The organism is Kitasatospora sp. NPDC058046 (assembly GCF_042885595.1).
GTDB lineage: Bacteria > Actinomycetota > Actinomycetes > Streptomycetales > Streptomycetaceae > Kitasatospora.
Window position 1 is genome coordinate 5,936 of record NZ_JBHVRS010000030.1, and the last position, 55,954, is coordinate 61,889.

53 protein-coding genes (1 of these 53 only partly in view) are annotated in these 55,954 nt (G+C 72.9%); 22 read left to right on the plus strand and 31 right to left on the minus strand.

Annotated features, from left to right (window positions below; genetic code table 11):
- Nucleotides 1-108: 108 nt before the first annotated feature.
- Nucleotides 109-3,681, minus strand: a complete 3,573-nt coding sequence (locus tag ACFVU7_RS39270) for a CDP-glycerol glycerophosphotransferase family protein (protein WP_388050893.1) — start codon at nt 3,679-3,681, stop codon at nt 109-111.
- Nucleotides 3,682-3,815: 134 nt separating this feature from the next.
- Between ACFVU7_RS39270 and ACFVU7_RS39275 the strand changes: the two genes are divergently transcribed.
- Nucleotides 3,816-4,814 (plus strand): glycosyltransferase family 2 protein, encoded by a 999-nt coding sequence (locus ACFVU7_RS39275; protein WP_117488177.1) that lies wholly within the window; start codon nt 3,816-3,818, stop codon nt 4,812-4,814.
- A gap of 47 nt (nt 4,815-4,861) precedes the next feature.
- Nucleotides 4,862-5,881: a YihY/virulence factor BrkB family protein gene (locus ACFVU7_RS39280; protein WP_074003921.1), complete on the plus strand. Its 1,020-nt coding sequence runs from the start codon at nt 4,862-4,864 to the stop codon at nt 5,879-5,881.
- A 27-nt stretch (nt 5,882-5,908) separates the two neighbouring features.
- Here ACFVU7_RS39280 and ACFVU7_RS39285 read toward each other — a convergent pair whose 3' ends face one another.
- The gene (locus tag ACFVU7_RS39285) at nt 5,909-7,096 is read right to left on the minus strand and encodes a D-alanyl-D-alanine carboxypeptidase family protein (protein ID WP_241853002.1); all 1,188 of its coding nucleotides are present in this window, start codon (nt 7,094-7,096) and stop codon (nt 5,909-5,911) included.
- A 136-nt stretch (nt 7,097-7,232) separates the two neighbouring features.
- Here ACFVU7_RS39285 and ACFVU7_RS39290 point away from each other — a divergent pair, with 136 nt between their 5' ends.
- A complete protein-coding gene (locus ACFVU7_RS39290) occupies nt 7,233-7,490 on the plus strand; it encodes an SCO4848 family membrane protein (protein ID WP_049649180.1) in 258 nt (85 codons plus the stop codon).
- A gap of 90 nt (nt 7,491-7,580) precedes the next feature.
- The gene (locus ACFVU7_RS39295) at nt 7,581-9,191 is read left to right on the plus strand and encodes a hypothetical protein (RefSeq protein ID WP_143204608.1); all 1,611 of its coding nucleotides are present in this window, start codon (nt 7,581-7,583) and stop codon (nt 9,189-9,191) included.
- A 75-nt stretch (nt 9,192-9,266) separates the two neighbouring features.
- Here ACFVU7_RS39295 and ACFVU7_RS39300 read toward each other — a convergent pair whose 3' ends face one another.
- The 6 genes from ACFVU7_RS39300 to ACFVU7_RS39325 form a co-directional block, all read right to left on the minus strand.
- The gene (locus ACFVU7_RS39300; RefSeq protein WP_049649181.1) at nt 9,267-10,040 is read right to left on the minus strand and encodes a succinate dehydrogenase iron-sulfur subunit; all 774 of its coding nucleotides are present in this window, start codon (nt 10,038-10,040) and stop codon (nt 9,267-9,269) included.
- A complete protein-coding gene (gene sdhA / locus ACFVU7_RS39305) occupies nt 10,040-11,782 on the minus strand; it encodes a succinate dehydrogenase flavoprotein subunit (RefSeq protein ID WP_049649182.1) in 1,743 nt (580 codons plus the stop codon). Before sdhA ends, ACFVU7_RS39300 begins: the two co-directional genes overlap by 1 nt.
- Nucleotides 11,783-11,833: 51 nt before the next feature.
- On the minus strand, nt 11,834-12,325 hold the full coding sequence (gene sdhD / locus ACFVU7_RS39310) for a succinate dehydrogenase, hydrophobic membrane anchor protein (RefSeq protein WP_049649183.1): 492 nt from the start codon (nt 12,323-12,325) through the stop codon (nt 11,834-11,836).
- Between the two features lie 8 nt (nt 12,326-12,333).
- Nucleotides 12,334-12,714: a succinate dehydrogenase, cytochrome b556 subunit gene (sdhC, locus tag ACFVU7_RS39315; RefSeq protein ID WP_074003919.1), complete on the minus strand. Its 381-nt coding sequence runs from the start codon at nt 12,712-12,714 to the stop codon at nt 12,334-12,336.
- A 327-nt stretch (nt 12,715-13,041) separates the two neighbouring features.
- Nucleotides 13,042-13,479, minus strand: a complete 438-nt coding sequence (locus tag ACFVU7_RS39320; RefSeq protein ID WP_369808249.1) for a 2-oxo-4-hydroxy-4-carboxy-5-ureidoimidazoline decarboxylase — start codon at nt 13,477-13,479, stop codon at nt 13,042-13,044.
- 328 nt (nt 13,480-13,807) lie between these two features.
- Nucleotides 13,808-14,563: an SDR family oxidoreductase gene (locus ACFVU7_RS39325; protein WP_387830571.1), complete on the minus strand. Its 756-nt coding sequence runs from the start codon at nt 14,561-14,563 to the stop codon at nt 13,808-13,810.
- Nucleotides 14,564-14,698: 135 nt separating this feature from the next.
- Between ACFVU7_RS39325 and ACFVU7_RS39330 the strand changes: the two genes are divergently transcribed.
- The 8 genes from ACFVU7_RS39330 (at nt 14,699) to ACFVU7_RS39365 (ending at nt 25,180) form a co-directional block, all read left to right on the plus strand.
- A complete protein-coding gene (locus ACFVU7_RS39330; RefSeq protein WP_388050898.1) occupies nt 14,699-16,288 on the plus strand; it encodes a methylmalonyl-CoA mutase in 1,590 nt (529 codons plus the stop codon).
- 213 nt (nt 16,289-16,501) lie between these two features.
- The gene (locus tag ACFVU7_RS39335) at nt 16,502-17,755 is read left to right on the plus strand and encodes an amidohydrolase (RefSeq protein WP_079272373.1); all 1,254 of its coding nucleotides are present in this window, start codon (nt 16,502-16,504) and stop codon (nt 17,753-17,755) included.
- A 276-nt stretch (nt 17,756-18,031) separates the two neighbouring features.
- The gene (locus ACFVU7_RS39340) at nt 18,032-19,096 is read left to right on the plus strand and encodes a BMP family protein (protein WP_074003916.1); all 1,065 of its coding nucleotides are present in this window, start codon (nt 18,032-18,034) and stop codon (nt 19,094-19,096) included.
- A gap of 350 nt (nt 19,097-19,446) precedes the next feature.
- Nucleotides 19,447-20,973 (plus strand): ABC transporter ATP-binding protein, encoded by a 1,527-nt coding sequence (locus ACFVU7_RS39345; RefSeq protein WP_388050945.1) that lies wholly within the window; start codon nt 19,447-19,449, stop codon nt 20,971-20,973.
- A 3-nt stretch (nt 20,974-20,976) separates the two neighbouring features.
- Nucleotides 20,977-22,137, plus strand: coding sequence for an ABC transporter permease (locus ACFVU7_RS39350; RefSeq protein WP_388050901.1), 1,161 nt, complete (start codon nt 20,977-20,979; stop codon nt 22,135-22,137).
- A complete protein-coding gene (locus ACFVU7_RS39355) occupies nt 22,134-23,399 on the plus strand; it encodes an ABC transporter permease (RefSeq protein ID WP_074003914.1) in 1,266 nt (421 codons plus the stop codon). The genes ACFVU7_RS39350 and ACFVU7_RS39355 overlap by 4 nt, the downstream gene beginning before the upstream one ends.
- Nucleotides 23,396-23,806: a cytidine deaminase gene (locus ACFVU7_RS39360; protein WP_049649192.1), complete on the plus strand. Its 411-nt coding sequence runs from the start codon at nt 23,396-23,398 to the stop codon at nt 23,804-23,806. The genes ACFVU7_RS39355 and ACFVU7_RS39360 overlap by 4 nt, the downstream gene beginning before the upstream one ends.
- Nucleotides 23,807-23,902: 96 nt before the next feature.
- Nucleotides 23,903-25,180 carry a thymidine phosphorylase gene (locus ACFVU7_RS39365; protein ID WP_049649193.1) on the plus strand — a complete coding sequence of 426 codons (1,278 nt, stop codon included), beginning with the start codon at nt 23,903-23,905 and terminating at the stop codon, nt 25,178-25,180.
- 61 nt (nt 25,181-25,241) lie between these two features.
- Here ACFVU7_RS39365 and ACFVU7_RS39370 read toward each other — a convergent pair whose 3' ends face one another.
- The 3 genes from ACFVU7_RS39370 to ACFVU7_RS39380 are packed head-to-tail and all read right to left on the minus strand — an operon-like array spanning nt 25,242 to nt 27,186.
- Entirely contained in the window at nt 25,242-25,535 is a 294-nt protein-coding gene (locus tag ACFVU7_RS39370; protein WP_388050905.1) for a hypothetical protein, read from the minus strand.
- Nucleotides 25,522-25,875, minus strand: coding sequence for an AbrB/MazE/SpoVT family DNA-binding domain-containing protein (locus ACFVU7_RS39375; protein ID WP_079272371.1), 354 nt, complete (start codon nt 25,873-25,875; stop codon nt 25,522-25,524). The genes ACFVU7_RS39370 and ACFVU7_RS39375 overlap by 14 nt, the downstream gene beginning before the upstream one ends.
- 9 nt (nt 25,876-25,884) lie before the next feature.
- Nucleotides 25,885-27,186 (minus strand): MFS transporter, encoded by a 1,302-nt coding sequence (locus ACFVU7_RS39380; RefSeq protein WP_074003912.1) that lies wholly within the window; start codon nt 27,184-27,186, stop codon nt 25,885-25,887.
- A gap of 92 nt (nt 27,187-27,278) precedes the next feature.
- On the opposite strand from ACFVU7_RS39380, the gene ACFVU7_RS39385 reads away from it, so the two are divergent.
- From ACFVU7_RS39385 to ACFVU7_RS39395, 3 genes are all read left to right on the plus strand, one after another.
- Entirely contained in the window at nt 27,279-28,247 is a 969-nt protein-coding gene (locus ACFVU7_RS39385; protein ID WP_082345153.1) for a LysR family transcriptional regulator, read from the plus strand.
- 202 nt (nt 28,248-28,449) lie between these two features.
- Nucleotides 28,450-29,607, plus strand: coding sequence for an adenosine deaminase (locus tag ACFVU7_RS39390; protein WP_049649196.1), 1,158 nt, complete (start codon nt 28,450-28,452; stop codon nt 29,605-29,607).
- A gap of 230 nt (nt 29,608-29,837) precedes the next feature.
- Nucleotides 29,838-30,224, plus strand: a complete 387-nt coding sequence (locus tag ACFVU7_RS39395) for a hypothetical protein (protein ID WP_049649197.1) — start codon at nt 29,838-29,840, stop codon at nt 30,222-30,224.
- A gap of 127 nt (nt 30,225-30,351) precedes the next feature.
- Here ACFVU7_RS39395 and ACFVU7_RS39400 read toward each other — a convergent pair whose 3' ends face one another.
- Entirely contained in the window at nt 30,352-30,537 is a 186-nt protein-coding gene (locus tag ACFVU7_RS39400; RefSeq protein ID WP_049649198.1) for a PspC domain-containing protein, read from the minus strand.
- A gap of 335 nt (nt 30,538-30,872) precedes the next feature.
- Between ACFVU7_RS39400 and ACFVU7_RS39405 the strand changes: the two genes are divergently transcribed.
- Nucleotides 30,873-32,273 carry a hypothetical protein gene (locus tag ACFVU7_RS39405; RefSeq protein ID WP_388050908.1) on the plus strand — a complete coding sequence of 467 codons (1,401 nt, stop codon included), beginning with the start codon at nt 30,873-30,875 and terminating at the stop codon, nt 32,271-32,273.
- A 97-nt stretch (nt 32,274-32,370) separates the two neighbouring features.
- Here the strand turns inward: ACFVU7_RS39405 and ACFVU7_RS39410 are convergent, their stop codons facing one another.
- The gene (locus tag ACFVU7_RS39410; RefSeq protein ID WP_074003910.1) at nt 32,371-33,000 is read right to left on the minus strand and encodes a hypothetical protein; all 630 of its coding nucleotides are present in this window, start codon (nt 32,998-33,000) and stop codon (nt 32,371-32,373) included.
- Between the two features lie 149 nt (nt 33,001-33,149).
- Here ACFVU7_RS39410 and ACFVU7_RS39415 point away from each other — a divergent pair, with 149 nt between their 5' ends.
- Nucleotides 33,150-33,830 carry a PhzF family phenazine biosynthesis protein gene (locus ACFVU7_RS39415; RefSeq protein WP_380779931.1) on the plus strand — a complete coding sequence of 227 codons (681 nt, stop codon included), beginning with the start codon at nt 33,150-33,152 and terminating at the stop codon, nt 33,828-33,830.
- Here ACFVU7_RS39415 and ACFVU7_RS39420 read toward each other — a convergent pair.
- From ACFVU7_RS39420 to ACFVU7_RS39435, 4 genes are all read right to left on the minus strand, one after another.
- Entirely contained in the window at nt 33,800-34,438 is a 639-nt protein-coding gene (locus tag ACFVU7_RS39420; RefSeq protein ID WP_158077740.1) for a VanZ family protein, read from the minus strand. The two genes, ACFVU7_RS39415 and ACFVU7_RS39420, sit on opposite strands and share 31 nt — an antisense overlap.
- A 172-nt stretch (nt 34,439-34,610) precedes the next feature.
- Entirely contained in the window at nt 34,611-34,943 is a 333-nt protein-coding gene (locus ACFVU7_RS39425; protein ID WP_074003907.1) for a hypothetical protein, read from the minus strand.
- The gene (locus ACFVU7_RS39430; protein ID WP_049654103.1) at nt 34,940-36,484 is read right to left on the minus strand and encodes a HAMP domain-containing sensor histidine kinase; all 1,545 of its coding nucleotides are present in this window, start codon (nt 36,482-36,484) and stop codon (nt 34,940-34,942) included. The genes ACFVU7_RS39425 and ACFVU7_RS39430 overlap by 4 nt, the downstream gene beginning before the upstream one ends.
- A gap of 63 nt (nt 36,485-36,547) precedes the next feature.
- Nucleotides 36,548-37,225 (minus strand): response regulator transcription factor, encoded by a 678-nt coding sequence (locus ACFVU7_RS39435; RefSeq protein WP_049654100.1) that lies wholly within the window; start codon nt 37,223-37,225, stop codon nt 36,548-36,550.
- Between the two features lie 269 nt (nt 37,226-37,494).
- Between ACFVU7_RS39435 and ACFVU7_RS39440 the strand changes: the two genes are divergently transcribed.
- A complete protein-coding gene (locus ACFVU7_RS39440) occupies nt 37,495-38,478 on the plus strand; it encodes a SigE family RNA polymerase sigma factor (RefSeq protein WP_369808315.1) in 984 nt (327 codons plus the stop codon).
- A 185-nt stretch (nt 38,479-38,663) separates the two neighbouring features.
- On the opposite strand, the gene ACFVU7_RS39445 is transcribed toward ACFVU7_RS39440, so the two are convergent.
- The 5 genes from ACFVU7_RS39445 to deoC form a co-directional block, all read right to left on the minus strand.
- Nucleotides 38,664-39,302 (minus strand): ATP-binding protein, encoded by a 639-nt coding sequence (locus tag ACFVU7_RS39445; RefSeq protein WP_375876652.1) that lies wholly within the window; start codon nt 39,300-39,302, stop codon nt 38,664-38,666.
- Between the two features lie 56 nt (nt 39,303-39,358).
- On the minus strand, nt 39,359-39,769 hold the full coding sequence (locus ACFVU7_RS39450; RefSeq protein ID WP_117488159.1) for a hypothetical protein: 411 nt from the start codon (nt 39,767-39,769) through the stop codon (nt 39,359-39,361).
- Nucleotides 39,770-40,027: 258 nt separating this feature from the next.
- Nucleotides 40,028-40,930, minus strand: coding sequence for an aldehyde dehydrogenase family protein (locus ACFVU7_RS39455; protein ID WP_049654094.1), 903 nt, complete (start codon nt 40,928-40,930; stop codon nt 40,028-40,030).
- The gene (locus tag ACFVU7_RS39460) at nt 40,923-42,419 is read right to left on the minus strand and encodes an aldehyde dehydrogenase family protein (protein ID WP_074003903.1); all 1,497 of its coding nucleotides are present in this window, start codon (nt 42,417-42,419) and stop codon (nt 40,923-40,925) included. The genes ACFVU7_RS39455 and ACFVU7_RS39460 overlap by 8 nt, the downstream gene beginning before the upstream one ends.
- Before the next feature lie 5 nt (nt 42,420-42,424).
- Nucleotides 42,425-43,411: a deoxyribose-phosphate aldolase gene (gene deoC, locus ACFVU7_RS39465; protein WP_079272367.1), complete on the minus strand. Its 987-nt coding sequence runs from the start codon at nt 43,409-43,411 to the stop codon at nt 42,425-42,427.
- A 106-nt stretch (nt 43,412-43,517) separates the two neighbouring features.
- Here deoC and ACFVU7_RS39470 point away from each other — a divergent pair, with 106 nt between their 5' ends.
- On the plus strand, nt 43,518-44,198 hold the full coding sequence (locus tag ACFVU7_RS39470) for a PH domain-containing protein (protein WP_375876650.1): 681 nt from the start codon (nt 43,518-43,520) through the stop codon (nt 44,196-44,198).
- 68 nt (nt 44,199-44,266) lie between these two features.
- On the opposite strand, the gene ACFVU7_RS39475 is transcribed toward ACFVU7_RS39470, so the two are convergent.
- Both ACFVU7_RS39475 and ACFVU7_RS39480 read right to left on the minus strand, forming a co-directional pair.
- A complete protein-coding gene (locus ACFVU7_RS39475) occupies nt 44,267-45,991 on the minus strand; it encodes a phospho-sugar mutase (protein WP_049654088.1) in 1,725 nt (574 codons plus the stop codon).
- Between the two features lie 190 nt (nt 45,992-46,181).
- Nucleotides 46,182-47,003, minus strand: a complete 822-nt coding sequence (locus ACFVU7_RS39480) for a purine-nucleoside phosphorylase (RefSeq protein ID WP_049654087.1) — start codon at nt 47,001-47,003, stop codon at nt 46,182-46,184.
- A 328-nt stretch (nt 47,004-47,331) separates the two neighbouring features.
- Between ACFVU7_RS39480 and ACFVU7_RS39485 the strand changes: the two genes are divergently transcribed.
- Nucleotides 47,332-48,252 carry a hypothetical protein gene (locus ACFVU7_RS39485; protein ID WP_388050912.1) on the plus strand — a complete coding sequence of 307 codons (921 nt, stop codon included), beginning with the start codon at nt 47,332-47,334 and terminating at the stop codon, nt 48,250-48,252.
- Here ACFVU7_RS39485 and ACFVU7_RS39490 read toward each other — a convergent pair.
- Nucleotides 48,219-48,656: a gamma-glutamylcyclotransferase gene (locus ACFVU7_RS39490; protein ID WP_049660023.1), complete on the minus strand. Its 438-nt coding sequence runs from the start codon at nt 48,654-48,656 to the stop codon at nt 48,219-48,221. The two genes, ACFVU7_RS39485 and ACFVU7_RS39490, sit on opposite strands and share 34 nt — an antisense overlap.
- A gap of 99 nt (nt 48,657-48,755) precedes the next feature.
- Here ACFVU7_RS39490 and ACFVU7_RS39495 point away from each other — a divergent pair, with 99 nt between their 5' ends.
- A complete protein-coding gene (locus ACFVU7_RS39495) occupies nt 48,756-50,210 on the plus strand; it encodes an NAD(P)H-quinone dehydrogenase (RefSeq protein ID WP_049660024.1) in 1,455 nt (484 codons plus the stop codon).
- 236 nt (nt 50,211-50,446) lie between these two features.
- Entirely contained in the window at nt 50,447-51,403 is a 957-nt protein-coding gene (locus ACFVU7_RS39500) for a DeoR/GlpR family DNA-binding transcription regulator (RefSeq protein WP_241853005.1), read from the plus strand.
- An 81-nt stretch (nt 51,404-51,484) separates the two neighbouring features.
- Here ACFVU7_RS39500 and ACFVU7_RS39505 read toward each other — a convergent pair whose 3' ends face one another.
- From ACFVU7_RS39505 to ACFVU7_RS39530, 6 genes are all read right to left on the minus strand, one after another.
- Nucleotides 51,485-53,260, minus strand: coding sequence for a biotin carboxylase N-terminal domain-containing protein (locus ACFVU7_RS39505; protein ID WP_049655764.1), 1,776 nt, complete (start codon nt 53,258-53,260; stop codon nt 51,485-51,487).
- Between the two features lie 236 nt (nt 53,261-53,496).
- Complete coding sequence (locus ACFVU7_RS39510) at nt 53,497-54,231, minus strand: hypothetical protein (protein WP_049655766.1); 735 nt, start codon at nt 54,229-54,231, stop codon at nt 53,497-53,499.
- Nucleotides 54,232-54,298: 67 nt separating this feature from the next.
- Nucleotides 54,299-54,901: a nucleoside triphosphate pyrophosphatase gene (locus ACFVU7_RS39515; protein WP_074003898.1), complete on the minus strand. Its 603-nt coding sequence runs from the start codon at nt 54,899-54,901 to the stop codon at nt 54,299-54,301.
- Between the two features lie 47 nt (nt 54,902-54,948).
- Nucleotides 54,949-55,089 (minus strand): morphogenic membrane protein MmpB, encoded by a 141-nt coding sequence (mmpB, locus tag ACFVU7_RS39520; protein ID WP_181970605.1) that lies wholly within the window; start codon nt 55,087-55,089, stop codon nt 54,949-54,951.
- Between the two features lie 138 nt (nt 55,090-55,227).
- Nucleotides 55,228-55,446, minus strand: coding sequence for an acyl-CoA carboxylase epsilon subunit (locus ACFVU7_RS39525; protein WP_049655770.1), 219 nt, complete (start codon nt 55,444-55,446; stop codon nt 55,228-55,230).
- Nucleotides 55,447-55,475: 29 nt separating this feature from the next.
- Nucleotides 55,476-55,954: the 3' portion of an acyl-CoA carboxylase subunit beta gene (locus ACFVU7_RS39530; RefSeq protein ID WP_049655771.1), read on the minus strand. Its footprint extends 1,111 nt past the window's final position; the window shows 479 of its 1,590 coding nt (coding positions 1,112-1,590); the start codon falls outside the window, past its right edge; its stop codon occupies nt 55,476-55,478.

The window sequence follows — 55,954 nt, forward strand, 5'->3', positions numbered from 1 at the left end:
ACTCAATCTGTTTTGGTTTTGGGGGGGGGCCCGCGCGCGCGCGCCGCGCCGGGGCGGGCCCCCCCCCCCCCCCCGGCCCCCCCCCCCCCGCCGGATCGTGCGCGGGGGCTACTCCTTGCGGAGCATCGCGTCGACCACCCGGATGGAGGCCTTGCCGTCGTCCAGGTCGCAGTACGCCTCGCGGAACGCGGCGGCCCGGTCCGCGTACTCGGCCGCGACCTCGTCCACCCGGCCGAGCACGGAGAGGAGCTCCTCGGAGGTGGCCGGCATCGGGCCGGGCGCCTCGGCCTCGAAGTTCAGGCTGAAGCCGCGCAGGTTGTCGCGGTAGTGCTCCAGGTCGTAGGTGAAGAACACGATCGGCTTGCCGGTCGACGCGAAGTCGAACGCGCTCGCCGAGTAGTCGGTCACCAGGACGTCGGCGATCAGCAGCAGCTCCGCCATGTCGGGGTAGGTGCCGACGTCCCAGATGTAGCCGTTGCCGGCGCCCGGGATCTGGCCGCACATCAGGTGGTGCCGGCGCACCAGCAGCACCTGGTCGTCGCCGAGCGCGGCCTTGGCCGCCGCCAGGTCGATCCGCAGGTCGATCTGGTAGCCGTCCTGCGGCCGGCGCCGGTCCTCGCGCCAGGTCGGCGCGTAGAGCACGACCTTCTTGCCCTCGGGCAGGCCGAGCCGCTCCCGGACCTGCTCGGCGGTCTTCTCCCGGTCGGTCGCGAACAGCAGGTCGTTGCGGGGCGAACCGCTCTCCAGGATCTCGCCCTTGAAGTCGAAGGCGCGCCGCAGCACCGGGGCCGACCAGCGGTTGCCGGCCACCAGCAGGCTCCAGTTCGGGACTTCCCGGGCCAGGCTCTTGAGGTACTTGGAGTCGGTGAACCAGACCTTCTCGAAGTCGAAGCCGATCTGCTTCAGCGGAGTGCCGTGCCAGGTCTGGACGACCACCTGGTCGGGGCGGCGGACGAAGAAGTCGGGCAGGTGGGTGCTGGCCACGACGTACTTGGCGGTGGCCAGCGCCTCGTACCACTCCGGGCTGCGGTACCGGAGCGCGGTCGCGCTCTGCGGCAGCTCGGCCTGCATGTCGTCGTTGCCCCACAGGTGCTCCAGCGGCAGGCCGCGGCGGACCAGCTCCTCGTGCACGGCCCGGGGCGAACCGGAGTACGTGCCGTACTTGCCGGTGTGGTACAGCACCGTGTCGCGCACCGGCAGCCGGCGGGCGGCCGGGTAGTCCACGCTCTGCAGCTGGCGCTGGCGGTAGCGGGCCCCCTCCTCGGGCAGCAGCACCGAGTGCGACTCCAACGACAGGGCGTCGTGGTCGCGGCGCTCCAGCAGTATCCGCTTGCCGCGGGACTCCACCTCGACCGGCAGGACGTCGAAGCAGTCCGGGGTCACCAGCGCGGCGGCGTCCGGAAGTTCGGGCACCGGCACGCCGACCGGGCGGAAGACGACGTTCCAGGTGCCCCGGGAGAGCGGCACCCGGCCGGCGAAGGAGGCCGTCGGCACGGCGGGCAGCGCGGTGCGGAAGCGGCCGTCGGAGATCTCCACCGGGTAGGCGTGCTCCTCCTCGCGCCACTCGTGACGGACCACCAGCTCCCAGCGGTGCGCGCCGGGCAGCGGGAACGAGCCGCTCAGCAGGAAGCCGTCGGCGCCGCGCGAGGACACCTCGTCCACCAGCGGCTGGAGCACCTGGTCGGTGAACTGGAGGTGCCCGTGGGGGGAGGGCTTGGAGTAGAGCGCCCGGCGCTCGGCGACCGGGGCCTGCGGGTTCAGCGCCAGGTGCAGCCGCTCGGGCGCGTTGCGGTCGTCCCAGGCCAGCTGGACGGTGCTGCCGTCGGCCAGCAGCAGCGCGCCGTCCCAGTGGTCGCGGCTGCGTTCGGCGGCCACCGGGTCCAGCTCGGCCCAGGTTTCGCGGACGGCGGTCAGCTCGGCGATCGGGAAGGCCGCGGTGAACGGCTGGAGCGAGCCGACCGGAGCGCCCAGCTCCAGCGGGAAGGTCAGGTGGCGGTCCGACTCGGTGTGGGTGAGCCGCAGCCGCGCCCCGGCGAAGCTCGGGCCGGAGCGGGCCGCGCCCGAGACCTCCAGCCGGTCGCCGTGGGCGGCCAGGCCGGTCACCCGGGCCTTGACCGTCTCCACCCGGAGGTAGACGAAGTTGTCCCGGATCCACGGCACGATCCGCACGTCCGGCTCGACCCAGTGCGACGGGAGGTACAGCGCGCTGTCGCTCCACCCGGCCGAGATCCGGCCCTTGTAGACCCCGCCCTTGCCCGCGCCGGCCACCAGGAGGCGCCAGTTGCCGTCCTTCCACTGGCCGCGGTGCTTCAGCTTCTTCGGGTCTATGGCCACGGTGAAGCCGGACCAGTCGCAGCTGTACAGGTCGTGGTGGCAGCTCGCGGTGGCCTCGGGGCTGTACGTCGTCCGCATCGGCACCGCGATGACCCGGCGGCCCTTGGCCTCGCGCAGCACCAGGGTGCGGACCATGTCGTGCTTGCCGGCCGCGCCCAGCTGCTCCGGGTACGCGTGCCCGGTCAGCCGGAGCTTCCCGTCCTCCCAGGTGCTGCGGTACAGCCGGCTGCGGATCACCAGCGAGTTGTCCAGCTTGAGCACCCCGGCCGGCACGCTCTTGCGCCCGCCGCGCAGGAACGGGTAGTCGGCGTACGGGCGCAGCAGGCCGCGGGCCTGGACACCGCCGCCGCTCTCGCGCTCGTAGGTGATCTGCTCGACCAGCTCGTCCATCCGGCCGGACAGGGTCAGGTGGTACTTCAGCCGCAGCGGTGCGCGCAGCCGGGCGACGTGCTCGGCGCCGATCGACCGGAGCAGCCGGCCGACGTGCTGGAGGTAGGCGTCCCGGTACTCCTTGTCCCCTTCGACGAGGGACGAGAAGAACATCGGGATCTCCTCGACGAGGGTGTTCTCGTCGTAGGAGCGCAGGTACTCGGCGAAGCGCGGCTCGGTCTGCTTCGTCAGCCAGGCGCGGACCAGCTCGACCGAGGCGACCCGGTCGATCAGGCCCCTGGGGTTGGTGCGCATCTGCGTGATCGACATCTCGCCGACCTCGCGCTCGCGCCAGTGGTAGATCGGCTCGGAGAGCACGTCCACGCTCTTGGCCAGGTAGTGGTGCGGCACGCTGACCGGCGCGTCCTCGTAGAGGATGCCCTCGGGGTAGAGCAGGCCGGCCGCGTCGAAGAACGAGCGGCGGTACACCTTGTTCCACGCGGTGCGGTCGGTGACCAGCGCCGGGATCTCGGTGATGTGGGTCTTGAGCCTGGTCTCCTTGAACGGCTTCAGGTGGCCGCCGGACTGGTAGTAGCCCACGGCGCGGAAGCGCAGCACGTTGCCGGTGCAGAAGTCCGAGCCGGTCTCGTCCAGCGTGTTGATCATCAGCTCGTACGCGCTCGGCGGCATCGAGTCGTCGCTGTCCACGAAGCAGAGGAACTCGGAGTCCGGGTCGATGTGCCGGATGCCGGTGTTGCGGGCCGCGCCGAGGCCCTTGTTCACCTGCCGGACCAGCCGGAACCGGGAGTCCTGGGCCGCGTACGCCTCGGCGAGCGCCGCGCTGCCGTCCTTCGAACCGTCGTCGACCATGACGCACTCGAAGTCCGTGAAGGTCTGGGCGGCGATCGAGTCGAGGCATTCGACGAGGTAGCGCTCGACGTTGTAGATCGGGACGACGATGGAGAGGCGGGGAGCCATCGGCTACGCAGGCCTTTCTCTGGAGGAGCGTGGCAGCCCGTACGGGGTCTGACCGCACTTGGATCGGTGCGTACGTGCGCCCCCGATCCTACCTCCGGGGACCTCGCCCACCCGGGGACCACTACGCTGGGTCCGTGTCCCGTTTCAGCGTGATCGTCCCCGTGTACCAGGTCCAGGACTACCTCGCCGAGTGCCTCGATTCGGTGCTCGGCCAGGACGGCCCGGACGTCGAACTGATCGCGGTGGACGACCGCTCCCCGGACGGCTGCGGCGCGATCCTGGACGGGGCCGCCGCCGCCGACGCCCGGGTCCGGGTGCTGCACCTGCCGGAGAACGTCGGCCTCGGCCGGGCCCGCAACGCCGGCCTGGAGGTCGCCACCGGGGACTACGTGGTCTTCCTCGACAGCGACGACACGCTGACCCCCGGATTGCTGAAGAGCATCGACGAGCGGCTCACCGCCACGGGTGACCCGGACATCCTGGTTTACGACTACGCCCGCACCTACGCCGACGGCCGGATCACCCGGGCCGCCTCCGCGCACGTCTTCGGCGCCGCCTCTCCGGACGTCTTCGACCTCGACGCCCGCCCCGACCTGCTCGACCTGCTCCAGGTCGTCTGGAACAAGGCCTACCGCCGTGATTTCATCACCGAGCAGCGGCTGGTCTTCCCGGCCGGCTACTACGAGGACACCCCCTGGACGTACCCGGCGCTGCTCGCCGCCGCCCGGATCACCCTGCTCGACCAGGTCGGCGTGCACTACCGCCAGCGCCAGGAGGGCGGCAACATCCTGGCCACCGCCAGCCGCAAGCACTTCGACGTGTTCGCCCAGTACGACCTGGTCTTCGCCTTCCTCGACGGCCGCCCCGACCTGGACCGCTGGCGCCCGGTCGTCTACGGGCGGATGCTGCACCACCTCAACACCGTGGTCTCCAAGCCCGGCCGGGTCCCGCCCGGCGACCGCCGCGAGTACTTCCGCCGGGCCGCCGAGCACTGCGCCCGGCTGCGGCCGGCCGGCTACCGGCCGCCGGCCGGCGTGGACGGCGTGCGCACCGAGCTGCTCAGCCACGGCCGCTACGGCGCCTACCAGGCCGTCCGGGCCCTCGCCAAGGCCCGGCGACTCGTCAAGCGCTGAGCGCGAACTGACGCCCGTTCGGGGGACGGACCGGCTATAACCGGTAGGTGGACTTCCTGACCCGCCTGCCGGTCGTCGGCCCGCTCGTGGCCCGGGTGCTGCGCAGCCGCCCGTACCGGGTATACGAGTACTTCTCCGCCGCCCGGGGCAACCGGCTGGCCGGCGCCGTCACCTTCTTCGGCTTCCTCGCGCTCTTCCCGCTGCTCACGGTGGGCCTGGCGGTCGCCGCCGCGACGCTGAGCGACAGCCGGGTCCACGAGCTGCAGGAGCACATCTCCGACCAGCTGCCGGGGCTCTCGGACGCGCTCAACCTGCCCGCCCTGGTGGCCAACGCGGGCACCGTCGGACTGGTCGGCGGGGCGCTGCTGCTGGTCTCCGGCCTCGGCTGGGTGGACACCATGCGCACCTCGATCCGCGACCTGTGGCAGCTGCCCCAGGAGGAGGGCAACCCGGTCCTGCGCAAGGGGTGGGACGTGGCGGTGCTGGCCGGCCTCGGCCTGGTGTCGCTGTTCTCGCTGGCCACCTCCGCCGCCGGCACCACGCTCGCCGGCCGGATCGCCGACGCGATCGGCCTCAACAGCGGGTACCTGCTGACCGCGGTCGGCGTGCTGATCGCCATAGCGTGCGACATGCTGCTCTTCGCCTACCTGCTGGCGCCCTTCCCCGGGATCACCGACCAGCGCCGGCGGGACCTGGTGCAGGCCGCGCTGATCGGCTCGGTCGGCTTCGAACTGCTGAAGCTGCTGCTCGCCTCCTACCTGGGCTCGGTCGCCGGACGGAGCCTGTACGGGGCGTTCGCCACCCCGGTGGCGCTGCTGCTGTGGATCAACTTCGTCTCCCGGCTGCTGATGTACTGCGTGGCCTGGACGGCGACGGCCGACCCGGTGGCCGCCCGGGACCGGACCAGGGCGCACGGGCGGGCGCTGCTGGAGGCGGCCGACGAGGCGGAGGCGGCGGCGGAGGCGGACGCGGCGGAGCGGGCCGCCCGGGCCGAGCAGCGGAAGAAGGAGAAGGAGCAGGAGAACGGGGAGGGCGAGGGCGAGGGGAGGGCCCGGCCCCGGGACTGAGGCCGAGCCCTCCCACCCGTCGGCGGGTCAGCCGGCGGAGCGGCGCCGCAGCAGCACCAGCGAGCCGTACCCGGCCGCGGCCCCGGCCAGCACCACGGCCGACCAGCCGCCGAGGCCGAGCCCGCCGCGCGTGCCCATCGCCGCCGTCGGGGCGGTGGTGGCCGCGGGGTGCGGCGGCGGTGCGGGCGTGCCCTCGGCGCCGCCGGCCTGGCCGGTCGGCTCGGCGCCGGCGGGCGGGAGCTCGTCGACCAGCCTGCCGACCGGCTGGACCTTGCCGGCCGCGGCGAAGCCCCAGTCCAGCAGGGCGGCCGTCTCGTCGTACACCCGCTGGTAGCCGGCCGGGTGCATCACCGTCACCAGCAGGGTGCGGCCGTCGCGCTCGGCGGCGCCGACGAAGGTCGAGCCGGCGTTGGTGGTGGTGCCGTTCTTCACCCCGATCAGGCCGGGGTACTTGCCCAGCAGCCGGTCGGTGTTGGCGATCCCGAAACTGCCGCGCTGGCCGGTGTTCCGGTCGACGGCGCCCGGGAACATCGCGTCCCGGGTGGCGCAGTACGTCCGGAAGTCCGCGTTGCGCAGGCCGGCCCGGGCGAACAGCGACAGGTCGTAGGCCGAGGAGACCTGGCCGTCCATGTCGTAGCCGTCCGGGGAGATCACCCTGGTGTCCCGGGCCTGGAGCGCGTCGGCGCGCGCCTGCATCTCGGTGACGGTCTGCTGGACGCCGCCGTTCATGTGCGACAGGACGTGCACCGCGTCGTTGCCGGAGCTCAGGAACACCCCGCGCCACAGGTCCTCGACCCGGTAGTCCAGGTTCTCCTTGATGCCGACCAGGCTGCTGCCGGGGCCGATCCCCTGGATCTCCTCGTCGGCCACCCGGTGCACCGCGTTGCGGTCGAACTTGGGCAGCACGGTGTCCGCGAAGAGGATCTTCAGGGTGCTCGCCGGGGGCAGCCGCAGGTGCGGGTTGCTGGCCGCCAGCACGTCGCCCGACGCCGCGTCGGAGACTATCCAGGACTGGCCGGTGAGGTCGGAGGGCAGCGGCGGGGCACCCGCCATCGGGGCGACCTGGACCCCGGGGAGCCCGAGCCGCTCGCCGCCGACCGCGGCCGACGGGGGTGGCTGCTGCGGGGTCGCGCCCGCCGGGGCGGCGAGCAGGACCGGGAGGGCCGCGGTGACCGCGGCGCACAGGCGCGCGAACGTGAGTCGGGGTGTGGGCACCAGCTGACCGTACCCACTCGGGGCTCCCGCTGCCCTCCCCCCGGAGCCCGTCCTCCGCAGGAGGGGCCCGCCGTACGCCGATCGGCGGCCCGCGCATACTGGGGACGCACACCGCCTTCACAAGCCGAGGACCCCCATGAAGCTCAGCCGTCGCACCTCCTGGTTCCTGACCGCCTTCGGGGTCTGGTCGATCATCATCTGGACGACCTTCGTGAAGAACCTCTGGAAGGACTCCGGCGGCCAGGCCTTCACCAACGGCGACCACTCCCAGCCCACCGCCTTCTTCTGGGTCCACCTCCTCCTCGCCGTCACCTCCTTCGCCCTCGGCATCGCGGTCGGCGCCATCGGCCTGCGCGGCCTGCGCGCCACCCGCCGCACCCCGGCCACCGACTGAAAATCCCCGTTGCCTCGGTCGGACCCCACTGGCAAGATCCTCACGGCTCGCACAGAAGAGCTACAGGACGACACCAGGGGTGGGGATTCGATGAGGAACACGTACGTGCGCAGACTCGGCGGGGTGGCCGCGGCCGCCGTGGCCGCGGGTCTGCTGACCACGCCCACGGCGGCCGTGGCCGACACGGCGCCGGCCGTCCTCGGCACCAGCCAGGGTGGCGACTACCGCAGCGAGGCCTGCGACTCGACCACCGCTCCGGGCTGGGTCGGCTGGACCAACTACGGCCCGACGCTCACCGCGAACGTCGCCGGCACCGGCGCCCGGTTCGCCGTCAGGGACGAGACCACGGGCACCGACCCGGTGTTCACCGACGAGGCCCAGGCCTACGCCCAGCAGGCCAAGACCGTGGTCCGCGGTCTGGTGGACGGGCACAGCTACGCCTGGCACGCCTGGGCCCTCCAGGGTCAGCAGGCCTCCGCCCCGTCGGCGGACTGCCGCTTCACGCTGGACACCACCCCGCCGACCGCCACGGTCTCCTCGCCGGACTTCCCGGACGGCGGTCCAGCCACCAAGTACGCGGGCCAGAAGGCGACCTTCGTCATCAAGACCGCCGACCAGGCCCCGACCGGTGGCGCGGGCTCCGGCGTCGCCTGTGTCCGGTACGGCTTCGACTACCTCGGCGTGGGCGGCTGCGACTCGCGGAACGCGGTCAAGCCGGCCGCCGACGGGACGGTGACGCTCGACCTCAAGGTCCTGAGGTGGGGCACCAACACGCTCAACGTCCAGGTGCTGGACAACGTGAGCAACGTCGCCAACGCGTCCTTCACCTTCTACGCCCCCTCGAACCCCAACCCGCCGAAGACCTTCGGCGACGTCGACGGGGACGGTGTTGCGGACATCCTGCTGCCCGACGCGCAGGGCAATCTGCAGTACATCGGCGTGAACGCGTCCGACACCACTCCCAACGCGACGATCCGGGCGCTCGCCTCGCCCGATCACAACGGCTGGGCGTCGTACCAGGTCATCCACCGCGGCTGGTCGAACGACCACGCGCCGTCCTCGGACGACCTCTTCCTCTACCAGCCCGGGTCGGACTACCTCTACCTGTACCGGAACTCCGACTACGGATCGTTCTCCGGGAGCATGATCGGCGCCAGGCGTCCGAGCACCTGCGTAGACGGGGCGGGCGCGCAGACGGCGTGCCCGGCGGACTTCGCCGACGACTGGTCGAAGGCGGAGCAGATCGTCGCGTTCGGCCCGGCGGCCGGCGGCTTCGGTCCGTCGCTGGTGACGCTGGAGGACGGCAACCTCTGGCTGCACGCCGGAGGCGACTTCGCGTACGGCTGGGCGAAGGCCCGCAAGCTCACCACCACCGGCGACTGGGCCGGCTACGACCTGATCGCCCCCGGTCCGGACGCGGCCGGGAACCTCGCCCTCTGGGCGCGCGACCGGGCCACCGGCGAGCTGCACGCGTACCCGGTCCCGAAGCAGGCCGACGGCAGCTTCGACTACTCCGCCCTCGCCGACCCGAAGGCGGACGTCGTGGCCACCGGCTTCACCACCGCCGCCTACCCGACGCTCGGCAGCTCGGGCGACGGTGACGGGGACGGCAAGCCCGACCTGTGGGCCGTCACCCCCGACCGGCACCTGGTGACCTTCAGCGGCTGGTCCGCGCCGAAGGACCTCGGCGCCCTGCGCTGACCCGGCACGACGGAACGGCGAAGGCCCCCGCCCGATCCGAGGATCGGGCGGGGGCCTCCGGTGTGGCGGGTGGGATCAGAAGCGGCGGGTCACCAGGGCCCGCTTCACTTCCTGGATCGCCTTGGTGACCTCGATGCCGCGCGGGCAGGCCTCCGAGCAGTTGAAGGTGGTGCGGCAGCGCCACACGCCCTCACGGTCGTTGAGGATCTCCAGGCGCTGCTCGGCACCCTCGTCGCGCGAGTCGAAGATGAAGCGGTGCGCGTTGACGATGGCGGCCGGGCCGAAGTACTGGCCGTCGTTCCAGAACACCGGGCAGGACGACGTGCACGCGGCGCACAGGATGCACTTGGTGGTGTCGTCGAAGCGCTCGCGGTCCTCGGCGGACTGCAGGCGCTCGCGGGTCGGCTCGTTCCCCTTGGTGATGAGGAACGGCATGACGTCCTTGTACGCCTGGAAGAACGGGTCCATGTCCACGACCAGGTCCTTGAGGACCGTGAGGCCCTTGATGGCCTCGATCGTGATCGGCTTCTCCGGGTTGACGTCCTTGATCAGGGTCTTGCACGCCAGCCGGTTGCGGCCGTTGATCCGCATGGCGTCGGAGCCGCAGATGCCGTGGGCGCAGGAACGGCGGTAGGTGAGGGTGCCGTCCTGCTCCCACTTGATCTTGTTGAGCGCGTCGAGGATGCGCTCCTTCGGGTCCATCGTCAGCTGGTAGTCGACCCACACCGGGTCCGGGTGCTCCTCCGGGTTGAACCGGCGGATCCGGACGGTGACGGTGATCGGCTGGACGGCACCGGCTTCGACCGCGTCCAGAGCGGCCGAGTGCTTCTCCACGGTCGGAGTGCTCATCAGTACTTACGCTCCATCGGCTGGTAGCGGGTCGTGACGACCGGCTTGTAGTCGAGGCGGATGGAGGTGCTGCCGTCGGCGGCGACCTCCTGGTACGCCATGGTGTGCTGCATGAACTTCACGTCGTCACGGGTCGGGAAGTCCTCGCGGTAGTGGCCGCCGCGGGACTCCTCGCGGGCCAGCGCGGAGACGGCCAGCACCTCGGCCAGGTCGAGCAGGTTGCCCAGCTCGACGGCCTCCAGGAGGTCCGTGTTGTAGCGGAAGCCCTTGTCCTGGATGGAGACGTTCTTGTAGCGCTCCTTCAGCGCGGCGATGTCCTCGACCGCCTGCTTCAGGGTGGCGCCGGTGCGGTACACCATGGCGTTGGTGTCCATGGTCTCCTGCAGCTCCTTGCGGATCTGCCCCACGGACTCGGTGCCGGTGCCCTCGCGCAGGCCGTCGACCAGGGCCTGGACCTTCTCGGCCGGGTTCTCGGGCAGCTCGACGAAGCCGTTCGCGTTGGCGTAGTCGGCGGCGGCGATGCCCGCGCGGCGGCCGAACACGTTGATGTCCAGCAGCGAGTTGGTGCCCAGGCGGTTGGCGCCGTGCACGGACACGCAGGCGACCTCGCCGGCCGCGTACAGGCCCGGGACGATGTCGGTGTTGTTGCGCAGGACCTCACCCTCGACGTTGGTCGGGATGCCGCCCATGGCGTAGTGCGCGGTGGGCTGGATCGGGATCGGGTCCGTGTAGGGCTCGATGCCGAGGTAGGTGCGCGCGAACTCGGTGATGTCCGGCAGCTTGGCGTCCAGCTGCTCCGGCGGCAGGTGGGTCAGGTCCAGGTAGACGTGGTCGCCGTCCGGACCGCAGCCGCGGCCTTCGCGGATCTCGGTGTAGATCGCGCGGGAGCAGACGTCACGGGACGCGAGGTCCTTCATGACGGGGGCGTAGCGCTCCATGAAGCGCTCGCCGTCCTTGTTGCGCAGGATGCCGCCCTCGCCGCGGGCGCCCTCGGTGAGCAGGATGCCCATGCGCCAGATGCCCGTCGGGTGGAACTGGAAGAACTCCATGTCCTCCAGCGGCAGGCCGCGGCGGTAGACCAGGGCCTGGCCGTCACCGGTGAGGGTGTGGGCGTTGGAGGAGACCTTGAAGAACTTGCCGGTGCCGCCGGAGGCGAACACGACCGACTTGGCCTGGAAGACGTGGATCTCGCCGGTGGCCAGCTCGTACGCGACGACGCCGGCCGTCTTGCCCTCGTTGATCAGCAGGTCGAGGACGTAGTACTCGTTGAAGAACTCGACGCCGTGCTTGACGCAGTTCTGGAACAGCGTCTGGAGGATCATGTGGCCGGTGCGGTCGGCCGCGTAGCACGAGCGGCGGACCGGGGCCTCGCCGTGGTTGCGGGAGTGGCCGCCGAAGCGGCGCTGGTCGATCCGGCCCTGCTCGGTGCGGGAGAAGGGAAGACCCATCTTCTCCAGGTCGAGGACGGCGTCGATGGCCTCCTTGCACATGATCTCGGCGGCGTCCTGGTCGACCAGGTAGTCACCACCCTTGACCGTGTCGAAGGTGTGCCACTCCCAGTTGTCCTCCTCGACGTTGGCCAGGGCGGCGCACATGCCGCCCTGGGCCGCGCCGGTGTGGGACCGGGTCGGGTAGAGCTTGGTCAGGACGGCGGTGCGGCTGCGCTGCGTCGACTCGATGGCCGCGCGCATGCCGGCGCCGCCGGCGCCGACGATGACGGTGTCGTACTGGTGAATCTGCATGGGGGGTTAACTCGCCTCTGGCCTCTGCCGATGGTCGATGGTGCTCGCGGCTCAGATGTTGGGGTCGAAGGTGAAGATCACCAGGGTGCCGAGCAGCACGGTGAAGACCGTGGCGGTACCCATGAGCCCCTTGAGCCAGAGCCGGGTCGAGTCCTTCTCGGCATAGTCGTTGATGACCTGACGCATGCCGTTGGCGCCGTGCAGCATGGCGAGCCAGAGCATCAGGAGGTCCCAGCCCTGCCAGAACGGCGAGGCCCAGCGGCCGGCCACGAAGGCGAAGCCGATCTTGGAGACGCCGCCGTCGAGCACCAGCATGATCAGCAGGTGGCCGAGGATCAGCACGACCAGAACGACACCGGACAGGCGCATGAAGAGCCAGGCCAGCATCTCGAAGTTGGTGCGGGTGCGACGCGGGGTCTTCGTGGTCCGCTTGCGCGGAGGCTCGATGACGAACGCGTCGGCCGGGTTGCCGGTGCCCAGTCCCTTGCCGGTGTGCGCCTGCTTCGAGGGGACGACGATGGCGTCGGAGTATTCCGTGGACATGTCTCGGCTCACTTCCCGAACCAGGAGATCAGCGTGTGCTGGAGGATCCCGTAGAAGGAACCGGCCATCAGGACGACCCAGACGCCGACGACGCTCCAGAGCATCTGCTTCTGGTACTTCGGGCCCTTCGACCAGAAGTCCACTGCGACGACGCGCAGGCCGTTCAGGGCGTGGAACAGGATGGCGGCCACCAGGCCGTACTCCATCAGGTTCACGAGCGGAGTCTTGTACGTCTGGATGACGGTGTCGTAGGACTCCGGCGACACTCGCACGAGGGCGGTGTCGAGGACGTGGGCGAACAGGAAGAAGAAGATGAGGACGCCGGTGACTCGATGAGCCACCCAGCTCCACATGCCTTCCCGGCCGCGGTACAGCGTTCCAGCCGGCACGGAAAAACCCTCCGGAAGCGATTGGGGGCTCGGCCGGCTTCGGTGTCGGTCAGCCCGGCCGGGTACGGTCCACCGGCCGCCAGCATCCTATCGACGCCTTGTCGTGAACCGCCTCCGGGGGCCCCAGGTGTGATCAATCAGGCACTTCTGGCCTAGTGGGGCGGGAACCAAACCCGGAGTCGTCACGATGGGTGACGGCATGCTCGCGCCCCGCGTCGGTGGGCGCGGGGCGCGGCGGTCGGATCCGGCGGCGGGGTCGGTTCACTCGTCCGGGCGGTTTCGTGATCGTTGTCACCCGGCAGGGTGAAGAGGGGGCGTGATGCGGGCTCAGCGCGCCGCGGTCTCCGGGTGGGTGGCGACCAGGTGCTCCAGTCGGGTGAGGGCGATCCGGCGGAGTTCGTCGGACGCGATCAGCCGCTCCTCGTCCGGGTCGTTGGCGAGGCGGGTGCGGATCGAGGAGAGCACGGTGTCGAGCATCTCCTCCGGGGCGACCCCTTCCAGGCAGACCACGAAGACGTGGCCGAACCGGGCCTCGTACGCGGCGTGCGCCGCCCGCAGCGCGGTGTGGGCGGCCTGGCTGCCGGGAGCCCGCATGCCGAGCAGCGGCTGCGGCATCCAGCTCTCGTCCGCCAGGGCCTCGGTGAGGTCGGCCGGTCGGAGGTCGTAGGAGGCCTCGCTGGCGGCGGCCAGCAGGGACTCGATGTCGGGGTAGGGCCGGTGCGCGGTCAGGCGCAGGGCCCAGCGGTGGCTGCCGCAGCAGGCCAGGAGGGCCTCCTCGGCGGCGCCGGCGTCGGCTTCGTTGAAGCGGTGCAGCCCGAGGAGGGTCGGCTCTGTTCTGACGTCGAGCCGCTGTGACGGGATGTCGCTGGCCAGCGGGTCCTCCTCGTGAGGGCGGGAAGGTGCCGGTGGAACGGGGTGGTGCGCAGGTGGGATGGGGGCTGCCGAGGGGCGCGCGAGCGCCGGTCGTTCAGCGCCTCAAAGGTAGTTGAGCGGTCATCAGTTGGGGAGGGCGCGCGCCGAATTCATCCGGACGAGCTATCAAGTTGTGACGTTGACACCTGCACGTCAGCGCCCTCCCCGCCCGTTCCCGGGCTCAGTCGCGGTGGACCTTGTGGTTGGCGGCCTGCGCCCTCGGCCGGACCACCAGCAGGTCGATGTTCACGTGCGAGGGCCGGGTGACCGCCCACGCCACGGTGTCCGCGATGTCCTCCGAGGTGAGCGGTTCGGCCACGCCCGCGTACACCGCGGCGGCCTTCTCCTCGTCGCCGCGGAAGCGGGTGACCGCGAAGCCCTCGGACTTCACCATGCCGGGGGCGATCTCGATCACCCGGATCGGCTCCCCGCACAGCTCCAGCCGCAGCGTGGCGGCGATGGTGTGCGCGGCGTGCTTGGCGGCGACGTACCCGCCGCCGCCCTCGTACGCGGCCAGCGCGGCGGTCGAGGAGAGCACCAGGACCGTGCCGTCGCCGGTCGCCCGCAGGGCCGGCAGCAGGGCCTGGGTCACCTGCAGCACGCCGAGCACGTTCACCTCGTACATGGCCCGCCAGTCGGCCGGGTCGCCGTGCTCGACGGTCTCGGCGCCGATCGCGCCGCCGGCGTTGTTCACCAGGACGTCCACCCGGCCGACGGCGGCCGCGAAGGCGTCCACCGCGGCCCGGTCGGTGACGTCCAGGGTGACGGCCCGGGCGGAGCCGCCCCGGTCGGCGATCTCCTTGGCCAGCGCCTCGACGCGCTCGGTGCGGCGGGCGGTCAGCACCACGTCGAAGCCCTCGGCGGCCAGCCGGCGGGCGGTCGCCGCGCCGATTCCGCTGCTGGCACCGGTGACCACGGCCACCTTCTGCTCGGTCATTGCCACTCCCTGGGGCTCATCGGTCGTTCACCCGATCATCTCAACCGCGCCGGCGCTCCGGCGGGCCGGTCGCCTCCCGCACGGCGGGGAGCCCGATAGTGCGAGGACCCCGTTCCCCCAGCCCCGGAGGGCCCCATGGCAGCCGAGCCGCGCCGCGCCGAGTCCGGCTTCGAGATCGAGCCGGTGTACGGCCCCGGGTCGCCGGCCGGCTGGGACGCCGACGCCCGGCTGGGCCGGCCGGGGGAGTACCCCTTCACCCGGGGCGTCTACCCGACGATGTACACCGGCCGCCCGTGGACGATGCGCCAGTACGCGGGCTTCGGCACCGCCGCCGAGTCCAACGCCCGCTACCGGCAGCTGATCGCGGGCGGCGGCACCGGCCTCTCGGTCGCCTTCGACCTGCCCACCCAGATGGGCTACGACTCGGACGCGCCGCTCGCCGCCGGGGAGGTCGGCCGGGTGGGCGTCGCCGTGGACAGCGTCGAGGACATGGCGGTGCTGTTCGACGGCATCCCGCTCGGCGGGGTGTCCACCTCGATGACCGTCAACGCGCCCGCCGCGCTGCTCCTGCTCCTCTACCAACTGGTCGGCGAGGCCCAGGGGGTGGCGCCGTCGGCGCTCACCGGGACGGTCCAGAACGACGTGTTGAAGGAGTACATCGCCCGCGGCACCTACATCTTCCCGCCGGAGCCCTCGCTGCGGCTGGCCGCCGACGTGTTCCGCTACTGCCGGGCCGAGGTCCCGCGCTGGAACACCATCTCGATCTCCGGCTACCACATGGCCGAGGCCGGGGCCGATCCCGCGCAGGAGGTCGCCTTCACCCTGGCCAACGGCATCGCCTACGTCCGCACCGCGCTCGCCGCCGGGATGGCCGTGGACGACTTCGCCCCCCGGCTCTCGTTCTTCTTCGTGGCCCGCACGACCCTGTTGGAGGAAGTGGCCAAGTTCCGCGCCGCACGCAGGATTTGGGCCAGAATCATGCGGGAAGGATTCGGCGCCCGGGACCCGCGCTCGCAGATGCTGCGCTTCCACACCCAGACCGCGGGGGTGCAGCTCACCGCCCAGCAGCCCGAGGTCAACCTGGCCAGGGTCACCGTCCAGGCGCTCGCCGCGGTGCTCGGCGGCACCCAGTCGCTGCACACCAACGGCTTCGACGAGGCGATCGCGCTGCCCACCGAGAAGGCCGCCCGGCTCGCCCTGCGCACCCAGCAGGTGCTCGCGTACGAGACCGACGTGACGGCCACCGTCGACCCGTTCGCCGGCTCCTACGCCGTCGAGTCGCTCACCGACGGGGTGGAGGCCGCCGCGCGGGCGCTGATGGACCGGATCGAGGAGCAGGGCGGCGCGGTGGCCGCGATCGAACGCGGCTACCAGAAGGGCGAGATCGAGCGCACCGCCTACCGGCTCCAGCAGGAGACCGACTCCGGGGAGCGGACCGTGGTCGGGGTCAACCGCTTCCGGTCGGACACGGAGGAGCCTTACCAGCCGCTGCGGGTGGACCCGGCGATCGAGGAGCGGCAGGCGCGGCGACTGGCCCGGCTGCGGGCCGAGCGCTCGGCCGGCGCCGTCACCCGGGCGCTGGACGGGCTGCGCCGCACCGCCGAGGGGACGGGGAACGTGCTGTACCCGATGAAGGAGGCGCTGGCCGCCCGGGCCACCGTCGGCGAGGTGTGCGACGCGCTGCGCGGGGTGTGGGGGACCTACGCCCCGGTGGAGCGCTTCTGACCACCAGCTGAACTGCCGTCAACCCGCCGGTGCCGTCAGGGGGGTTGGCGGCCGTGACCGCCGGCCCGGGGGATCGTTGCACAGGGCACGCAACCCGGGGAAGGCGGCTGAAACAAGATGTCATACCCACGTGTCCGGCCGGTATGCGCCCATCCGGGGACTAGTTTTCCGGAAGTCGGGCCAAATCCCCCCAACAGGCCTACGATTGGCGAGATGAACCGTCCTGAGCCCGCTCAGTCGGGCGCCACTCTGGCCGCCGTACGCCCCGCCGCCGATCTGCGCGACCGGGTCCGGGCGCTGGAGCCCGAGCTGATCGCCTTCCGTCGTGATCTGCACCGGCACCCGGAGCTGGGCCGCCAGGAGTTCCGAACCACCGGGCTGCTGCGCGACCGTCTGGTGGCCGCCGGCCTCGAACCCCGGGTGCTGCCCGGCGGCACCGGCATGCTCGTCGACATCGTCCCGCCCGGCACCACGCCGGGGACGGAGTTCCTGGCCTTCCGCGCCGACATCGACGCGCTGCCGATCGACGACGCCAAGACCGATGTGCCGTACCGCTCCACCGTCCCCGGCCGGGCCCACGCCTGCGGCCACGACGTGCACACCTCGGTGGTGCTCGGCACCGGCCTGGTGCTGGCGGAGGCCGTCCGCACCGGCGAGCTGCGCCGGCCCGTCCGGCTGGTGTTCCAGCCCGCCGAGGAGGTCATGCCGGGCGGCGCGCTGGACGTGATCAAGGCCGGCGGGATGGCGGGCGTCGGTCGGATCTTCGCGGTGCACTGCGACCCCAAGGTGGAGGTCGGCCGGATCGCCCTGCGGGTCGGGGCGATCACCTCGGCCTGCGACCGCCTGGTGCTCCACCTGGACGGCCCCGGCGGGCACACCGCCCGTCCGCACCTGACCACCGATCTGGTCACCGCGGTCGCCAGGATGGCCGCCGACCTCCCGGGCGCGCTGGCCCGCCGGATGGACCCGCGCTGGGGCGTCAGCCTGGTCTGGGGGCGGATCGCCTCCGGCTCCGCACCCAACGTCATCCCGCAGCACGCCGAACTGGAGGGCACCGTCCGCTGCCTGGAGCTGGACGGCTGGCGCGAGGCGCCGGACCTGCTGCACGAGCTGATCGCCAAGGTGTCCGAGACCTACCGGGCCAAGTGGACGCTGGACTACCACCGCGGGGTGCCGCCGGTGGTCAACGAGGCGGTCTCGGTCGCGCGGTTGGACGAGGCGATGAACGCCCGCTTCGGCGCGGACGGGGCCCAGGTGGTCGAGGGAACCGAGCAGAGCCTGGGCGGCGAGGACTTCTCCTGGTACCTGGAGCACGCCCCGGGCGCGCTGGCCCGGCTCGGTGTCCGGGCGCCCGGCGACGCCACCGTCCGGGACCTCCACCAGGGCCGGTTCGACGTGGACGAGCGGGCGATCGGCATCGGGGTGGAGCTGTTCTCGGCGCTGGCCCTGGAGGCGGACGGCAGCTGACGGCGGGCCGGGCGCGGCGGAGCGGGGTGACGGTTCCGGGGGCGGCGCGGGTGAAGCGGAACGGTCGGATCCGGGGGGTCCGGAACGGTTCCGTAAACTGGGCCGCACCGACCTCGGATCACCGTCCGCGCATGGGATAGAGCCTCAGGAAGAACATCAGACCACGGTTTGATAACAACCCGAACGCTCTGGCACCCCGTAACACAACCGTGTTCTACGCGCGTTACGGTGGCGACCGACCACGCCAAACGGTTGCGTGTAGAAGGAGATATCCCCTTGCGCCGTTCAATGAAGCTCGCCGCGGTTGTGCTCTCGGGTTCCCTGGGCATGGCCTCGCTCGCCGCTTGCGGCGCAAAGAGCACCGACAACTCCTCCTCCGCCGGCTCGGGCGACGGTTCGCTCAAGGTCGGCATGGCCTACGACATCGGCGGCCGCGGCGACCAGTCGTTCAACGACTCCGCCGCCCGTGGCCTCGACAAGGCCAAGTCCGAGCTGGGCGTCTCCGTGACCGAGGCCGAGGCCAAGCAGGGCGAGGCCGAGGCCGACAAGGAGACCCGTCTCAAGAACCTGATCGACGCGGGCTACAAGACGATCGTCGCGGTCGGCTTCGTCTACCAGCCGGCCGTCAACAAGGTCGCCAAGGACAACCCGAACGTGAAGTTCGCGATCATCGACTCGAACGACAAGGACCAGCCGGCCAACGTCACCTCGCTGCTCTTCGCCGAGCAGGAGGGTTCGTACCTGGCCGGTGTCGCCGCCGCGAACAAGTCGAAGGCCAAGCACGTCGGCTTCATCGGCGGTGTGCAGTCCGAGCTGATCAAGAAGTTCGAGGCCGGCTACAAGGCGGGTGTGAAGTCCGTCGACCCGAACATCACGGTCGAGACCACCTACCTGAGCACCCCGCCGGACTTCACCGGCTTCGCCTCGCCCGACAAGGGCAAGGAGTCCGCCCAGGGCCAGCTCGACAAGGGCGCGGACGTCATCTACACCGCCGCCGGCTCCTCCGGCAACGGCGCCATCGAGGCCGTCGCCAACAAGCAGGGCGCCTGGGCCATCGGCGTCGACTCCGACCAGGCCAGCCAGCCGGCCCTGGCGAAGTACAAGAACAGCATCCTGACCTCGATGGTCAAGAACGTCGACACCGCGGTGTTCTCGTACGTCCAGTCGGTCAAGCAGGGCCAGACCCCGACCGGCATCAAGCTGTTCGACCTGAAGGCCGACGGCGTCTCGCTCGCCACCACCGGCGGCAAGATCGACGACATCCAGGACAAGCTGAAGGCCGCCGCCGACGCGATCAAGTCCGGCGCCACCACGATCCCGACCGCGCCGGCCGGCCAGTAAGGCCCGCGCGTCCCGGACGCCGCAGCGCCTGCCGCCTGCCCGGCAGCGCGACGCAACACGACACAGTTCACGGGAGGGGCCCGGCAGGGTGCGCTCAACGCGTACCCCCGGGCCCTGTTCCGTCTCCCCATGTTCCCCCTTGGCCCTCCCAGCGCAACGACGCGCCTCCAGACCACCAGGAGATCGCCATCACCGCATCCGACCCCGTCCCCCCGCGCGAGGACGGCACCCCCAGCGCGGGGACGGCGACACCGGCCGTCGAGCTGCGCGGCATCACCAAGCGCTTCCCGGGTGTCGTGGCCAACCACGACATCAACCTGACCGTCCGCACCGGCACCGTGCACGCCCTGATGGGTGAGAACGGCGCCGGCAAGTCGACGCTGATGAAGATCCTCTACGGCATGCAGAAGCCGGACGAGGGCACCATCGCGATCAACGGCGAGCTGTGCGAGTTCCACACCCCCGGCGACGCCATCTCCCGCGGCATCGGCATGGTGCACCAGCACTTCATGCTCGCCGACAACCTCACGGTGTGGGAGAACGTCGTCCTCGGCGGCGAGAAGCTCCACGGCATCGGCGCCAAGGCGAAGGCGAAGATCAAGGAGATCTCCGACCAGTACGGCCTGGGCGTGCGCCCGGACGCCCTGGTCGAGGACCTCGGCGTCGCCGACCGCCAGCGCGTCGAGATCCTCAAGGTGCTGTACCGCGGCGCCAAGATCCTGATCCTGGACGAGCCCACGGCCGTGCTCGTCCCGCAGGAGGTCGACGCGCTGTTCGACAACCTGCGGGACCTCAAGTCCGAGGGCGTCACCGTCATCTTCATCTCGCACAAGCTGCACGAGGTGCTCGCGGTGGCCGACGCGATCAGCGTCATCCGGCGCGGCACGACGGTCGGCGACGCCGACCCGAAGGCCGTCACCGCCCGCCAGCTCGCCGAGCTGATGGTCGGCGCCGAGCTGCCCTCCCCGGAGAGCCGCGAGTCGACCGTCACCGACACCGTGATGCTCGACGTCGAGGGCCTGCGGATCGCCAAGACCGACGCCGAGGGCATCGAGCGCGTCGTCCTGGACGACATCTCGCTGCGCATCCGCAAGGGCGAGATCCTCGGCATCGCCGGTGTCGAGGGCAACGGCCAGGCCGAGCTGGTCGAGGCCGTCATGGGCATGCTGCCGCTGAACGCCGGCACCGTCACCCTGGACGGCAAGGACCTCTCCGGCTCCCTGACCCGGGCCCGCCGCGAGGCCGGCATCGGCTACATCCCCGAGGACCGCCACAAGCACGGCCTGCTGCTGGAGGCCCCGCTCTGGGAGAACCGCATCCTCGGCCACGTCACCGAGGCGCCCAACTCCAAGGGCCTGCTGCTGGACCCGGCCGCCGCCCGGACGGACACCTGGCGGATCGTCGAGGAGTACGACGTCCGCACCCCCGGCATCGAGGTCACCGCGGCCTCGCTCTCCGGCGGCAACCAGCAGAAGCTGATCATCGGCCGCGAGATGAGCCACCAGCCCAAGCTCCTGATCGCCGCCCACCCCACCCGTGGCGTGGACGTCGGCGCGCAGGCGCAGATCTGGGAGCACATCCGGGTCGCCCAGCGGGCCGGCCTGGCCGTCCTGCTGATCTCCGCGGACCTGGACGAGCTGATCGGCCTGTCCGACACCATCCGGGTCATCTACCGCGGCCGCCTGGTCGCCGACGCCGACCCGGCCACCGTCACCGCCGAGGACCTCGGTACCGCGATGACCGGTGCCGCCAGCGGCCACCTGGAGTCCGAGCCGGAGGCCGTCGCCGAGGCGCAGGCCGTCGCGGCCGAGGGCACCGGGGCCGAGGCCGGGCACCAGCCCACCGACACCGCCGACGACCCGCAGGCGGGGGAGTAACCCATGACCAGTCCCAATCCCGCAGCCGCGAAGCCCGGCCTGGCCCAGCGGTTCAGCGGTGAGCGGATCGTGCTCGCGCTGGCGGCGCCGGTGCTCGCGGTCCTGCTCTCCGTGGCGATCTGTTCCGTCCTGCTGGCGACCTCGGGCAAGAACCCGTTCGACGCCTGGAACGTGATGCTCACGTACGCCAGCAAGTCGGACGGCCAGGTGGGCATCCTCAACCGGTCCACCACCTACTACCTGGCCGCCGCGGCCGCCGCGTTCGGGTTCCGGATGAACCTGTTCAACATCGGCGTCGAGGGCCAGTACAAGGTCGCGGCGCTGTTCGCGGCCTTCGTCGGCGCCAAGGTGGACCTGCCGGCCTTCGTCCAGATCCCGCTGCTGCTGGTCACCGCCATGCTGGTCGGCGGCCTGTACGCGAGCGTCGCCGGTCTGCTGAAGGTCTACCGCGGCGTCAGCGAGGTCATCTCGACCATCATGCTGAACTCGATCGCGACCGCGATCATCGGTCTGTTGCTCGTCCCCGGCATCTTCGCGCCGAAGACCAGCGGCACCACCAACTCGATCCAGACCGAGCCGATCTCGCAGTCCAGCCACTTCTTCGCGATGGAGACGGCCGGCGGGACGCTCTGGGGCTTCATCTTCGTCGCCGCCCTGGTCGGCGTGGTCTTCCAGTTCGTGCTGACCCGCACCCGCTTCGGCTTCGACCTGCGCGCCACCGGCCGCTCGGAGTCCGCCGCGACCGCCTCCGGCGTGAACGTCAAGCGCATGGTGGTCATCTCGATGGTCGTCTCCGGCGCCATCGCCGGTCTGATCGGCCTGCCGGAGCTCCTGCAGAACTCGCACTACTTCGGCCAGAGCTTCCAGCCCGGCCTGGGCTTCCTGGGCATCTCGATCGCCCTGCTCGGCCGGAACAGCCCGATCGGCATCGCCTTCGCGGCGCTGCTGTTCGCCTTCCTGGACGTCACCGGCTCGGTGCTGCCGCTCCAGGGCGGCTTCCCCTTCGAGATCGTCGACGTCATGAAGGGCACCATCGTCATCTGCGTCGTCGTCGCGTACGAGCTGGTGCGCCGCTACGGCCTGAAGCGCCAGCAGCAGAAGGTCGGCGCCCAGCTCGCCGCCCAGGCCGCCGCGAACAGTGAGAAGAAGGAGGTGTCCGCATGAGCACGGCTACCGCTGCGCGTGCGAAGGCGCCGGGCGCACCCGCGAAGAAGCGCAAGCTGTCCTGGCCGGTGGTCCTGCTGCTGATCGCGGGCGCCCTGGTGCTGTTCTCCGCCGTGGGCATGGCCACCGGCAACCACTCGCTGACCTCCTCCGGGCAGATCACCGCCGCGCTCGGCGCGGCCGTGCCGATCGGCATGGCCGGTCTGGGCGGTCTCTGGTCCGAGCGGGCCGGTGTGGTCAACATCGGTCTCGAAGGCATGATGGTCGCCGGCACCTTCTGCGGTGCGTGGGCGGGCTACCTGGTCAACCCGTGGGTCGGCCTGCTGGCCGGCATGCTGGGCGGGGCGCTCGGCGGCCTGCTGCACGCGGTCGTCACCGTCACCTTCGGCGTCGACCACATCGTCTCCGGCGTCGGCATCAACCTGCTGATCCCCGGCATCTGCGCGTACGTCAACCGGATCTACTACAAGGACTACGTCTCGGCCGGTGCCGGCCAGAACCAGTCCCCGCCGGCGGACCCGCTGCCGTACATCACCGTCCCGGGCCTGTCCTCCGGGCTGAAGAGCATCGAGAACCACCACTGGTTCCTGGTCTCGGACGTCGCGGGCGTGCTCGGCGGCCTGGTCACCAACATCTCGGTGGTCGTGCTGGTGGCCGGCGCGCTGATCGTGGTCAGCTACTTCGCGCTCTGGCGCACGGTGTTCGGCCTGCGGCTGCGCTCCTGCGGCGAGAACCCGACCGCCGCCGAGTCGCTGGGCGTCAACGTCTACAAGTACAAGTACCTCGCGGTCATCGCCTCCGGAGCCTTCGCCGGCCTCGGCGGGGCGTACCTCTCGCTGGTCGCGGCGCACTTCTACAAGGACGGCCAGACCCTCGGCCGCGGCTTCATCGGCCTCGCCGCGATGATCTTCGGCAACTGGATGCCGGGCGGCCTCGCCATGGGCGCCGGCCTGTTCGGCTTCACCGACAGCCTCCAGCTGCGCGACCCGGAGTCGGTGCACGTGATGATCCTGATCGTGGGCATCGCGATGGTGCTGCTCGCGCTCTGGCACCTGTACCGCCGCAAGTACACCGCGACGGTGGCCTCCTTCGTGGTGGCGGCCGGCCTGATCGCCTGGTACTCGTTCACCGACGAGGTGCAGCGCCCGCTGATCGTCGCCACGCCGTACCTGATCACCCTGGTGGTGCTCTCGCTGGCTGCGCAACGGCTGCGGATGCCGAAGGCGGACGGCCAGATCTACCGCAAGGGCCAGGGCAAGTGACCGCCGACGGGCCCGCGGCGCCGCCCGCGATCGACTGGGAGCTGCTGCGTTCGGCGGCGCGCGAGGCCATGGGCCGCGCGTACGCGCCGTACAGCAGGTTCCCGGTCGGCGCGGCCGCGCTGGTGGACGACGGCCGGGTGGTCACGGGCTGCAACGTCGAGAACGCCTCGTACGGGCTGGGGCTGTGCGCCGAGTGCGGGCTGGTGTCCGCGCTGCACTCCTCCGGCGGCGGCCGGCTGGTCGCCTTCACCTGTGTGGACGGCGCCGGCGAACTGCTGATGCCGTGCGGGCGCTGCCGCCAGCTGCTGTACGAGCACGGCGGGCCGGGGCTGCTGATCGAACTGGCCTCGGGCATCAAGCCGATGAGCGAGGTCCTGCCCGACGCGTTCGGGCCGGAACGGCTCTAGCCTCCCTTTCTGTTACGCGCGTAGAGTGTCGCGAGTGGGCCGGAACCCGGTCATCTCGCGACACTCTTCGCTTTTGAAACCCCTCTTGGAGCACGCATGGACGCCATCTCCGTCATCAGGACCAAGCGCGATCGCGGAGAACTGAGCGACGCTCAGATCGACTGGGTCATCGACGCCTACACCCGCGGCGAGGTCGCCGACGAGCAGATGTCCGCACTGGCGATGGCGATCCTGCTGAACGGCATGAAGCCGCACGAGATCAGCCGCTGGACCGACGCCATGATCCGCTCCGGCGTCCGGATGGACTTCTCCTCGCTGCCGCTGCCCACCAGCGACAAGCACTCCACCGGCGGCGTCGGCGACAAGATCACCCTGCCGCTCGCCCCGCTGGTCGCCGCCTGCGGCGCCGCCGTCCCGCAGCTCTCCGGCCGCGGCCTCGGCCACACCGGCGGCACCCTGGACAAGCTGGAGTCCATCCCCGGCTGGCGCGCCCTGCTCTCCAACGAGGAGATGATGGACGTGCTGGGCTCCGTCGGCGCGGTGATCTGCGCGGCCGGCGACGGCCTCGCGCCCGCCGACAAGAAGCTGTACGCGCTGCGCGACGTCACCGGCACCGTCGAGGCCATCCCGCTGATCGCCTCCTCGATCATGTCGAAGAAGATCGCCGAGGGCACCGGTGCGCTGGTCCTGGACGTCAAGGTCGGCTCCGGGGCGTTCATGAAGAACCTGGACGACGCCCGCGAACTCGCCCGCACCATGGTCGGCCTGGGCACCACCGCCGGGGTCAACACCGTCGCCCTGCTCACCGACATGTCCACCCCGCTCGGCCTCACCGCGGGCAACGCGCTGGAGGTCCGCGAGTCCGTCGAGGTGCTCGCGGGCGGCGGCCCGGCCGACGTCGTCGAGCTCACCCTCGCGCTCGCCCGCGAGATGCTCGCCGCGGCCGGCGTCCACGGCAAGGACCCGGCGGACGCGCTGCGCGACGGCACCGCGATGGACCACTGGCGCCGCATGATCGCCGCCCAGGGCGGCGACGTCGACGCCCCGCTCCCGGTCGCCCGCGAGCAGCACGTCATCCCGGCCCCCGCCTCCGGCGTGCTCACCACGCTGGACGCCTACGCGATCGGCGTCAGCGCCTGGCGCCTGGGCGCCGGCCGCGCCCGCAAGGAGGACCCGGTGCAGGCCGGCGCCGGCATCGAGATGCACGCCAAGCCCGGCGACACCGTGGTGGCCGGCCAGCCCCTGCTGACCCTGCACACCGACACCCCCGAGCGCTTCGACTACGCCGTCGAGGCCCTGGCCGGCGGCATCGAGGTCGCTCCGGCGGGCACCGCCTTCACCCCGAACCCGATCGTCCTCGACCGCATCGCCTGAGCACGGTCGTGAACGAGCCGCCCGCCGGTGCACCGGCGGGCGGCTCGACGTTTCTCACCGGTCAGGGGCGGCCGAAGATGTCGTGGGTGCCGATCCGGCGCCAGACGATGTGGGGCTCGCCGTGCTGGGGCGTGGTTCCGTAGCTGAAGGTCGCCCGGCCGTCCGGGGCCCAGGTCATCTCCCAGATGTCCGGGTGGCCCTGCATCTTCTTCGCCCGCAGGCCGCGGCGGAAGCCCTGGCCGGCCCGGAGGTCGGCGACGAACTGGGCCACCGCGACCAGGAACGCGGTCTTCTGGGCGGCGGTCAGGCCCTTCCAGTCGCGCAGGAAGTGGGCCAGTGACTCATACGTCGGCACGGCGCTTGATCTCCCCCAGGTCGAGGCCGGCCTCGTCGGCGAGCGACTGCAGGAAGGAGTCCCCGTCCTGGAACATCTCGCCCCGCTCGCCCGCGGCGAGCGCCTCGTCGACCTCCTGCTCCTTCTCCTGCCAGCCGCCGCTCCAGAACCACGCCTGGTCGTCCGGGATGACGGAGGCGGGGGTCAGGACGATGCGGCCGTCCTCCACCGCGACCACCAACTGGTCGCCCTCCTGGAGGTCCAGCTGCTCTCTTATCTCCTGCGGGATGGTGACCACGCCCTTCTTCCGCACGGGCGTGGACACCAGGTGGGGGCGACGGCGGCGCTTGAGGTCTGCCATGGGGAAAGTCTACCTGGCGGAAAGTCTGCCCGGCTGACTCGAACGCCGGGCGGTGGTGTGGGCCTGGCGGGTGGCGTAGAGGGTGACGGCGGCGGCGAGGGCCATGGCGGTGAGGCCGACGGTGGCGGCGCCGGGCCAGCCGGTGGCGTGGTAGGCGTCGGCGCCGAGGGTGCCGCCGAGGCTGTTGCCGAGGTAGTAGGCGATCAGGTAGAGGGCGGAGGCCTGGGCGCGGCCCTCGGTGGCGGTGCGGCCGACGGAGGAGGAGGCGGTGGCGTGGCCGGCGAAGAAGCCGGCGGTGATCAGGACCAGGCCGAGCAGGGCGCAGGTGAGGGATTCGGCGAGGGAGAGCAGCAGGCCGGCCGCGGTCACGCCGATGGAGACGTAGAGGGCGCCGCGCCGGCCGAGGCGGCCGGCGAGCCGGCCGGCCGCGGCGGAGGTGCCGGTGCCGACCAGGTAGACCACGAAGATCGAGGCGGCGATCGACTCCGGCAGGTGGAAGGGTGCGGCGATCAGCCGGTAGCCGACGGTGTTGTAGACCGCGCCGAACACCGCCATGAACAGCATGCCGAGCAGGTACAGCCGTAGCAGCAGCGGGTTGCGCAGGTGCCGTCCGACGGTGCGGGTGAGCGCGCGGGCGTCCACCGGGGCCGGGGTGAAGTGCCGGGCGGCGGGGATCAGCAGCCGGAAGGCGAGGGTGGCGAGCAGGGCGAGGACGGCGGAGGCGGCGAGGCCCCAGCGCCAGCCGAGTCCGGCGGCGGTCCAGCCGGAGAGCAGTCGGCCGCCCATGCCGCCGATGCTGTTGCCGGCCACGTACAGGCCCATCGCGGAGGGCAGGGCGCTGGGGTGGACCTCCTCGGCGAGGTAGGCCATGGCGGTGGCGGGGAGCCCGGCGAGGACGGCGCCCTGGAGGACCCGCAGGACGACGAGGGTGGTGAGGTCCGGCGCGAAGGGCAGGGCGAGGGCGAACGCGGAGGCGGCGAGGGTGGAGGCCGTCATCACCGCGGTGCGGCCGTACCGGTCGGAGAGCGCGCTGGCCGGGAGCAGCCCGAGGGCGAGGCCGAGGGTGGCGGCGGAGGCCGTCCAGCTGGCCTGGCCGGGGGTGAGGTCGAGGTCGGCCGAGAGGATCGGCAGCAGGCCCTGGGTGGAGTAGAGCAGGACGAAGGTCGCGACCCCGGCGGCGAACAGGGCGAGGTTGGCGCGGCGGAAGGCACGCTGGCCGGGGCGGTGGCGGTCGTCGGCGGTGAGGGTGGTGGGGGCGGTGGCGGGGGCATCCGGGGTGGTCACGGATGCCCCGGTATCGGCGGGCTGCATGTCGTCGACCGTAGGCCTGTCGGCGTTGATGCGTCCAATGCATGAAGTGTGGATGATCGATGCACTGGCGTATGAGTCGAGGTGGTGCGGGGATGTCCGGTCCGGAATCGGTGGACGGCGGGGAACAGCGGTACCGGGTGGCCGAGTTGGGGCCGGAGGAGCCGGCCGTGCTGCTGGCGCCCCGGCTGGCCCGGTTCGCGGCGGTGGCCCGGCTGGAGCACGTGACCCAGGCGGCCGCGCTGCTCGGGGTGCCGCAGCCGACGCTGTCGCGCGCGGTGGCCGGGCTGGAGGAGGAGCTGGGGGTGGACCTGCTGGCCCGCCAGGGCCGTACGGTCCGGCTGACCAGGGCGGGCCGGCTGCTGCTGGCCTCGGTGGAGCGGGCGCTGGCCGAGCTGGAGCGGGGTGCGGAGGCGGCCCGGGCGGAGGCGGATCCGGCGGTGGGCCTGGTGGCCTTCGGGTTCCTGCACACGATGGGCCCGGACGCGGTGCCGGCGCTGCTGCGCGGCTTCCGCGCGGAGCACCCGCGGGTGCGGTTCCAGCTGGTGCAGGACTACGGCGCGGCGATGCTGGAGCGGCTGCGGGCCGGGGAGTTGGACCTCTGCCTGGTCGCGCCGCTGCCGGAGGACCCGGCGTTCGCCGCCCGGCCGCTGGACGAGCAGCGGCTGCACCTGGTCGTCCCGGCGGACCACCGGCTGGCCGGGCGGCGGCGGATCCGGCTGGCGGAGGTGGCCGAGGAGCCGTTCGTCGGGCTGGAGCAGGGGTACGGGCTGCGCGCGATCACGGACGGCTTCTGCGCGGAGGCCGGGTTCGTCCCCCGGCTGGCGTTCGAGGGGGAGGAGGCGGAGACGCTGCGCGGGCTGGTGGCGGCCGGGCTGGGGGTGGCGCTGCTGCCGCCGGCCCTGGTGCCGCGGCCGGGGGTGGTGGAGCTGGAGGTGACGGCGCCGCGGACCCGGCGGGCGATCGGGTTGGCCTGGGCGGCGGGGCGGCCGTTGGCCCCGCCGGCGCGGGCGTTCCGGGACTTCGTGCTGTCCCGGCGCGGGCGGCTGCTGCAGCACGACTGAGAACGCCGTCGTGCGGCAGGGCTGAGAACGCCGTCGCGCGGCGCGACCGACGCCGTGGTGCGGCGCGACCGGGCCCGCCGCGGCGGCGGGTTGACGCTTTGGTGGATCGTATGGACCGGTCGGTGGAATTCCGGGTGGAGTTTGGACCATCCGGCGGTGTTCGCGGTGGTCGGTCTACGCGCGTAGGGGCTATATTTCCGCAATGGAACAGCAGATCCCCGTCACCACCGCGGGCACCGGCCCGCGCATCCCCACTCCCGACCAGATCCGCCGCGCGCCGAAGGTCCTCCTGCACGACCACCTGGACGGCGGGCTGCGCCCGGAGACCGTGGTCGAGCTGGCCGCCGCCTGCGGCTACCAGGGCCTGCCCACCACCGACCCCAAGGAGCTCGGCGAGTGGTTCCGCGAGGCCGCCGACTCCGGCTCGCTGGTCCGCTACCTGGAGACCTTCGCGCACACCTGCGCCGTGATGCAGACCCGTGAGGCGCTGATCAAGGTCGCCGCGGACTGCGCCGAGGACCTGGCCGCCGACGGCGTCGTGTACGCCGAGGTCCGCTACGCCCCCGAGCAGCACCTGGAGGCCGGACTGAGCCTGGACGAGGTCGTCGAGGCCGTCCAGGAGGGCTTCCGCCTCGGCGAGGCCAACGCCCGCGCGGCCGGCCACCGGATCCGCGTCGGCACCCTGATCACCGCGATGCGGCACGCCGCCCGCTCGCAGGAGATCGCCGAACTGGCCAACCGCCACCGGGACTCGGGTGTCGTCGGCTTCGACATCGCCGGTGCCGAGGCCGGCTACCCGCCCACCCGCCACCAGGCCGCCTTCGACTACCTCAAGGGCGAGAACAACCACTTCACCATCCACGCGGGCGAGGCCTTCGGCCTGCCGTCGATCTGGGAGGCCCTGCAGTGCTGCGGCGCTGACCGGCTCGGCCACGGCGTGCGGATCGTCGACGACATCACGGTGGGCGAGGACGGCACGGTCGAGCTCGGCCGGCTGGCCGCGTACGTGCGCGACAAGCGCATCCCGCTGGAGATGTGCCCGACCTCCAACATCCAGACCGGCGCCGCCGCCTCGTACGCCGAGCACCCGATCGGGCTGCTCAGCCGGCTGAAGTTCCGGGTCACCGTGAACACCGACAACCGGCTGATGAGCGGCACCAGCATGAGCCGGGAGTTCGGCCACGTGGTGGACGCCTTCGGCTACACCCTGGGCGACCTGGAGTGGTTCACGGTGAACGCGATGAAGTCCGCGTTCCTGCCCTTCGACGAGCGGCTGGCGATGATCAGCGACGTGATCAAGCCGGGCTACGCCGAGCTGAAGGCGGAGTGGCTGTTCAGCGCGGGCACCGGCGGCAACTGAGCCTCCGGGGCGCGGCGCCCCGGCGCGCGCCGGTCGGATGAACTCCAGGCTCCTGCAAGGGGGTTGGTGTTCATCCGACTACTCACTCGGGTGAGTGAACGCCCTTTGGCTCCCGCGTGACCTGCTCACTACGGTGTGCCAGTCATGCCGAAACGTCGCGGCGGCGGTCGCCCGTCCGCCGGTCCCGTGCGCGAAGTCGGCGACCGACGAGGACCCAAAGGGGACCAACCATGAAGCAGGCTCTCAAGGCCGCCGGTACCGCGGCGCTCGGCATCGCCATCGTGGCGGTCGGCGCCGGTGCCGCCTCCGCGGCCGACGGCCAGGCGGCCGGCGGCCTCGGGCTGCCCACCGGCGCGTTGACGAACCCGGCGGTGACCGGTGCGGTCACCGACACCGCCGCCAAGCTGCCCGCCGCAGGCAAGGTGACCGAGACGCTGGGCACCCTCGCCCCGAGCGTCGGCAAGGCCGTCCCCGCCGGGGACACCCCGCTGGCCGGCGTCACCGAGCAGCGCGCCGCCCAGCAGCGCGCCGCGCTCCCGACCATCCCCGGTCTGGACAAGACCCCGATCGGCGGGCTGACCAGCACCCTCCCGGCCATCCCCGGCCTGACCGGCTGAGCCACGGCCCACGGCACGGCGACGGGCCGCCCACCCCGGAGACCCCGGGGCGGGCGGCCCGTCGCCGTGCGGTGAGGCCCGGTCGCCCCGGGCCGCCGGGCCGAGGACGGGCCCCGCGCCGCCGGGCTTACGGCTCCTGGGGGAGCAGCACCCAGAGGGCCAGGTAGAGCAGGAACTGGGGGCCGGGCAGCAGGCAGGAGAGCAGGAAGATCACGCGGACGGTCCACGGGGTCAGGCCGAAGCGTTCGGCGATCCCGGCGCAGACACCGGCGAGGACGCGGTTGCGGCGAGGACGGGCGAGGCGCGCACTCATGATTCTCTCCCTGTGGTGGCGGCCCGGTCCGGCAGGTCCGGCGGGCTGGTTCCATCCTCCGCCGCCGTCGGCCCCCGGGCCTCAGCCCGGCAGGTGATTCCCGGCCCCGAAGGGTCACCGGGGAGTCGTAGCCGGATGTCGGGGTTCCCTCGGGGTGGTCCCGGGGAACCGAGCGCGGTCCTCGGTCCGGACCGTCGGACGGGGCTCGGTAGGATGCTGCCGATCGCGGTCGGCCGGGGGGCGGACGAAAGCCCGACACTGTTGCGAAACGATCTCCCGTGCAAGCGATTTCACGTCCTGATGGGTTCTCTCCCGCATTCTCCCGTGAGGTTGGATTGCACATTCGGCAGCGCAGATTCCTGACCGCGACCACCGCCGTCACCCTGGCCTCCGGCCTGGCCGCCGTCGGGGTCGCGGCCGTCTTCGCCGCGCCGGAGGCCGTCGCGCTGTCCCCGGGCGCCCGGACCCGCCCCTCGCCGGTCACGATCGCCTTCGGCGGCCTTCCCGGCACCGTCACGGCGGGGGGCGCGCCGGTGGAGTTCACCGCGACGCTCCGGAACACCGCCGACCACCGGCTGGACGTGCCGTCCTCGGCCTTCGTCGTCGCGGACGCCGGCGCCGGCGCGGGGCAGGGCCACTTCCGGCTGGAGTACCGGGCGCCCGGCGGCACCCGGTGGCAGGACGCCAGGGCGAACCCCGCGGGCACGGGCGCCGTCTGGGCGCTCGACCAGCCCGCCGTGCTGTCGCTGCCGGCCGGCGCCGAGGCCGTCTACCGGCTGCGGCTCACCGTCACCGCCGACGCCCCGGCCGGCCGGGTGGCACCGGGCTTCGACTCCGTGGTCTCGGACCCGGCCCTGCCGCCGGAGCAGCGCACCACCGACGCGAGCAGCGGCCACCCGGAGCTGGTCATCGTTCCGGCGGGGGCGCCGACCACCGCGCCGGCCACCGCACCGGCCACGGCGCCGCCCGCCCCGGCGGCCACCGCGGAGGTCGGGCTCCACGGGGTGCCCGTCGTGTTCACGGTGGGCGGCGAGGCGAAGCCGTTCACACTGGTCCTCACCAACCGGAGCGGCCGGGAGCTGCGGGTCGTGCCCGCGGTCGTGTTCCAGGGGGCGGCCGAACTTCCTTCGGACACGGTCGAGTTGGAGTTCCGTGGCGCCGACGGGCAGTGGCGGGGCGCCACCCCGGGCCGCGGCCCGGGGCACCCGAACCGGCTCGACTTCGCGCTGCGGACCGGGGACGGGGACGCCGACGTCATCACGCTGGCGAAGGGCGAGAGCCGCACCGTCGAGCTCCGGCTGGCCTTCACCAAGGACGCGCCGATCCTGTTCGAGTCCCTGACGGCCGTGTCGCGCACCCTGCCGGAGCGGGGCGAGAGCGCGGCCGAGGCGGTCGGCCCGGCGGCCGACTTCATCACCGTGGCCGCGACGGGCGCCACCGCCGCACCCGCTCCGACCTTCGTGGACTCCGCCCCGGACCCGGACCTGCCGGAGCGGGCCGCCGCCCCGGTCCTCCCGGTCGTGCGGGCCACCGGCACGTCGCCGAGCCCGGCGGGGGCCGGCTCGCCGATGGTCACCGCTGCCGCCCCGGCCGGGGACGGCGGGCTGGCCTCCACCGGCGGCGGCAGGGCCACGGAGCCGATGGCGATCACCGGGGCGACCGCGATCGCCCTCGGCCTCGGCACCCTGGTGGTGGCGTGGCGCCGCAACCGCGTGCGGGGCGGCACCGGGGACTGAGCCGGACACGCCGGAAGGCCCGTCCGTCGCCGCTTCGCAGCGGGTGACGGGCGGGCCTTCCGGCGTTCGTACGGCGGTACGGCTCGGCTCGGCGCGATCAGCCGGCCGGGTGCTGCGGCGGCTGCGGCTGCGCGTACGGGTTGTCCGCCACCGGCTGCGGCGGGACACCCGGCTGGTACGGCGAGGCGCCCGGTGCCGGGGCGGGCGGCACGGGGGCACCGGCCGGCGGCGGGACGGGCGCGCCCGGCTGCGCGGCGTACGGGGCCTGCGGGGCGTTGGGGTTGAACGGCGGCTGCGGCGCCTGCGGGGCGTTGGGGTTGAACGGCGCGTTGGGGTTGAACGGCGCCTGCTGGGCGGCGTTCGGGTTGAACGGCGCGTTCGGGTTGAACGCCCCCTGCGGCGCGTTCGGGTCGAACGGGGCGGCCGCCTGCGCGGGCTGCTTCTTGGCGTTGCTGCGCTCCACCAGCGCCTTCACCGAGGCGACGATCATGCCGACCGGCAGGATGAACGCCTTGAAGAAGATGGTGTACGTGCCGCCCTCGAAGACGAACGCCAGGTAGTAGGCGTACCCCAGGAACGCGAGGCCGAGGACGAGGTTGAGGATGCGCAGGCCGACCTTCAGTCCGCCGGCCGCGACCCCGAGGGCCACCATGATGGCGCCGCTGAGGGCCAGCAGTACGACGTACCAGGAGAAGAGCGGTTCGGCGCTGAAGTCGAGATTGTTCACGGGGGCTTTCCTGGGAGGGGAAGGAGAAAAACGGCGGGAACCGTTCGGGGACGACAGCGCACAGTACTGGAGGCGGCCGACATCCGTCGCCGCCTTTGTGTCACGGTGTCATTGCGCCGGTCCGGAGCGGGAGTAGACGAGGTGGGGAAATGACGGGGTTTGAGGTGCTGCGGGTCTTTTGCGGGCCCGACGGGAGCCACGGGAACGCGCTCGGGGTGGTGCGCGACGGCGCCGCCGTGCCGGGTCGCGCGGACCGGCAGCGGGTCGCGCGCGAACTGGGCTTCAGCGAGACGGTGTTCGTCGACGACCCGGAGCGCGGGGAGATCGACATCTACACCCCGTCGGTGCGCCTGCCGTTCGCCGGCCACCCGTGCGTGGGCGCCGCCTGGCTGCTCGGGGTGGACCGGCTGGTCACGGCCGCCGGCGAGGTGGCCGTGCGGCGCGAGGGCGGGCTGATCCGGATCGAGGCCCGGCCCGAGTGGGCCCCGGGGCGCACGCTGCGGCCGTACGGTTCGGCGGCCGAGGTGGAGGCGCTGGAGGTGCCGCCGCCGGGGGAGTGGGTCTACGCCTGGGCCTGGCAGGACGAGGCGGCCGGCACCGTCCGGGCCCGGGCCTTCCCCGGCCGGGGCGACGGGATCGACGAGGACGAGGCGACCGGTGCGGCCGCCCTGCTGCTGGCCGCGCACCTCGGCCGGGCGCTGACCATCACCCAGGGCCGGGGCTCGCGGCTGCTGGCCGGGCCGCGCCCGGGCGGGCTGGTCGAGGTCGGCGGCCGGGTGGTCCGGGACCCGCGGCCGGATCAGCCGGCCGGGGGCGTCGGCTCCGCGTAGGCGCGCCGCCGGGCGGCGGGCGTGACGGCGGCGACCGAGGTGGCGGCCGCGGCCGAGGTGGCGGCGGCGACCGAGGCGACGGCCGGCGGCACCGAGAGCACCGTCATCCGGGGCACCCGCGGCCGCCGGTCCCGCAGCAGGTGCCGCAGGCCCGGGACGAGCGCGAGGTGGACGACGGCCACGCCGACCACGGCGAGCAGGATGTGGTCCACGTTGAGGACGTGCCCGGGTGCCCAGGAGGAGAGGAACTCCAGCGCGGTCGCCAGCAGCGCGGAGGCGCCGGTGGTGCGCAGGAAGGACGGCAGCCAGGGGGCCCGGAGCCGGCCGCCGGCCAGCGGCAGCAGGACCCCGAGCGGGGCCAGCAGCAGGAGTTCGCCGACCACCTGCCAGCCGCTGGAGGAGCGGAGCGAGGCGAACGGCGTCAGGTTGGCGTCGTACACCCAGGCCACCGGCAGCGGTCTCAGCACCAGCCAGAGCACCAGTGCCAGGTGGCCGGTGAGGCCCGCCAGTCCGGCCAACCGGAGGGGACGGTGGACGGCCGCCGCCGGGTTGCTCTCGGTCCCCGCGCCGGAACGCTCGTCGCGTGTCCTGGTGCCATCTCGCTGCACGGGGGGAAGGACGTGGGCCGACGTCACGTCGGTTCCACACCCGGCGTGAACATTCCCAAACGCGCCCCCGAACCCCCTTCCCGCCCCCTCCCGCCCCTTGCCGGCGGCCTGCCCGCAGGGCGGCCCGCTCGCCGGGCGGGCCACTTGCAGGGCGGCCCACCCCCAGGGCGGGCTACCGGCAGGGCGAGGCCGTCGGCACCGCGCTGAACACGTTGTCCGGCGGCGGGCTGCCCGGCGCCACCGGGGTGGGCGACGGGCTCGGGCTCACGCCCGCCTTGGTGCCGCGGGTCGGGGACACGGTCGGGGCCGGGCCCGGCGGGGTGGCCAGGGCCGCCGGTATGTGCGGGGAGGTCGGGCAGGCCGTCCGGCTGGCGGGCGCGCCGGCGTCGACCGGCACGGCGGTCGGCCGGATGCCGCAGCCGGAGGCCAGCGCGACCAGCAGCAGCACGCCGGCGCCGCGGCGCAGGACGGTGCGGGGGACAACGGTGTCGGTGGGGCTGGTCACGTGGCGTCCTTGTCCTCGGCGGCGTCGCCGGCGGGGCCGCCCTCGGCCTCGCCCGCGGACGGCGGAGGCGGCGGGGCCAGCGGCAGCGTCAGGGTGAACACCGCGCCGACCTCCCCGTTCGCCGCCGTGATCGTTCCCCCGTGTATCTGCGCGTTGGCCATCGCGATCGACAGGCCGAGGCCGCTGCCCTCCGAGCGGGCCCGCCCCCGGTCCGCCTTGTAGAAGCGGTCGAAGACGTGCGGCAGCACGTCCTCCGGGATGCCCGGGCCGCTGTCGGAGACCTCGACCACGACCGACTCCCCGTCCTGCCGGACCTTGACCCGCACCGGCGAGCCGCCGTGCTTCAGCGCGTTGCCGATCAGGTTGGCGAAGACCACGTCGAGCCGGCGCGGGTCGACCACGGCCAGGATGCCGCGCGGGGCGTCCAGTTCGACCGCGTCGTACCAGGCCCGCCCGTCGATGCAGGACATGATCAGGTCGGCGATGTCCACCTCGTCGGCGACCAGCCTGGCGGTACCGGCGTCGAAGCGGGTCACCTCCATCAGGTTCTCCACCAGGTCGGACAGCCGCCGGGTCTCGCTGACCACGAGCCGGACGGCCGGCTCGATCATCGGGTCCAGCGACTCGGCCTCGTCCTCCAGGATGTCCGTCACGGCGGTCATCGCGGTCAGCGGGGTGCGCAGCTCGTGCGACATGTCGGCGACGAACCGCCGGCTCTGCGCCTCGCGCGCGCTCAGCTCCTCGACCTGCTCGTGCAGCTGCTCCGCCGTCCGGTTGAAGGTCCTCGCCAGGTCGGCGAGCTCGTCCGAGCCGTCGACCTCCAGCCGGGTGTCCAGGTGCCCCTCGCCGAGCCGCCGGGCGGCGTCGCCGAGCCGCTTGACCGGCCGCAGCACGGTGGCCGAGGCGGCCTGGGCGAGCAGCGCCGAGCCGATCAGCGCGAACAGCGTGGCGATCGCCAGCGACCAGCCCAGGGTGTTGAGGTCGGCCCGCTCGTTCTCCAGCGACTTGAACATGTACGCCGTCGGGCCGTTCGGCACCACCTTGGTGCCGCCGATCACGAACGGCCGGCCCTCCAGGTTCTGCCGCTGCCAGTACAGGTGGTACGGGTACGGGTTGTTCTCGGTGATCTCGCGCGGCTTGGCGACGGTGGACTGCAGCGCGGTCGGCACGTCGGCCAGCGTGAAGTGCGCGGGGTCGGAGGAGGCCGGGCACTCCGGGTGCGCCGCGTCGACCACCACCACGTCGTAGGTCAGGCCGGAGCTGGCCACGGTGGACGCCAGCGAGGCCAGCTCCTGGCAGGTCGCGTTCAGCGGCAGGTCGGAGACGTTGCGGGTGAGCGAGACCCGGAAGTCGTTCAGCACGGTGTTCTGGGCGCGCTTGAGCACCGCGTCGCGGTTCAGCCAGTACGCGATGCCGGAGGCCGAGACGGCGGCGAGCAGCGCGACGGCCGCGAACACCGCGATCAGCCGCACCCGCAGGGAGCGCAGCCGACGCCACCGGCCCGTCGAGAACCGCCGGGCAGTCGTCTGATGGTCAGTCACAAGAGCCTGTCGTGGTACGGGAGTTCAGAGGTCGGGGGAGGGGCCGGCGGCCGGGTCGCGGGGTCAGGCCGGCGGATCCAGCCGGTAGCCCACCCCGCGGACGGTGCGGATCAGCGTCGGCGCGGACGGCACGTCCTCGACCTTGGCCCGCAGCCGCTGCACGCACGCGTCCACCAGGCGGGAGTCGCCGAGGTAGTCGTGCTCCCAGACCAGCCGCAGCAGCTGCTGGCGGGAGAGCGCCTGGCCGGGGCGGCGGCTGAGCTCCAGCAGCAGCCGCAGCTCGGTCGGGGTGAGCTGGAGGTCGAGTCCGTCCTTGGTGACGGTCATCGCCGCGCGGTCGATCACCACGGTGCCGTAGGCCGAGGAGTCCGAGCTCTCCCGTTCGCCGCGCCGCAGCACCGCCCGGATCCGGGCGTCCAGCACCCGCGGCTGCACCGGTTTCACGACGTAGTCGTCCGCGCCGGACTCCAGGCCCACCACCACGTCGATGTCGTCCGAGCGGGCGGTCAGCAGGATGATCGGCAGCTGGTCGGTGCGGCGGATCCGGCGGCACACCTCGAAGCCGTCGATGCCGGGCAGCATCACGTCGAGCACGATCAGGTCGGGCCGCTGCTCCTTGAAGAGACGCAGACCGTCCTCACCGGAGGCAGCGGTGGCCACGCGGTGGCCCTGGCGGGTGAGGGCGAGTTCGAGGCCGGTCCGGATGGCGTCGTCGTCCTCGATCAGAAGGAGGAAAGGCACGGCCCCATTTTGGCCCACCGGCAGCGCCGAATCACCCCCCGGACCACCCACCGTCCCTTCTGGAACCGGAACGCGTGCCACCGGCGTCAGGTTCACAGGGGGGCGGTCCGGGACATTCGGACGGCTCCTGTGACACCCCTGTGACAGTCGGCGGACAGCGCCATCACAACCGGCGGGCAGGATTTTCCATGTCGCCGCAGGACAGCGGGCCGCAAGGCCGGCTGAAGGGCGGCTACCGGAACCGCTCGTACCGACCCAGGGGGCGCACGATGAACGCCACGCTTCAGACCCGGACCAACCCGGCTGTCCGCACCGCGCGTTCGTCAGCCACGTCCCACCGGACCCGGTACGAGGTCAGGACCGACGAGAACTCCGGTGCCGTGACCGTGCGGGGGTGCGCGCACAGCACCGGTGGAAACCCTGTCGCCCGTCGGGTGAGCGGCGGCGGCAGGACGGGGGAGCTGTACGGGATCGGCCGTCTGGGGAGTTCGGCCGACTCCGCCACCACCCTCACGCTGCGGGGGATCCTCCCCGTCCGCGTCGAGGGCAAGGACGCCCCGGGGGGGAACCGGGGGACCGGGGGGAACGGTCTGCGGACGGTCGGTTCGGGGGAGCCGACCGGTCGCGAGGCCGCCGGTGCGACGCTGCTGCGGCTGAACCCCGCGGCGGCCCGCACCACCGAGGCCGGGCAGGGAGGCGCGCAGGGGGAGCACCCGGCCGTCGCGGAGGACCACATCACGGAGTTCACCGCGTACGTGCGCGAGCGCCGCGCCTCCCTGTACGCCACGGCCTACCACCTGACCGGTGACCGCTACGAGGCCGAGGACCTGCTGCAGAGCGCGCTCTTCAGCACCTACCGGGCCTGGGGCCGGATCACCGACAAGGCCGCGGTCGGGGGCTACCTCCGCCGCACCATGACCAACCTGCACATCTCCGCCTGGCGGCGCCGCAAGGTCAACGAGTACCCGACCGAGGAGCTGCCGGAGACGGCCGGCGACACCGACGCGATGGGCGGCACCGAGCTGCGCACCGTGCTCTGGCAGGCGCTGGCGAAGCTGCCGGAGAACCAGCGCACCATGCTGGTGCTGCGGTACTACGAGGGCAAGACCGACCCGGAGATCGCCGGCGTGCTGGGGATCAGCGTCGGCACGGTCAAGAGCAGCATCTGGCGCGCCCTGCGCCGGCTGCGCGAGGACGAGCACCTGAACAAGTCCGGCGACACCGTCCGGGCGTTCGGCGAGCTGGTCGCGTAACGAGGACTCCCGTCGGGGGACGGGAAGCGGACGGTCACGGTCCGGGGGCAGCGGCTCGGGGGAGCACGCCCGTGGGGGAGCCGAAGACCGTTCGGGGAAGGCGAAGGGCCCGGTGCGGGGGAGACGCACCGGGCCCTTCGTCATGCCCTGGGGGTTCGGCCGTACCGGGCTCGGCCGTACGGGGTTCAGGCGGCGGAGAGCTCGCCGGCCCGGGTCGCGGCGCGGATCCGCCGCTCGGCCTCCGGCCCGGCGCACGCGTACGAGCCGAGCGCGACCTGCCGTCCGACGATGGACCGCTCGGCCCGCATCAGCCGCAGGCCCCGGCGCAGCAGCACCGGCAGCGACTTGCGGCCCTCCCGGACGTCCCGGCGCAGCCGGCGCCAGGCCGTGGTGAGCGCGCCGTTGCGCAGGCACAGGGCGTCGCCGAGCAGGCCCTGGTCGGCGCACTCGGCGGTGATCTCGGCGGCGAAGATGCCCTCCGCGATGAACGCGTCCGCCCCGTCCAGCTCCAGGCCGCGGGTGCCGATCCGGCCGTTGTCCGGGATCGAGTACACCGGGACGTCGGTGCGGCCGTGCTCGTGCAGGGCGCGGATCGCGGCGACGGCCTGGTCGCGGTGCCAGGCCAGCGGGGAGTCCCAGTCGACGGCGCCGTCCGGCAGCCGCGGCAGGGTCGGGTCGTCCCCGTCCTTGTAGAAGTCGTCGAGCTGGAGCACCGGCAGACCGCTGCGCTCGGCGAGCGAGGACTTCCCCGACCCGGAGGGCCCGGAGAGCAGGATCACCCGGGCATGCCCGGTCGGTGCGGGGTTCATGGGGGAGTCACTCACGGGACACCAGTCTGACGCATCCCGGCCGGTTGCCGAAACCGGCCGGGGCGGACCTTCTACCGCGCCCCTGGCTTCGACTGTGACGCCGGGTCGGCGAGGGCGACGTGGACCATCGGCAGGTAGCGGCTGTCCACCTGGAGGTAGACCGGTTCGTCGGCGCCGGGCGGCCGGTAGGCGGTGGCGGCCCAGTCCGGGCTGTGCCAGGTGTCGGGCTCGGGCTCGTGGAAGGTCCCGCCGGCGGGCAGTTCGCACCGGCCGGTGTCGCGGGTGACCAGGGCCACGGTGTCGGTGCCGGGCCTGATGCGCAGGCTGCCGTTGACGTAGTCGGGCTGCCGCTCGGACCGGGCCGAGCAGGGCACCCTGACCGGGCGGCCCGCGGCCAGCCGCCGCCTGGTGCGGGCCACGTGCCACGTGCGGTAGAAGCCGTCCGCGAACAGTGCCGTCAGCTCGCCGATGAACTCGCCCATGCGTCCCCCCGGTCGTTCCCCCGGTCGTCTCCGTCACCGGTGATTCTGGCCGGGCCGGTGGGGCGGGCGGGAGCGTCGAAAGTCGGCGGCGCGGGTGACGAAAGTCGACGGGCCGACGGCCGGAACACCCCGGGAACGCCGACGGACCCGCGCCAGGGGGGGAGAGGCGCGGGTCCGTCCTGTGACCGTCCGGGCCCTGGGGGGGTGAGGGCACTGGGGACGGCCAGTCTGTGGAGTTGTTACCCGGAGTACCGGAGGTCAGATCCCCTTCGGGTGCCAGACCGTCTTCGTCTCCAGGAACGAGAGTAGCCGCTTTGTACCCGGCGCATTGGTCCAGTCCTGGGCGAACGGGTCCAGCGCCGGACGGACCACCCTCTTCAGGGTATCCGCGGCGGCCGCCTCCAGCGCGTACGCCGCGCCGGGACCGTCGGCGGCGATGGCCCCGGTGAGGTCCAGCGCGTTGACGTCCTGGTGCGAGGCCAGGGTGGGGGCGATGTCCGCGGTCCGGCCCGAGACGATGTTGACCACGCCGCCCGGGACGTCCGAGGTGGCCAGCACCTCGCCCAGCGACAGCGCGGGCAGCGGGGCGTCCGCGGCGGCCGCGACCACGACCGTGTTCCCGGTGGCGATCGCCGGGGCGATCACCGAGACCAGGCCGAGCAGCGAGTGCCCGTACCCGGCCTGCGGGGCGACGACCCCGACCACACCGGTCGGCTCCGGGGAGGAGAGGTTGAAGTACGGACCGGCGACCGGGTTGGCGCCGCCCGCGATCTGGGCGACCTTGTCGGTCCAGCCCGCGTACCAGACCCAGCGGTCGATCGCGGCGTCCACCAGCGCGGCGGCCTTCTTCGGGCCGATGCCCTCGGAGACGGCCACCTCGGCGGCGAACTGCTCGCGCCGGCCCTGGAGCATCTCGGCCACCCGGTACAGCACCTGGCCGCGGTTGTACGCGGTGGTGCCGGCCCAGCCCTTGACCGCCTTGCGGGCGGCCAGGACGGCGTCGCGGGTGTCCTTGCGGGTGCCCAGCGGGACGTTGGCGAGCCACTCGCCCTTGGAGTCGGTCACCTCGTACACCCGCCCGCTCTCGGAGCGCGGGAACTTCCCGCCGACGTACAGCTTGTAGGTCTTGAAGACGTCAAGACGCGTTGCGACATCAGACATCGAGGGCCTCGACATTCAGGTAGGGCTCCAGACCGTGGCGGCCACCCTCGCGGCCGTAGCCCGACTCCTTGTAGCCGCCGAACGGCGAGGTCGGGTCGAACTTGTTGAAGGTGTTGGCCCAGACCACGCCGGCCCTGAGGCGGTCCGCCATCCAGAGGATGCGCGAGCCCTTCTCCGTCCAGATGCCGGCGGAGAGGCCGTACGGGGTGTTGTTGGCCTTCTCGACCGCCTCGGCGGGGGTGCGGAAGGTCAGCACCGACAGGACCGGGCCGAAGATCTCCTCCTGGGCGATCCGGTGGGCCTGGCTGACGCCGGTGAACAGGGTCGGCTTGAACCAGAAGCCGGTGCCCGGGAGTTCGCACTCCGGCGACCAGCGCTCGGCGCCCTCGGCCTCGCCGGCGTCGGTCAGCGCGGTGATCCGGGCCAGCTGCGCGGCGGAGTTGATGGCGCCGATGTCGGTGTTCTTGTCCAGCGGGTCGCCGACCCGCAGGGTGCCCATCCGGCGCTTCAGGGCGTCCAGCAGCTCGTCCTGGACGGACTCCTGGACCAGCAGGCGCGAACCGGCGCAGCAGACGTGGCCCTGGTTGAAGAAGATGCCGTTGACGATGCCCTCGACGGCCTGGTCGATCGGCGCGTCGTCGAAGACGATGTTCGCGGCCTTGCCGCCCAGCTCCAGCGAGAGCTTCTTGCGGGTGCCGGCCAGCTGCTTGGCGATGGCGCGGCCGACCGGGGTGGAGCCGGTGAACGCGACCTTGTTGACGTCCGGGTGGGAGGTCAGCGCGGCGCCGGTGCGGCCGTCGCCGGTGACGATGTTGACGACGCCCTTCGGCAGACCGGCCTGGCGGCAGATCTCGGCGAAGCGCAGCGCGGTCAGCGGGGTGGTCTCGGCCGGCTTCAGGACGACCGTGTTGCCGGTCGCCAGCGCGGGCGCGATCTTCCACGCCAGCATCAGCAGCGGGAAGTTCCACGGGATGACCTGGCCGGCCACGCCCAGCGGCTTCGGGTTGGGACCGAAGCCGGCGTAGTCCAGCTTGTCGGCCCAGCCCGCGTAGTAGAAGAAGTGGGCGGCGACCAGCGGCAGGTCGACGTCGCGGGTCTCGCGGATCGGCTTGCCGTTGTCGATCGACTCCAGCACGGCCAGCTCGCGGCTGCGCTCCTGGATGATCCGGGCGATCCGGAACAGGTACTTGGCGCGCTCGCTGCCGGGCAGCGCCGACCAGTCGGCGAAGGCCTTGCGGGCGGCGGCGACCGCGCGGTCCACGTCCTCCTCGGTGCCCTGGGCGAACTCGGCGAGCACCTGCTCGGTGGCCGGGTTGACCGTCTTCAGGGCCTCGTTGCCGGAGGAGTCGACGAACTCGCCGCCGATGAAGTGGCCGTAGGAGGTGGCGATGTCGCCCGCGGCGGCCGGCGACTCGGGGGCCGGGGCGTAGGCGAAGAGGCCGCCGGCGGGCTTGGCCACGGGCTCCTCGGTGTTCTTCTTCTTGGCCATGGTGATCAGTCCACCGTCACGTAGTCGGGGCCGGAGTAGCGGCCGGTGGCCAGCTTCTGGCGCTGCATCAGCAGGTCGTTGAGCAGGCTGGAGGCGCCGAAGCGGAACCAGTGCTGGGTCAGCCAGTCGTCGCCGAGGGTCTCGTTGACCATCACCAGGTACTTCATGGCGTCCTTGGTGGTGCGGATGCCGCCGGCGGGCTTGACGCCGACCTGGACGCCGGTGGCCGCGCGGAAGTCGCGGACCGCCTCCAGCATCAGCAGGGTGACCGGCGGGGTCGCGTTGACGGCGACCTTCCCGGTGGAGGTCTTGATGAAGTCGGCGCCGGCCAGCATCGCCAGCCAGGAGACCCGGCGGACGTTGTCGTAGGTCTGGAGCTCGCCGGTCTCGAAGATCACCTTGAGGTGGGCGGAGCTGCCGTCGGGGCGCTTGCACGCCTCCTTGACGGCCACGATCTCGTTGAAGACGTCGAGGTAGCGGCCGGAGAGGAAGGCGCCGCGGTCGATCACCATGTCGATCTCGTCGGCGCCCGCGGCCACCGCGTCGGCGGTGTCGGCGAGCTTGACCGGGAGGGCGGCGCGGCCGGCCGGGAAGGCGGTGGCCACGGAGGCGACCTGGATGTCGGTGCCCTCCAGGGCGGCCTTCGCGGTGGCGACCATGTCCGGGTAGACGCAGATGGCGGCGACGCGGGGGGTGGTCGGGTCGGTCGGGTCGGGGGTCCTGCCCTTGGCGCACAGTGCGCGCACCTTGCCGACCGTGTCCGCGCCCTCCAGCGTGGTCAGGTCGATCATCGAGATCGCCAGGTCGATGGCGTACGCCTTCGCCGTGGTCTTGATCGAGCGGGTACCGAGAGCGGCGGCACGCGCCTCCAGGCCGACCTGGTCGACGCCGGGCAGGCCGTGCAGGAACCGGCGGAGCGAGGCCTCGGACGCAGCAACGTCCTGAAGGCCGCTGCCCGCAACGCCGAGGGCATTGGCTGCAACAGTGGACATAGTCACCAGAGCAGCATATCTACGCGCGTAGTGGGCCGCCAGGGCACCTGCCATTCGTGGCCGGACCGAGACCTCAGGGTGAGGGGCATGGGGCAGAATCGTCGACATGACCGATTCCGACGGCAAGCCCGGCCAGGGCCCCGCCGCCCCCGACGGGGAGCCCGAGTACGCGGACCGCGTGTACCGCTCTGTCCCCGGTGTGATCTCCGGAGTGCTGCTGCTGGTGGTCGCCGCCTGGCTGATCGGCGACGCGGTGGTGAGCGGGACGGGCAAGACGCCGTACGTCTCGCTCGCCGCGGTGCCGGTGTTCGCCTTCCCGGTGATCGCGTACACGCTGCGCCCGGCCGTGACGGCCGGCCGCGACCGGCTGGTGGTGCGCAACCCGTGGCGGACCGTCGTCGCGCCGTGGGCCTCGGTGGACGCGCTGCGCGCGGGGTACTCGGTCGAGCTGCTCGCGGGCGGGAAGAAGTTCCAGGTCTGGGCGGTGCCGGTGTCGCTGCGGCAGCGCAAGCGGGCCACCCGGGCGCAGAGCCCCAGCGCCGCCGAGCACGCCTCCCGGACCGGTCTGGGGCTGGGGATGGCCAAGCGGACCAACCCGGTCGTCCAGGGCTCGCCCGACCCCACCCGCGCCTGGTCCGACCAGGTCACCGCCGTCCTCCAGGAGCTGGCCGAGCGCAACGCCGCCCGCCCCGCCGCCGCGGGCCCGGTCGAGGTCCGCTGGTGCTGGTGGGTCATCGCCCCCACCCTGCTCGGCCTGGTCGCGCTGATCACCGTCATCGCGGTCTGACACCGCGGAAACGTAACGGAGGGGCCCGCCGGTCACGACCGGCGGGCCCCTCCACGTGTGCGCGGGGATCAGGCGGTGATGCCCGCCGCGTCGGCGAGGTCCCGCTTGACGGTGGCGAGCAGGGCGGCGGCGCGCTCGCGGACCGGGGCCAGGTCGGCGGCCGAGGCGACCGGGAGGACGACCTCCAGGTAGCACTTGAGCTTGGGCTCGGTGCCGGAGGGGCGGACCACGATGCGGGCGGAGCGGACGCCCTCGCCGGCCAGGTAGTAGCGCAGGCCGTCGGTGGGCGGCAGCTCGGCGGAGCCGGCCGACAGGTCGTCGGCGCGGGTCACCCGGAGGCCGGCCAGCACGGTCGGCGGCTGCTCGCGCAGGCGGCGCATGGCGTCGGCGATCAGCGAGAGGTCCTGGACCCGGACGGAGAGCTGGTCGGTGGCGTGCAGGCCGTGCTCCAGCGCCAGGTCGTCCAGCAGGTCGGACAGGGTGCGGCCGGACTTCTTGAGGGTGGCGGCCAGCTCGGCGACCAGCAGGGCGGCGGTGATGCCGTCCTTGTCCCGGACGCCCTGCGGGTCGACGCAGTAGCCGAGCGCCTCCTCGTAGCCGTAGCGCAGGCCCTGGGCGCGGGAGATCCACTTGAAGCCGGTCAGCGTCTCGGCGTAGCCCAGGCCCGCGGCCTCGGCGATCCGGCCGAGCAGGGTGGCGGAGACGATGGTGGTGGCGAAGGTGCCCTCGGCCTTCTTCGCGACCAGGGCCGAGCCGAGCAGCGCGCCGACCTCGTCGCCGCGCAGCATCCGCCAGCCGGAGGTGCCGTTGCCGGCGCCGGCCGCGTTGCCGTTGACGGGGACGGCCACCGCGCAGCGGTCGGCGTCCGGGTCGTTGGCGATCACGATGTCCGGGCCGACGGTGGCGGCGGTGCGGAAGGCGAGGTCCATTGCCCCCGGCTCCTCCGGGTTGGGGAAGGCCACGGTCGGGAAGTCCGGGTCGGGCTCGGCCTGCTCGGCGACCACGGTGGGCGCGGGGAAGCCGGCCCGGCGGAACGCGGCGACCAGGGTGTCGCGGCCGACGCCGTGCATCGGGGTGTAGACCACCTCCAGGTCGCGCGGGCCGTGCTCGTCGACGATGGAGACGGCCCGGTCCAGGTAGGCCTCGACGACCTCCTCGCCGAGCACCTCCCAGCCCGACGCGGCGCGCGGGACGTCGTCCAGCGAGCCGATCGCGTCGATCCTGGCGGCGATCCCGGCGTCGGCCGGCGGGACGATCTGCGAGCCGTCGCCCAGGTAGACCTTGTAGCCGTTGTCCTGCGGCGGGTTGTGGCTGGCGGTGACGGTGACGCCGGCGGCCGCGCCCAGGTGGCGGACGGCGAAGGCGAGTACCGGGGTCGGCAGCGGGCGCGGCAGCAGCGCGGCGCGCAGGCCGGCGCCGACCACCACGGCCGCGGTGTCGCGGGCGAAGTCGTACGACTTGTGGCGGGCGTCGTAGCCGATGACGACCAGGTCGCCCAGGCCCTGCTGCTTGACGTACGCGACCAGGCCGGCGGCGGCCCGGATCACCACGGCGCGGTTCATCCGCATCGGACCGGCACCGAGTTCGCCGCGCAGGCCGGCGGTGCCGAACTGGAGCCGGTCGGAGAAGCGCTCGGCGAGCTCCGCCCAGGCGAGCTTGCCGTCGGTCTCGACCTCCGGGGCCTCGGCCCGGGCCAGCAGGGCGGCGAGCTCCTCGCGGGTCTGCGGGTCGGGGTCCTCGGCCAGCCAGGTCCGGGCCCGGGCGAGGAGGTCGGTGGTGGGTGCCTGCGTCATGCCAGCTCCATGGGGACGTGCGTCGGTGTGTCGGCCGGAGGTTCCGCTGTGGGTCGGGAGGGTTCCGCTGGGACCGGAGGGTTCCGCAAGGAAGGGGGTCGCGCATGCGGACGGGGCCCACGGGAGGGCGTGATCAGCGGATCACGCCGCCCGTGGGCCCCGTCAGTCATGATTCTGCGCCCGCCGGGCGTCAGATCCGCTCAAGGACCTTCGCCAGCAGCTCGCCCATGCGCTCGGCGGAGGCCTTGCCGGCCTCCAGCACCTCGGCGTGGTTGAGCGGCTCGCCGGTCATGCCGGCGGCCAGGTTGGTGACCAGGGAGATGCCGAGCACCTCGCTGCCGGCCTCGCGGGCGGCGATGGCCTCCAGGGTGGTGGACATGCCGACCAGCTCGCCGCCGATGACCCGGGCCATGTTGACCTCGGCCGGGGTCTCGTAGTGCGGGCCGCGGAACTGGACGTAGACGGCCTCGTCCAGGGACGGGTCGATCTCGCGGCAGAGCTCGCGCAGGCGCTTGGAGTACAGGTCGGTGAGGTCGACGAAGTTCGCGCCGACGATCGGGGAGTCCGCCGTCAGGTTGATGTGGTCGCTGATCAGGACCGGCTGACCCGGGGTCCAGCCCTGGCGCAGGCCGCCACAGCCGTTGGTCAGCACGATGATGCCGCAGCCGGCCGCGGCGGCGGTGCGCACGCCGTGGACGACGGTGGCCACGCCGTGGCCCTCGTAGTAGTGGTTGCGGCCGAGGAAGATCAGGGCGCGCTTGTCGCCGATCTTCACCGAACGGATCGTGCCGGCGTGGCCGGCGACGGCGGGGGCGGGGAAGCCCGGGAGCTCGGTGACCGGGAACTCGGCCACGGTCTCGCCCAGGGCGTCGGCGGCCGGCACCCAGCCGGAGCCCATCACCAGGGCGACGTCGTGCCGCTCGGCACCGGTCAGCTCGCGCAGGCGCTCGGCGGCGGCCTGGGCGGCGGCGTAGGGGTCGGCGGAGACGACCGACTGAGGAGAAGCGTTCACGGGTCAGAGGATAGACGGGTTTCGGCTACGCGCGTAGAAATTCAGCCGCGGCATGCCGGATCGTTACCCGGTTGACCCGAAAACACAGCTCGGTGACGCTTTTCGGGTGAGCGGGCCGTCGGATCGCACACAACCCGGGTGCCGCGCCGGGCCTTTCCCTCCGGGCGGTCGCTTCGTGCGCGTGCCGTCGTGGCCCGTTTCCCGGCGGGCCGGTCCGGGGCCGGCGGCGTTACGGTGACGGTCGGGGCCCGAGCGGCCGAGGGGGCCGATCCTTCGTCGCCGGTCCGGTCCGCGGCTCCGGCGGGGTACCAGGACGGGGTCGACCGCCATGGGGAACACGGACAGCCGGTACCCGCCGCCCGCGGCGCCGCCCGGGCCCGCGCCGGTGGACCTGGCGGCCCGGGTGGACGCGTTCACCGCGGACTTCTTCCCGAGCGGCCGGTACACCGTGCCGGGCGCGGCCCAGCGCCGGGCGGTGGCCGACGGCGTGCTCGGCGCGCTGGACGGCCGGACCGGGGAGGCCGAACGGGCGCTGGCCCGGGCCGGGTACCGGATCACCGGCTTCACCGAGGCCGTGACCGGCCGCCCGGTCACCGAGATCGCCGAGACGGGCGCGACCGCCTCCGACGACGGCGGCACCGGGGACGGCCGCGGCTGGGGCCGGGTCTACCTGGACCGCTCGGCCCGCCCCGCCTGGTCCGTACAGGTGCCCCACCCGGCCTCGGACGTCCGCACCGAGGCGCTCGGGGTGGAGCTGTTCCGGGCCGTGCCGGGCGGCGTGCTGGTGCTCGCCGGGGCGCACCGCCGGGCCGGGGCGGACGGCTCCTCGGACGTCGCGCACCGCAGCGACACCGTCTTCGCCGCCGTGGTCGAGGCGCTCACCCTGCGCGGCCTGCCCGGCATCCAGCTGCACGGCTTCGGCGCGGCCAGTCTGCCCGGGCGGGACGCGGTGGTCTCCAGCGGCGCCGGGCGGCCGGGCCCGGCCGCCGAGCTGACCGCCGCGGGGCTCGGCGGGGCCGGCCTCGTGGTCCGCCGGGCCTGGCGGGAGCCGGGTGCGCGGCTGGCCGGCGCCACCAACGTGGCCGGCCTGTTCGCGGCCGGGCTCGGGGTGCCGTGGCTGCACGTCGAACTGGCGTACGGGGTGCGCGCCGACCCGGCCCGGCGCGCGGCGGTGGCGCGGGTGCTCGCGGCGACCGTGCGCGGCTGGGACGCGGATCAGCAGGGGCGGCGGCGCAGGTCCATCACGTAGTCGTGCGGTGCGCCGGCGCTCTCCGCGGCGTCGGCGACCAGGCCGAGGTAGCGGGCCGCGGGCAGGCCGCCCTCGTAGTCGTTGAGCACGTACGTCCAGACCGGGATGTCCCCGTCCAGGGTCTGCGCGCGCAGCTTGATCTTGCGGTAGATGCCGAGCTGGACGCCCTCCCAGCGGTCCAGGCCCTCCTCGTCCATCGGCGCGACGTCGTACAGGGAGACGAAGACCTGGTCCTTCTCGTCCTCGACCACGGTGGCCAGCGAGCCCTCCCAACCCAGCTGCTCGCCACCGAAGGTGAGCCGCCATCCGGCTAGCCACCCCGTGCCGCGCAGCGGGGAGTGCGGGGCTCGGCGGGTCATCTGCCGGGCATCGAGGTTGGTGGCATACGCGGCGTAAAGGGGCATGGGGGCCAGGGTAGCCCGGGCGGCGGGCGGGCCGGGGCGACTGGACGAACGTACGGGAGCCCCGACCCCGGCGTGGCGGCGCCGCGGGCGTGCGGGACAATGGGGAACGTGACTCGGATCGTGATCATCGGTGGCGGACCCGGCGGCTACGAGGCGGCCCTGGTCGCCGCACAGCTCGGCGCGGAGGTGACCGTCGTCGACACCGACGGTCTGGGCGGATCGGCGGTGCTCACGGACTGCGTTCCGTCGAAGACCCTGATCGCGACCGCGGAGGTGATGACCACCTTCGACAGCTCGTACGAGGAGCTGGGCATCCTGGTCGCGGACGACACCCCGCCCGTCGAGCAGGCGGCCCGGGTGATCGGCGTGGACCTGGGCAAGGTCAACCGCCGTGTGAAGCGCCTGGCGATCGCGCAGTCCCACGACATCACCCAGTCCGTCACCCGGGCCGGCGTCACCGTGCTGCGCGGCCGCGGCCGGCTCGGCACCGGCGGGCAGGCCGTGGACGGCTCCCGCGAGGTGCTGGTGGACGCGCCCGACGGCACCGTGCAGTCGCTGCACGCCGACGCGGTGCTGATCGCCACCGGCGCCCACCCGCGCGAGCTGCCGGACGCCCAGCCGGACGGCGAGCGGATCCTCACCTGGACCCAGGTGTACGACCTGGAGGAGCTGCCCCGCGAGCTGATCGTGGTCGGCTCCGGTGTGACCGGCGCCGAGTTCGCCGGCGCGTACCAGGCGCTCGGCTCCAAGGTGACCCTGGTGTCCAGCCGCGACCGGGTGCTGCCGGGCGAGGACCCGGACGCCGCCGAGGTGCTGGAGGACGTCTTCCGCCGCCGCGGCATGAACGTCATGGGCCGCTCGCGCGCCGAGAGCGTCAAGCGGATCGGCGACCGGGTCGAGGTCATGCTGGCCGACGGCAAGGTGATCGAGGGCACCCACTGCCTGATGGCGGTCGGCTCCGTCCCCAACACCTCCGAGATGGGCCTGGAGGAGGCCGGGGTCAAGCTCAACGACTGGGGCCAGATCCAGGTCGACCGGGTCTCCCGCACCACCGCCCCCGGCGTGTACGCGGCGGGCGACTGCACCGGCGTCTTCATGCTCGCCTCGGTGGCGGCCATGCAGGGCCGGATCGCGATGTACCACGCGCTCGGCGACGCGGTGCAGCCGCTGAACCTCAAGACCGTGGCCTCCAACGTCTTCACCGACCCGGAGATCGCCACCGTCGGCTACACGGCGGCCGACGTGGAGTGCGGCAAGATGGACGCCGTCGTGGTCAAGCTCCCGCTGCGCGGCAACCCGCGGGCGAAGATGCAGGGCATCCGGGACGGCTTCGTGAAGCTGTTCTGCCGCCCGGGCACCGGCATCGTGGTCGGCGGCGTGGTCGTCGCCCCGCGGGCCAGCGAGCTGATCCACCCGATCTCGCTCGCGGTGGACGCCAATCTGACGGTCGAACAGGTGGCCAGCGCCTTCACCGTCTACCCGTCCGTCTCCGGCTCGACCGCCGAGGCCGCCCGGCAGCTGCACATCCGCAAGCGGGTCGACGGCGAATCCTGAGCGTCCGGCGCACAGTTGAGGGCGGTTGCCGATCGGCGACCGCCCTTCGCGCGGGCATGGCCGTCACCCGGACGGCGGGCGCAGTTCCGGGCCATTGACGGCGCGTATTCTACGGTCACGCGCCGCTCGTGCGTGAGCAATTCCCGCTACTAGCTGCAAACGCCTGAAAGCAGACGGTCACGCAGGTTACCGTCGGTTCTGTGTTTGCAGCAGAACGTCGCCAGTTGATCCTCGAAATGGTGCGCGCCAACGGAGCCGTCTCGCTCCGGGAGTTGGCCCGCGTCGTCCAGACCTCCGAAGTGACCGTGCGCCGTGACGTGCGGGCGCTGGAGGCAGAAGGGCTCCTCGACCGCCGGCACGGCGGCGCGGTGCTCCCCGGCGGCTTCAGCCGCGAACCCGGATACCCGCAGAAGACCCACCTGTCCGCGGCGGAGAAGAGCGCCATCGCGGACTTCGCCGCCGGCCTGGTGGAGGAGGGGGACGCGGTGGTGGTCGGCGCCGGCACCACCACCCAGGAGCTGGCCCGCCGGCTGGCCCGGGTGCCCGGGCTGACGGTGGTCACCAACTCGCTGCTGGTCGCCCAGGCCCTGGCGCACGCCAACCGGGTCGAGGTGGTGATGACCGGTGGCACCCTGCGCGGCTCCAACTACGCGCTGGTGGGCAGCGGCGCGGAGCAGTCCCTGCAGGGGTTGAGGGTCAACAAGGCCTTCATCTCCGGCAGCGGTCTGACGGCCGAGCGCGGGCTGTCGACGGCGAACATGCTGTCCGCGAGCGTGGACCGGGCCATGGTGCTGGCGGCCGCCGAGGTGATCGTCCTCGCCGACCACACCAAGCTCGGCGCGGCCGGCATGTTCCAGACCGTCGCCACCGAGACCATCACCCGCCTGGTCACCGACGAGCAGGCCACCGCGGACGACAGCACCGTCCGCGAGCTGGACGCGCTCGCCGACTGCGGGGTGCAGGTCGACCTGGCCCCGCTGGGCGCCGGACCGGGCGGTGACGCCCCGGTGCACGGCACCGGCAGCGGCCCGATGCACCAGCCCCAGCCCGGCCCGATGGCCCGCCGCGGCGGCCCGCCCCCCGGCGGCGCCCCGCTGCCCGGCCAGCGCCGCCCCGGCGCGCACGGCGGGCCCGTCGCCCCGGGCGGCATGCCCGCCAGGCTGGCCGAACTGGGCCTGCCGCGCGGGCGCTGAGCCCGTACGGTCCGCGGAAACGGGACCGGTCCGCACACCCCCCCGAGGGGCGTACGGACCGGTCCGGGGTCAGGGACGGTGTCAGTCCTTGATCTCGCAGAGCGCGGCGCCGCTGCTGACGCTCGCGCCGACCTCGGCCTTGAGGCCGGTGACGGTGCCCGCCTTGTGGGCGTTCAGCGGCTGCTCCATCTTCATCGCCTCCAGGACCACGATCAGCTCGCCCTCGGCGACGACCTGGCCCTCCTCCACGGCGACCTTGACGATGGTGCCCTGCATCGGCGAGGCCAGGGTGTCGCCGCTGACGGCCGAGCCGGCCTTCTTGGCGCCCACCCGGCGCTTGGCCTTGGCGGAGCCCGCGGCACCGGCCGCCGGGGCCGCCGTGACGCCCAGCGAGGACGGCAGCGAGACCTCGATCCGCTTGCCGCCGACCTCGACCACCACGGTCTCCCGGGTCTCGGCCTCCTCGCCGTCACCGGCCGCGCCGGCGAACGGCGGGATGGTGTTGTCGAACTCGGTCTCGATCCACCGGGTGAAGACCGTGAACGGCCCGTCGCCGCCGTGCACCTCGGGCGCGAACGCCGGGTCGGTGACGACCGCCCGGTGGAACGGGATGGCGGTGGCCATGCCCTCCACCTTGAACTCGGCCAGCGCGCGGCGGGCCCGCTCCAGGGCCTGCTTGCGGTCGCGGCCGCTGACGACCAGCTTGGCCAGCAGCGAGTCCCAGGCCGGGCCGATGACCGAGCCGGTCTCCACGCCCGAGTCCAGGCGCACGCCCGGGCCGGACGGCGGGGCGAACAGCGTCACGGTGCCGGGCGCGGGCAGGAAGTTCCGGCCCGGGTCCTCGCCGTTGATGCGGAACTCGAAGGAGTGGCCGCGGACCTCGGGGTCGCCGTAGCCGAGCTCCTCGCCGTCGGCGATCCGGAACATCTCGCGGACCAGGTCGAGGCCGGTGACCTCCTCGGTGACCGGGTGCTCCACCTGGAGACGGGTGTTGACCTCCAGGAAGGAGATCGTGCCGTCCAGCGCGACCAGGAACTCGCAGGTCCCGGCGCCCTCGTAGCCGGCCTCCTTCAGGATGGCCTTGGACGCCCGGTACAGCTCGGCGTTCTGCTCGGCGGTCAGGAACGGCGCGGGCGCCTCCTCGACCAGCTTCTGGTGGCGGCGCTGGAGCGAGCAGTCACGGGTGGAGACGACCACCACGTTGCCGTGCTTGTCGGCCAGGCACTGGGTCTCCACGTGCCGCGGGTTGTCCAGGTAGCGCTCGACGAAGCACTCGCCGCGGCCGAAGGCGGCGACGGCCTCGCGCACCGCGGACTCGTACAGCTCGGGGATCTCCTCCAGCGTGCGGGCGACCTTGAGGCCGCGTCCGCCGCCGCCGAAGGCCGCCTTGATGGCGACCGGCAGGCCGTGCTCCCGGGCGAAGACGACGACCTCGTCGGCGCCCGAGACCGGGTCCGGCGTGCCGGCCACCAGCGGGGCACCGGCCCGCTGGGCGACGTGCCGGGCGGTCACCTTGTCGCCGAGGTCGCGGATGGCCTGCGGCGGCGGGCCGATCCAGATCAGACCCGCGTCGAGGACGGCCTGGGCGAAGTCGGCGTTCTCCGACAGGAACCCGTAGCCGGGGTGGACGGCGTCCGCACCGGAGTCGGCGGCCGCCTTGAGGACCTTGGCGATGTCCAGGTAGCTGGTAGCGGGGGTGTCACCGCCCAGCGCGTAAGCCTCGTCGGCCGCGCGGACGTGCAGCGCATCCCGGTCCGGCTCGGCGTAGACGGCGACGCTGGCGATACCGGCGTCCGAGCAGGCACGGGCGACGCGGACAGCGATTTCCCCGCGGTTGGCGATGAGCACCTTGCGCACTGTGGCTCCCTTCTTGAACCTCGTTGAGTTTATGGATTCCTGGGCAGTACCGGCGAGTAGCCCCGGGTTGTGAACTATCCCACACGCTCGGTGATGGGTTTTCCGGGCCCGTGGGCGGCCCCGTGGACGACGTCGCAGGTCGGCGCCGGTCCGCCCGGATCGGCGGGGGCCACAGCGGGTGACCGGCCCGCGGCGCGGCGGGAGGGTGGCATGGGCCACAGTCTCGCGCGGGCCGCTCAAGCGGCGCCGGAGCGGGCGGCGGGCCGCCGCAGCGCCTCGGCCGTCACGTCGGCCGCCACCTCGACCATGTCCGGCCCGTACGCCTCCGGGTTGACCACCCGCAGGACGAGCGCGAAGGTGCCGTCCTGCCCGTGCCTCCGGGCGAGTTCGCGGTGGTGCGCGACCAGGTAGCGCACCCCGGCCTGGTTGGCGGTGCCGGTCTGGCCGGAGACCAGGAACACCGGGCGGCCGCCGTCAGGGGTGGCGATCCGGGCGAGCAGGACGTGCGTCTCGTCCGGGCCGGCGGTGAAGTCCCGCTCGCCCACCACGAGGACGTTGCTGCCCGGGCCCGGCCCCGAGGTGATCAGCACGCCCGGCAGGCCCCAGGCCAGGTGCGCGGCCATCCGCTCGTTGCTGACCGGACCGCCCAGGCACAGCTCGGTCTTGGCGCCCAGGCCGCGGTGCGCGGCGTCGTGGGCCACCAGCTCGGGCCGCGCCCCGCACTCCTCGACCAGCCCGGCCAGCCACATCAGCGCGTACGCGTCGCGCCGGGTCACGGTGTGGGCGTGCGAGCCCGTCCCGATGCTGCGCGGCACCACGATCAGGCACTCGCTGCCGCCCGGCAGCCCGAAGAACGCCCGCACCCGCTCGACCCTGCGGCGCCGCCGCAGCGCCTGGGCGAGCCAGCCGAGGCCGGCGCTGATCGCGCTGGCCACCAGGCCGAGCACCACGTTGAGCACGCTGTCGGTCATCTGCCGCGTCCCCTCCCCCCGTTCGAACGCCGGTCAGCTTAGGGGCACCGCCGCGGTGTTCGGGAGGTCAGTTCGCCCACAGATCCGTGATGCGCACGTCGAGGTCGGCGAGCAGCCGGCGCAGCAGCGGCAGGGAGAGGCCGATGACGTTGCCCGGGTCGCCGTCGATGCCGTCGATGAACGGCGCGGAGCGGCCGTCCAGGGTGAACGCCCCGGCCACGTACAGCGGTTCGCCGGAGGCCACGTACGCGGCGATCTCGGCGTCGTCCGGGGTACCGAAGCGGACGGTGGTGGAGGCGGTGGCCGAGGACTGCCGGCCGGTCGCGGTGTCGATCACGCAGTGGCCGGTGCGCAGCACGCCGGAACGCCCGCGCATCGACTGCCAGCGGGCCAGCGCCTCGGTGGCGTCGGCGGGCTTGCCGAGGGCCCGGCCGTCCAGTTCCAGGACGGAGTCGCAGCCGATCACCAGCTCGCCGTCGGCGAGTTCGGCGGCGACGGCCTTCGCCTTGGCCTCGGCCAGGACGAGGGCGAGCTCGGCGGGGGTGGCGGCGGTGATCGCGTCCTCGTCGACGCCGCTGACCACCACGCGCGGGTCGAGGCCCGCCTGGCGCAGCAGCCCGAGGCGGGCGGGGGAGGCGGAGGCGAGGACGAGGGGGCGCTGGTCGGTCATGTCCACCAGCGTAGGGGGTGCCGGTGTCCGCCGTTCGGGTGAACGGCTCAGGTGAAGGAGCGGGAGATCATGATCAGCACGGCGCCGACCAGCACGAGGGCGGCGAGCACCTTGCCGGCCCGCTGCATCCGCTCCTGCATCCGACGGGCCTCGGGCGAGGGCTCGTCACGGGGGTCTGACCAGAGCACCCGTCCAGAGTGCGCCGCGCGGGGGTGCGGGCGCCTGAGTATCCGTACTCAGGTTTCGGGCAAAGCGGGCGCCGGGCGCCCGGTACGGCACGGAGGGGGAGGGCGGCGGGGCCGTCCTCCCCCTCCACGCCGCGCAGTTCAGTGCGCCCAGCCCGAGGTCCGCCAGGCGTTCGGGCCCGGACGGGCGGCGAGACGGAGCCGGCGGGCGCGGTCGCCCCAGGGGGAGTCCGGGCCGGCGCCGGCCCTGCGGGCCGCCTCGGCGGCGGCCTGTGCGGCGGCGGCCCGGGCCTGGACCACCGCCAGGACGGTGGCCAGCTCCTCGGGGGTCGGCTGCCCGTGCAGCACGTGGATCGACATGGCTGGTTCTCTCCCGACAGGGACGGGGCCTACAGGGGGATGTTGCCGTGCTTCTTCGGCGGCAGCACCTCGCGCTTGCCGCGCAGCGCCCGCAGGCCGCGGACGATGTGCCGGCGGGTCTCGCTCGGCGCGATCACCGCGTCCACGTAGCCGCGTTCGGCGGCCAGGTAGGGGTTCAGCAGGGTTTCCTCGTACGAGGCGATCAGCTCGGCCCGCTTCTCCTCGGCGGTGCCGGCCGCCTCGGCCTCGGCGATCTCCCGGCGGTGCAGGATGTTGACCGCGCCCTGCGCGCCCATCACGGCGATCTGCGCGGTGGGCCAGGCCAGGTTGAGGTCGGCGCCCAGGTGCTTGGAGCCCATGACGTCGTAGGCGCCGCCGAAGGCCTTGCGGGTGATCACGGTGATCAGCGGGACGGTGGCCTCGGCGTAGGCGTAGATCAGCTTGGCGCCGCGCCGGATGATGCCGTCCCACTCCTGCTCGGTGCCGGGCAGGAAGCCGGGCACGTCCA

Excerpts from the sequence above, each read along its gene's own strand:
- ACFVU7_RS39345 (WP_388050945.1), top strand. The coding sequence starts at position 19,447 with ATGGGTGAGAACGGCGCCGGCAAGTCGACGCTGATGAAGATCCTCTAC.
- ACFVU7_RS39460 (WP_074003903.1), bottom strand. The coding sequence starts at position 42,419 with ATGGCCAAGAAGAAGAACACCGAGGAGCCCGTGGCCAAGCCCGCCGGC.
- ACFVU7_RS39385 (WP_082345153.1), top strand. The coding sequence starts at position 27,279 with ATGTCCGGTCCGGAATCGGTGGACGGCGGGGAACAGCGGTACCGGGTG.
- ACFVU7_RS39395 (WP_049649197.1), top strand. The coding sequence starts at position 29,838 with ATGAAGCAGGCTCTCAAGGCCGCCGGTACCGCGGCGCTCGGCATCGCC.
- ACFVU7_RS39390 (WP_049649196.1), top strand. The coding sequence starts at position 28,450 with ATGGAACAGCAGATCCCCGTCACCACCGCGGGCACCGGCCCGCGCATC.
- ACFVU7_RS39485 (WP_388050912.1), top strand. The coding sequence starts at position 47,332 with ATGGGGAACACGGACAGCCGGTACCCGCCGCCCGCGGCGCCGCCCGGG.
- sdhA (WP_049649182.1), bottom strand. The coding sequence starts at position 11,782 with ATGCAGATTCACCAGTACGACACCGTCATCGTCGGCGCCGGCGGCGCC.
- ACFVU7_RS39365 (WP_049649193.1), top strand. The coding sequence starts at position 23,903 with ATGGACGCCATCTCCGTCATCAGGACCAAGCGCGATCGCGGAGAACTG.
- ACFVU7_RS39415 (WP_380779931.1), top strand. The coding sequence starts at position 33,150 with ATGACGGGGTTTGAGGTGCTGCGGGTCTTTTGCGGGCCCGACGGGAGC.
- ACFVU7_RS39375 (WP_079272371.1), bottom strand. The coding sequence starts at position 25,875 with ATGGCAGACCTCAAGCGCCGCCGTCGCCCCCACCTGGTGTCCACGCCC.
- ACFVU7_RS39525 (WP_049655770.1), bottom strand. The coding sequence starts at position 55,446 with ATGTCGATCCACGTGCTGCACGGGCAGCCGACCCCCGAGGAGCTGGCC.
- ACFVU7_RS39270 (WP_388050893.1), bottom strand. The coding sequence starts at position 3,681 with ATGGCTCCCCGCCTCTCCATCGTCGTCCCGATCTACAACGTCGAGCGC.
- ACFVU7_RS39325 (WP_387830571.1), bottom strand. The coding sequence starts at position 14,563 with ATGACCGAGCAGAAGGTGGCCGTGGTCACCGGTGCCAGCAGCGGAATC.
- ACFVU7_RS39335 (WP_079272373.1), top strand. The coding sequence starts at position 16,502 with ATGAACCGTCCTGAGCCCGCTCAGTCGGGCGCCACTCTGGCCGCCGTA.
- ACFVU7_RS39290 (WP_049649180.1), top strand. The coding sequence starts at position 7,233 with ATGAAGCTCAGCCGTCGCACCTCCTGGTTCCTGACCGCCTTCGGGGTC.
- deoC (WP_079272367.1), bottom strand. The coding sequence starts at position 43,411 with ATGTCCACTGTTGCAGCCAATGCCCTCGGCGTTGCGGGCAGCGGCCTT.
- ACFVU7_RS39470 (WP_375876650.1), top strand. The coding sequence starts at position 43,518 with ATGACCGATTCCGACGGCAAGCCCGGCCAGGGCCCCGCCGCCCCCGAC.
- ACFVU7_RS39495 (WP_049660024.1), top strand. The coding sequence starts at position 48,756 with ATGGGGAACGTGACTCGGATCGTGATCATCGGTGGCGGACCCGGCGGC.
- ACFVU7_RS39455 (WP_049654094.1), bottom strand. The coding sequence starts at position 40,930 with ATGTCTGATGTCGCAACGCGTCTTGACGTCTTCAAGACCTACAAGCTG.
- ACFVU7_RS39330 (WP_388050898.1), top strand. The coding sequence starts at position 14,699 with ATGGCAGCCGAGCCGCGCCGCGCCGAGTCCGGCTTCGAGATCGAGCCG.
- ACFVU7_RS39450 (WP_117488159.1), bottom strand. The coding sequence starts at position 39,769 with ATGGGCGAGTTCATCGGCGAGCTGACGGCACTGTTCGCGGACGGCTTC.
- ACFVU7_RS39510 (WP_049655766.1), bottom strand. The coding sequence starts at position 54,231 with ATGACCGACAGCGTGCTCAACGTGGTGCTCGGCCTGGTGGCCAGCGCG.
- ACFVU7_RS39295 (WP_143204608.1), top strand. The coding sequence starts at position 7,581 with ATGAGGAACACGTACGTGCGCAGACTCGGCGGGGTGGCCGCGGCCGCC.
- ACFVU7_RS39355 (WP_074003914.1), top strand. The coding sequence starts at position 22,134 with ATGAGCACGGCTACCGCTGCGCGTGCGAAGGCGCCGGGCGCACCCGCG.
- ACFVU7_RS39440 (WP_369808315.1), top strand. The coding sequence starts at position 37,495 with ATGAACGCCACGCTTCAGACCCGGACCAACCCGGCTGTCCGCACCGCG.
- ACFVU7_RS39490 (WP_049660023.1), bottom strand. The coding sequence starts at position 48,656 with ATGCCCCTTTACGCCGCGTATGCCACCAACCTCGATGCCCGGCAGATG.
- ACFVU7_RS39350 (WP_388050901.1), top strand. The coding sequence starts at position 20,977 with ATGACCAGTCCCAATCCCGCAGCCGCGAAGCCCGGCCTGGCCCAGCGG.
- ACFVU7_RS39380 (WP_074003912.1), bottom strand. The coding sequence starts at position 27,186 with ATGCAGCCCGCCGATACCGGGGCATCCGTGACCACCCCGGATGCCCCC.
- ACFVU7_RS39500 (WP_241853005.1), top strand. The coding sequence starts at position 50,447 with ATGGTGCGCGCCAACGGAGCCGTCTCGCTCCGGGAGTTGGCCCGCGTC.
- sdhD (WP_049649183.1), bottom strand. The coding sequence starts at position 12,325 with ATGTCCACGGAATACTCCGACGCCATCGTCGTCCCCTCGAAGCAGGCG.
- ACFVU7_RS39300 (WP_049649181.1), bottom strand. The coding sequence starts at position 10,040 with ATGAGCACTCCGACCGTGGAGAAGCACTCGGCCGCTCTGGACGCGGTC.
- ACFVU7_RS39475 (WP_049654088.1), bottom strand. The coding sequence starts at position 45,991 with ATGACGCAGGCACCCACCACCGACCTCCTCGCCCGGGCCCGGACCTGG.
- ACFVU7_RS39515 (WP_074003898.1), bottom strand. The coding sequence starts at position 54,901 with ATGACCGACCAGCGCCCCCTCGTCCTCGCCTCCGCCTCCCCCGCCCGC.
- ACFVU7_RS39400 (WP_049649198.1), bottom strand. The coding sequence starts at position 30,537 with ATGAGTGCGCGCCTCGCCCGTCCTCGCCGCAACCGCGTCCTCGCCGGT.